Origin of the sequence: Ensifer canadensis (genome assembly GCF_017488845.2) — a bacterium.
Lineage (GTDB): Bacteria > Pseudomonadota > Alphaproteobacteria > Rhizobiales > Rhizobiaceae > Ensifer > Ensifer canadensis.
This window is the reverse complement of the sequence record NZ_CP083370.1, coordinates 2,842,501-2,898,259: the sequence shown is the minus strand read 5'-3', so window position 1 is coordinate 2,898,259 and position 55,759 is coordinate 2,842,501. Positions and strand designations below refer to the sequence as shown.

Annotated in this window: 53 protein-coding genes, 1 tRNA gene and 1 pseudogene (2 of these 55 running past the window's edge); 29 read left to right on the top strand and 26 right to left on the bottom strand. The window is 62.3% G+C overall.

The window, feature by feature from the left end:
* The 4 genes from J3R84_RS14220 to argH form a co-directional block, all read right to left on the bottom strand.
* A protein-coding gene (locus tag J3R84_RS14220) for a TIGR02302 family protein (protein ID WP_025424637.1) crosses the window boundary here: on the bottom strand, nucleotides 1–2,030 show its 5' portion. The gene continues 589 nt to the left of window position 1, outside the view; only the first 2,030 of its 2,619 coding nucleotides appear in the window; it begins with the start codon at nucleotides 2,028–2,030; its stop codon lies off the left edge, out of view.
* A 154-nt stretch (nucleotides 2,031–2,184) separates the two neighbouring features.
* A complete protein-coding gene (gene lysA, locus J3R84_RS14215; RefSeq protein WP_025424636.1) occupies nucleotides 2,185–3,453 on the bottom strand; it encodes a diaminopimelate decarboxylase in 1,269 nt (422 codons plus the stop codon).
* A gap of 15 nt (nucleotides 3,454–3,468) precedes the next feature.
* Entirely contained in the window at nucleotides 3,469–3,663 is a 195-nt protein-coding gene (gene lptM / locus J3R84_RS14210; protein WP_203529795.1) for an LPS translocon maturation chaperone LptM, read from the bottom strand.
* 150 nt (nucleotides 3,664–3,813) lie between these two features.
* On the bottom strand, nucleotides 3,814–5,217 hold the full coding sequence (gene argH, locus J3R84_RS14205; protein ID WP_025424634.1) for an argininosuccinate lyase: 1,404 nt from the start codon (nucleotides 5,215–5,217) through the stop codon (nucleotides 3,814–3,816).
* 26 nt (nucleotides 5,218–5,243) lie between these two features.
* Between argH and tlpA the strand changes: the two genes are divergently transcribed.
* Nucleotides 5,244–5,903: a thiol:disulfide interchange protein TlpA gene (gene tlpA / locus J3R84_RS14200; RefSeq protein ID WP_025424633.1), complete on the top strand. Its 660-nt coding sequence runs from the start codon at nucleotides 5,244–5,246 to the stop codon at nucleotides 5,901–5,903.
* A gap of 3 nt (nucleotides 5,904–5,906) precedes the next feature.
* Here the strand turns inward: tlpA and J3R84_RS14195 are convergent, their stop codons facing one another.
* The 9 genes from J3R84_RS14195 to J3R84_RS14155 form a co-directional block, all read right to left on the bottom strand.
* Entirely contained in the window at nucleotides 5,907–6,554 is a 648-nt protein-coding gene (locus J3R84_RS14195; RefSeq protein WP_144239124.1) for a sulfatase-like hydrolase/transferase, read from the bottom strand.
* A complete protein-coding gene (locus J3R84_RS14190) occupies nucleotides 6,529–7,050 on the bottom strand; it encodes a hypothetical protein (protein WP_144239123.1) in 522 nt (173 codons plus the stop codon). Before J3R84_RS14190 ends, J3R84_RS14195 begins: the two co-directional genes overlap by 26 nt.
* Before the next feature lie 218 nt (nucleotides 7,051–7,268).
* Nucleotides 7,269–8,141, bottom strand: coding sequence for a 3-hydroxybutyryl-CoA dehydrogenase (locus J3R84_RS14185; RefSeq protein ID WP_038576434.1), 873 nt, complete (start codon nucleotides 8,139–8,141; stop codon nucleotides 7,269–7,271).
* 157 nt (nucleotides 8,142–8,298) lie between these two features.
* A complete protein-coding gene (locus J3R84_RS14180) occupies nucleotides 8,299–9,228 on the bottom strand; it encodes an electron transfer flavoprotein subunit alpha/FixB family protein (RefSeq protein ID WP_107028036.1) in 930 nt (309 codons plus the stop codon).
* Nucleotides 9,229–9,345: 117 nt separating this feature from the next.
* Nucleotides 9,346–10,095, bottom strand: a complete 750-nt coding sequence (locus J3R84_RS14175; RefSeq protein ID WP_025430629.1) for an electron transfer flavoprotein subunit beta/FixA family protein — start codon at nucleotides 10,093–10,095, stop codon at nucleotides 9,346–9,348.
* Between the two features lie 288 nt (nucleotides 10,096–10,383).
* On the bottom strand, nucleotides 10,384–11,178 hold the full coding sequence (locus J3R84_RS14170; protein ID WP_025424628.1) for a rhomboid family intramembrane serine protease: 795 nt from the start codon (nucleotides 11,176–11,178) through the stop codon (nucleotides 10,384–10,386).
* A 137-nt stretch (nucleotides 11,179–11,315) separates the two neighbouring features.
* On the bottom strand, nucleotides 11,316–11,894 hold the full coding sequence (locus tag J3R84_RS14165) for a cob(I)yrinic acid a,c-diamide adenosyltransferase (RefSeq protein ID WP_025424627.1): 579 nt from the start codon (nucleotides 11,892–11,894) through the stop codon (nucleotides 11,316–11,318).
* Between the two features lie 16 nt (nucleotides 11,895–11,910).
* The gene (locus J3R84_RS14160; protein ID WP_025424626.1) at nucleotides 11,911–12,114 is read right to left on the bottom strand and encodes a twin transmembrane helix small protein; all 204 of its coding nucleotides are present in this window, start codon (nucleotides 12,112–12,114) and stop codon (nucleotides 11,911–11,913) included.
* 23 nt (nucleotides 12,115–12,137) lie between these two features.
* Nucleotides 12,138–12,971 (bottom strand): SDR family oxidoreductase, encoded by an 834-nt coding sequence (locus J3R84_RS14155; RefSeq protein ID WP_025424625.1) that lies wholly within the window; start codon nucleotides 12,969–12,971, stop codon nucleotides 12,138–12,140.
* A gap of 183 nt (nucleotides 12,972–13,154) precedes the next feature.
* On the opposite strand from J3R84_RS14155, the gene J3R84_RS14150 reads away from it, so the two are divergent.
* Nucleotides 13,155–14,036, top strand: coding sequence for a YihY/virulence factor BrkB family protein (locus tag J3R84_RS14150; protein ID WP_025424624.1), 882 nt, complete (start codon nucleotides 13,155–13,157; stop codon nucleotides 14,034–14,036).
* 6 nt (nucleotides 14,037–14,042) lie between these two features.
* On the opposite strand, the gene gluQRS is transcribed toward J3R84_RS14150, so the two are convergent.
* On the bottom strand, nucleotides 14,043–14,933 hold the full coding sequence (gluQRS, locus tag J3R84_RS14145) for a tRNA glutamyl-Q(34) synthetase GluQRS (protein ID WP_025424623.1): 891 nt from the start codon (nucleotides 14,931–14,933) through the stop codon (nucleotides 14,043–14,045).
* Between the two features lie 54 nt (nucleotides 14,934–14,987).
* Between gluQRS and J3R84_RS14140 the strand changes: the two genes are divergently transcribed.
* Together J3R84_RS14140 and J3R84_RS14135 are read left to right on the top strand one after the other, a co-directional pair.
* Nucleotides 14,988–15,635, top strand: a complete 648-nt coding sequence (locus J3R84_RS14140) for a DNA-3-methyladenine glycosylase family protein (RefSeq protein WP_025424622.1) — start codon at nucleotides 14,988–14,990, stop codon at nucleotides 15,633–15,635.
* Nucleotides 15,636–15,742: 107 nt separating this feature from the next.
* Nucleotides 15,743–16,300 (top strand): HNH endonuclease, encoded by a 558-nt coding sequence (locus J3R84_RS14135; protein ID WP_025424621.1) that lies wholly within the window; start codon nucleotides 15,743–15,745, stop codon nucleotides 16,298–16,300.
* A gap of 117 nt (nucleotides 16,301–16,417) precedes the next feature.
* Here the strand turns inward: J3R84_RS14135 and J3R84_RS14130 are convergent, their stop codons facing one another.
* Nucleotides 16,418–16,927: a disulfide bond formation protein B gene (locus J3R84_RS14130; RefSeq protein ID WP_025424620.1), complete on the bottom strand. Its 510-nt coding sequence runs from the start codon at nucleotides 16,925–16,927 to the stop codon at nucleotides 16,418–16,420.
* A 324-nt stretch (nucleotides 16,928–17,251) separates the two neighbouring features.
* On the opposite strand from J3R84_RS14130, the gene J3R84_RS14125 reads away from it, so the two are divergent.
* Both J3R84_RS14125 and J3R84_RS14120 read left to right on the top strand, forming a co-directional pair.
* Nucleotides 17,252–17,336: transfer RNA gene (locus J3R84_RS14125), tRNA-Leu, on the top strand.
* A gap of 254 nt (nucleotides 17,337–17,590) precedes the next feature.
* Nucleotides 17,591–19,240 carry an AMP-binding protein gene (locus tag J3R84_RS14120; protein WP_025424564.1) on the top strand — a complete coding sequence of 550 codons (1,650 nt, stop codon included), beginning with the start codon at nucleotides 17,591–17,593 and terminating at the stop codon, nucleotides 19,238–19,240.
* Nucleotides 19,241–19,246: 6 nt separating this feature from the next.
* Here the strand turns inward: J3R84_RS14120 and J3R84_RS14115 are convergent, their stop codons facing one another.
* The 3 genes from J3R84_RS14115 to secA form a co-directional block, all read right to left on the bottom strand.
* On the bottom strand, nucleotides 19,247–20,521 hold the full coding sequence (locus J3R84_RS14115) for a GNAT family N-acetyltransferase (RefSeq protein ID WP_203529712.1): 1,275 nt from the start codon (nucleotides 20,519–20,521) through the stop codon (nucleotides 19,247–19,249).
* Entirely contained in the window at nucleotides 20,518–21,939 is a 1,422-nt protein-coding gene (locus J3R84_RS14110; protein ID WP_038575631.1) for a lipopolysaccharide biosynthesis protein, read from the bottom strand. The genes J3R84_RS14115 and J3R84_RS14110 overlap by 4 nt, the downstream gene beginning before the upstream one ends.
* Before the next feature lie 241 nt (nucleotides 21,940–22,180).
* Nucleotides 22,181–24,895 (bottom strand): preprotein translocase subunit SecA, encoded by a 2,715-nt coding sequence (gene secA / locus J3R84_RS14105; RefSeq protein WP_025424561.1) that lies wholly within the window; start codon nucleotides 24,893–24,895, stop codon nucleotides 22,181–22,183.
* A 244-nt stretch (nucleotides 24,896–25,139) separates the two neighbouring features.
* On the opposite strand from secA, the gene J3R84_RS14100 reads away from it, so the two are divergent.
* The 6 genes from J3R84_RS14100 to J3R84_RS14075 all read left to right on the top strand — a co-directional run bounded on the left by J3R84_RS14100 (nucleotide 25,140) and on the right by J3R84_RS14075 (nucleotide 29,465).
* Nucleotides 25,140–25,997 carry a peptidylprolyl isomerase gene (locus J3R84_RS14100; protein WP_025424560.1) on the top strand — a complete coding sequence of 286 codons (858 nt, stop codon included), beginning with the start codon at nucleotides 25,140–25,142 and terminating at the stop codon, nucleotides 25,995–25,997.
* Nucleotides 25,998–26,129: 132 nt separating this feature from the next.
* A complete protein-coding gene (gene argJ, locus J3R84_RS14095) occupies nucleotides 26,130–27,371 on the top strand; it encodes a bifunctional glutamate N-acetyltransferase/amino-acid acetyltransferase ArgJ (protein WP_025424559.1) in 1,242 nt (413 codons plus the stop codon).
* A gap of 109 nt (nucleotides 27,372–27,480) precedes the next feature.
* Nucleotides 27,481–28,299, top strand: a complete 819-nt coding sequence (locus J3R84_RS14090; RefSeq protein WP_203529710.1) for a GNAT family N-acetyltransferase — start codon at nucleotides 27,481–27,483, stop codon at nucleotides 28,297–28,299.
* Between the two features lie 3 nt (nucleotides 28,300–28,302).
* Nucleotides 28,303–28,716 (top strand): 8-oxo-dGTP diphosphatase MutT, encoded by a 414-nt coding sequence (mutT, locus tag J3R84_RS14085; RefSeq protein ID WP_025424557.1) that lies wholly within the window; start codon nucleotides 28,303–28,305, stop codon nucleotides 28,714–28,716.
* A 180-nt stretch (nucleotides 28,717–28,896) separates the two neighbouring features.
* Entirely contained in the window at nucleotides 28,897–29,217 is a 321-nt protein-coding gene (locus J3R84_RS14080) for a hypothetical protein (protein ID WP_025424556.1), read from the top strand.
* A 74-nt stretch (nucleotides 29,218–29,291) separates the two neighbouring features.
* On the top strand, nucleotides 29,292–29,465 hold the full coding sequence (locus J3R84_RS14075) for a Flp family type IVb pilin (protein ID WP_063963353.1): 174 nt from the start codon (nucleotides 29,292–29,294) through the stop codon (nucleotides 29,463–29,465).
* A 120-nt stretch (nucleotides 29,466–29,585) separates the two neighbouring features.
* Here the strand turns inward: J3R84_RS14075 and J3R84_RS14070 are convergent, their stop codons facing one another.
* Nucleotides 29,586–30,464, bottom strand: a complete 879-nt coding sequence (locus tag J3R84_RS14070) for a methyltransferase domain-containing protein (RefSeq protein WP_025424555.1) — start codon at nucleotides 30,462–30,464, stop codon at nucleotides 29,586–29,588.
* Nucleotides 30,465–30,588: 124 nt separating this feature from the next.
* Here J3R84_RS14070 and J3R84_RS14065 point away from each other — a divergent pair, with 124 nt between their 5' ends.
* The 5 genes from J3R84_RS14065 (at nucleotide 30,589) to J3R84_RS14045 (ending at nucleotide 33,763) form a co-directional block, all read left to right on the top strand.
* Nucleotides 30,589–31,365, top strand: coding sequence for a ComF family protein (locus tag J3R84_RS14065; protein ID WP_025424554.1), 777 nt, complete (start codon nucleotides 30,589–30,591; stop codon nucleotides 31,363–31,365).
* A gap of 47 nt (nucleotides 31,366–31,412) precedes the next feature.
* Entirely contained in the window at nucleotides 31,413–31,670 is a 258-nt protein-coding gene (grxC, locus tag J3R84_RS14060) for a glutaredoxin 3 (protein ID WP_038575627.1), read from the top strand.
* A 114-nt stretch (nucleotides 31,671–31,784) separates the two neighbouring features.
* Nucleotides 31,785–32,642, top strand: a complete 858-nt coding sequence (locus J3R84_RS14055; RefSeq protein ID WP_025424552.1) for a carbon-nitrogen hydrolase family protein — start codon at nucleotides 31,785–31,787, stop codon at nucleotides 32,640–32,642.
* Nucleotides 32,639–33,067 (top strand): DUF1178 family protein, encoded by a 429-nt coding sequence (locus J3R84_RS14050; protein WP_057217349.1) that lies wholly within the window; start codon nucleotides 32,639–32,641, stop codon nucleotides 33,065–33,067. The genes J3R84_RS14055 and J3R84_RS14050 overlap by 4 nt, the downstream gene beginning before the upstream one ends.
* A gap of 129 nt (nucleotides 33,068–33,196) precedes the next feature.
* Nucleotides 33,197–33,763, top strand: a complete 567-nt coding sequence (locus tag J3R84_RS14045) for a GNAT family N-acetyltransferase (RefSeq protein WP_025424550.1) — start codon at nucleotides 33,197–33,199, stop codon at nucleotides 33,761–33,763.
* 196 nt (nucleotides 33,764–33,959) lie between these two features.
* Here J3R84_RS14045 and ubiG read toward each other — a convergent pair whose 3' ends face one another.
* Both ubiG and J3R84_RS14035 read right to left on the bottom strand, forming a co-directional pair.
* Nucleotides 33,960–34,706 carry a bifunctional 2-polyprenyl-6-hydroxyphenol methylase/3-demethylubiquinol 3-O-methyltransferase UbiG gene (gene ubiG, locus J3R84_RS14040; RefSeq protein WP_025424549.1) on the bottom strand — a complete coding sequence of 249 codons (747 nt, stop codon included), beginning with the start codon at nucleotides 34,704–34,706 and terminating at the stop codon, nucleotides 33,960–33,962.
* Between the two features lie 113 nt (nucleotides 34,707–34,819).
* A complete protein-coding gene (locus J3R84_RS14035; protein ID WP_203529708.1) occupies nucleotides 34,820–35,368 on the bottom strand; it encodes a dihydrofolate reductase family protein in 549 nt (182 codons plus the stop codon).
* A gap of 217 nt (nucleotides 35,369–35,585) precedes the next feature.
* Here J3R84_RS14035 and J3R84_RS14030 point away from each other — a divergent pair, with 217 nt between their 5' ends.
* Entirely contained in the window at nucleotides 35,586–36,089 is a 504-nt protein-coding gene (locus tag J3R84_RS14030; RefSeq protein WP_158071745.1) for a methyltransferase, read from the top strand.
* A gap of 59 nt (nucleotides 36,090–36,148) precedes the next feature.
* On the opposite strand, the gene J3R84_RS14025 is transcribed toward J3R84_RS14030, so the two are convergent.
* On the bottom strand, nucleotides 36,149–36,877 hold the full coding sequence (locus J3R84_RS14025) for a class I SAM-dependent methyltransferase (protein WP_025424546.1): 729 nt from the start codon (nucleotides 36,875–36,877) through the stop codon (nucleotides 36,149–36,151).
* 339 nt (nucleotides 36,878–37,216) lie between these two features.
* On the opposite strand from J3R84_RS14025, the gene J3R84_RS14020 reads away from it, so the two are divergent.
* Genes J3R84_RS14020 through tsaA form a run of 4 tightly spaced genes read left to right on the top strand, consistent with a single transcriptional unit; the run spans nucleotide 37,217 to nucleotide 40,591 of the window.
* Nucleotides 37,217–38,254, top strand: coding sequence for an iron ABC transporter substrate-binding protein (locus J3R84_RS14020; RefSeq protein ID WP_025424545.1), 1,038 nt, complete (start codon nucleotides 37,217–37,219; stop codon nucleotides 38,252–38,254).
* A complete protein-coding gene (locus tag J3R84_RS14015; RefSeq protein ID WP_025424544.1) occupies nucleotides 38,251–39,279 on the top strand; it encodes a FecCD family ABC transporter permease in 1,029 nt (342 codons plus the stop codon). The genes J3R84_RS14020 and J3R84_RS14015 overlap by 4 nt, the downstream gene beginning before the upstream one ends.
* A complete protein-coding gene (locus J3R84_RS14010; RefSeq protein WP_057210226.1) occupies nucleotides 39,276–40,052 on the top strand; it encodes an ABC transporter ATP-binding protein in 777 nt (258 codons plus the stop codon). Before J3R84_RS14015 ends, J3R84_RS14010 begins: the two co-directional genes overlap by 4 nt.
* 14 nt (nucleotides 40,053–40,066) lie before the next feature.
* Nucleotides 40,067–40,591 (top strand): tRNA (N6-threonylcarbamoyladenosine(37)-N6)-methyltransferase TrmO, encoded by a 525-nt coding sequence (gene tsaA, locus J3R84_RS14005; protein ID WP_025424542.1) that lies wholly within the window; start codon nucleotides 40,067–40,069, stop codon nucleotides 40,589–40,591.
* A gap of 4 nt (nucleotides 40,592–40,595) precedes the next feature.
* Here tsaA and J3R84_RS14000 read toward each other — a convergent pair.
* Nucleotides 40,596–40,804 (bottom strand): annotated as a pseudogene (locus J3R84_RS14000) (TOBE domain-containing protein).
* 91 nt (nucleotides 40,805–40,895) lie between these two features.
* Nucleotides 40,896–42,428 (bottom strand): ABC-F family ATP-binding cassette domain-containing protein, encoded by a 1,533-nt coding sequence (locus tag J3R84_RS13995; RefSeq protein WP_025424541.1) that lies wholly within the window; start codon nucleotides 42,426–42,428, stop codon nucleotides 40,896–40,898.
* 704 nt (nucleotides 42,429–43,132) lie between these two features.
* On the opposite strand from J3R84_RS13995, the gene J3R84_RS13990 reads away from it, so the two are divergent.
* From J3R84_RS13990 to J3R84_RS13970, 5 genes are all read left to right on the top strand, one after another.
* On the top strand, nucleotides 43,133–44,407 hold the full coding sequence (locus J3R84_RS13990) for an aspartate kinase (protein WP_025424540.1): 1,275 nt from the start codon (nucleotides 43,133–43,135) through the stop codon (nucleotides 44,405–44,407).
* A gap of 90 nt (nucleotides 44,408–44,497) precedes the next feature.
* Nucleotides 44,498–46,765 carry a phosphoenolpyruvate--protein phosphotransferase gene (gene ptsP, locus J3R84_RS13985; RefSeq protein ID WP_025424539.1) on the top strand — a complete coding sequence of 756 codons (2,268 nt, stop codon included), beginning with the start codon at nucleotides 44,498–44,500 and terminating at the stop codon, nucleotides 46,763–46,765.
* A gap of 71 nt (nucleotides 46,766–46,836) precedes the next feature.
* On the top strand, nucleotides 46,837–47,919 hold the full coding sequence (prfA, locus tag J3R84_RS13980; protein WP_025424538.1) for a peptide chain release factor 1: 1,083 nt from the start codon (nucleotides 46,837–46,839) through the stop codon (nucleotides 47,917–47,919).
* Between the two features lie 5 nt (nucleotides 47,920–47,924).
* Complete coding sequence (gene prmC / locus J3R84_RS13975; RefSeq protein WP_025424537.1) at nucleotides 47,925–48,794, top strand: peptide chain release factor N(5)-glutamine methyltransferase; 870 nt, start codon at nucleotides 47,925–47,927, stop codon at nucleotides 48,792–48,794.
* Between the two features lie 332 nt (nucleotides 48,795–49,126).
* Nucleotides 49,127–49,795, top strand: a complete 669-nt coding sequence (locus tag J3R84_RS13970; protein ID WP_025424536.1) for a DUF4167 domain-containing protein — start codon at nucleotides 49,127–49,129, stop codon at nucleotides 49,793–49,795.
* A gap of 293 nt (nucleotides 49,796–50,088) precedes the next feature.
* Here the strand turns inward: J3R84_RS13970 and J3R84_RS13965 are convergent, their stop codons facing one another.
* A complete protein-coding gene (locus tag J3R84_RS13965; protein ID WP_025428213.1) occupies nucleotides 50,089–50,670 on the bottom strand; it encodes a TetR/AcrR family transcriptional regulator in 582 nt (193 codons plus the stop codon).
* Nucleotides 50,671–50,918: 248 nt separating this feature from the next.
* Here J3R84_RS13965 and J3R84_RS13960 point away from each other — a divergent pair, with 248 nt between their 5' ends.
* Nucleotides 50,919–51,926 carry an SDR family oxidoreductase gene (locus tag J3R84_RS13960; protein ID WP_025428212.1) on the top strand — a complete coding sequence of 336 codons (1,008 nt, stop codon included), beginning with the start codon at nucleotides 50,919–50,921 and terminating at the stop codon, nucleotides 51,924–51,926.
* A 302-nt stretch (nucleotides 51,927–52,228) separates the two neighbouring features.
* Nucleotides 52,229–54,835, top strand: a complete 2,607-nt coding sequence (clpB, locus tag J3R84_RS13955; protein WP_025428211.1) for an ATP-dependent chaperone ClpB — start codon at nucleotides 52,229–52,231, stop codon at nucleotides 54,833–54,835.
* A gap of 131 nt (nucleotides 54,836–54,966) precedes the next feature.
* Here clpB and J3R84_RS13950 read toward each other — a convergent pair whose 3' ends face one another.
* Nucleotides 54,967–55,759, bottom strand: the 3' portion of a protein-coding gene (locus J3R84_RS13950) for a M23 family metallopeptidase (protein ID WP_025428210.1). It continues 1,163 nt past the right edge of the window; the window shows 793 of its 1,956 coding nt (coding positions 1,164–1,956); its start codon lies off the right edge, out of view; its stop codon occupies nucleotides 54,967–54,969.

The window sequence follows — 55,759 nt, the reverse complement described above, 5'->3', positions numbered from 1 at the left end:
TGCAGCGGGTCGCCGCGCTGCATGCGGTCTCGCTGCGCCTGGTCGAGCTTGAACGTCTCGTCCATCAGCTTTTGCTGCTCCTGCATCAGCTGGCCGAGCTTGTCCATCTGCTCGCGCATGGCGTTGTTCTGTTCGCCCATCTGTTGCTGGCCGCGGTTGGCCTGCAGGTTGTTCATCAGACGCTGAAGCTCCGACAGCATCTGACGGGCCTGGTCGCGCGCACCCGATCGCGCCAGGTTCTCGATCTGGTTCATCATCCTGTCCAGATCCTGTTGGCGCAGAACATTGTTCTGATCCGGATTGGCGGCCATGCGCGGGTTTTTCGCGGCCTCCTTGGCCAGCGCCTGCATATATTCCTGCATGGCCTCGCGCAGTTCCTTCATCAGCTTGGCGATTTCCTCGTCGGGCGCATTGCGATCAAGCGCATCCGACAACGCCTGTTGCGCATCGCGCAGACGTCGGTCGGCGAGCGACAGATCGCCATCCTCGATGCCTAGCGCGATTTCCCAGAGATGCTTGGCGGCGTCGCGCAGCATGTCGTCGTTGCGCGCCAGCGCCATGCGCGAACGTGCCGATTTCAGGAGCAGGAAATGGGTGAGGTTGGGGATCGTTTCCTCGGCGAAGCTGGCGATCGCGTCATTGAGGTCGATCGCCCGCGGCAGGTCGTTGGCGTTGAGTGCAAAGACCTGTCGCTGTTCGGCAACGGCGCCCGCCAGCGGATTGAAGAATTGCCGCGCCGGAAGGATCATGTCCTGCGGCACGCTTCTCCCCTCCTGACCGGCGGCATCGCGGGCAACGAGGGTGACGCGAACGCGCTTGCCGGCCAGCGGATGTTCGCTGAGGTTGCGGCTGGTCGTGCCCTTGGCCTCGCGGGCGTTGCGGCGCGGCAGGTCGAGACGATACTCGGGAAGCGGATAGAGCGGCCGTGCGTCCTTCGCCTGTTCGTCCAAAGGCTTGATCTCAGCCCAGGCCTGAGCGATGCCGTAGTCGTCGCTCGCCAGGAAGGCGATGTCGAGCGAGGCATTTGGGGTGGGCTTTGGCAGGCCGTCAAAGGCGATCTGAGGCACGCTGTCGGGGGTGATCTTGAACGTCCACTTCTGGCCACCGACGGAGAGTTCGCCGTCCTTTACGATCTTGTAGAGGTGATTGCGCACGGCATTGTCGGGCGCCTTCTGGGCGGCCGGTTCCGCTGACGCAGTCTTTTCGTCCGGCTTTTCCCCGGCGGTCGGGATGACGATCGCGTCGGCCGATCCGTGTTCCGAATAGCGGACGGCTTCTTCCGTGCCGGCGCCAGTGACGCGCACGGTCAGATCGCTGAACTGCGGAATGGTAATCGCCGCCGTTTCGTCAGATGGGGACGCGACGCCCTGGCGGCCCGTGAGGAAGACGGGCGCACGCCCGGTATAGGCGGGCGGTGTCACCCAGGCATCGACCCGGATGTCGGCGACTTCGCTTGCTGGCTGCGGCAGGTGGAAGGCGTCCGAGAGAAGCCCCGCCCGGTTGGAATAGGAATAGGCGAAAGCGACGCAGGCGATCAGAACCGGCAGCGCCCGCAGCGCGAAAGGGTCGTGGCGGGCAATGTCGGGACGCGGCAGGCCCGTGTCGAGGGCACGGATCATCCCCGCCATGCGCGTCTGATGTTCGCGCCACAGCGCCTCGCCGAAGGCGCCGCCGGTTGCCGGAATGTCGTCCTGAACACGGATCGCCTGGTGGGGAAGGGCGTTGCGCTCTTCCAGCATCCGATCGGCATCGACGTTCCCAGGTAATCTCAACCGGGTCAGCGGAACGAGGGAGGCGATGAAGGCGACGAGAAAGCCCAGAAGCAGGGCGGCATGCAGCCAAAGCGGAGCAATGCGGAAGAGGCCGAGCCAGGCGGCCGACAGAAACAGGAGCACGATCGAAGCGGGAACGAGGGCGCGCGGCAAAACCTGCTCGGCGATCAACACCGCCCGCGCGACAAACCTTTTCAGCGCCAGCGTTCTGGCAAACGACTTCGGTTGTGGCGTTTCATCCTGCCGGAATTGCGTCATCCGCCCAAGTTCCCTTTCGGTCGCTCATGACCGCTCGTGACCGACCTATTGAATGATCAGGATAACATCGTTTGTGGCGAAGACGAGGGCGACAACAAAATCGTGATCGCCCGCGCGGGCGATCCACAGATCATCGTCCGATCCGAAAGACTGCTCAGTCGAGCCAGTCCGGAACCGAATCAAGCCCGATCAGGTCATCGTAGCTTTGGCGCGGCCGGATCACGTGGAAGCGATCGCCCTTGACCAGCACTTCCGGGATCAGCAGCCGGCTGTTGTAGGTGCTCGCCTGGACAGCGCCATAGGCGCCGGCAGAACTGATGGCGAAGAGATCGCCCGGCTTCGGCATGGCCATTTCGCGGTCAAGCGCCAGATAGTCGCCGGTCTCGCACACCGGGCCGACGACGTCGGCCTTGATGCGGGGCGCATTGGCGGCTGAAATGCGAACCGGCCTGATCTCGTGATAGGCCTCGTAGAGCGTCGGGCGGATCAGGTCGTTCATGGCGCCGTCGACAATGACGAAGGTCTTGTCGCCGCCATCCTTGACGTAGATGACCTCGGTCACGAGGATGCCGGCGTTGCCGACGATCAGCCGGCCCGGCTCGGTGACGATCTTGCAGCCGAGCGACTGCAGCTGGCTCTTGACGATTTCGGCATAGGCATCGGGCAGCGGCGGCGGATTGTTGTCTTCCTTGTAGGGAATGCCGAGACCGCCGCCGATATCGACGTGATCGATCGCGTGGCCGTCGCTGCGTAGCGTGTCGACCAGTTCGCGCAGCAGCTTGAAAGCGTCGTCGAAGGGCTGCAGCTCGGTGATCTGGCTGCCGATATGCATATCGATGCCGGTGACCTGGATGCCGGGCAGTGTCGCGGCATGGGCGTAGACGGCGCGGGCACGCTCCCACGAAATGCCGAACTTGTTTTCCTTCTTGCCGGTCGAGATCTTCGAGTGGGTGCGCGCGTCGACATCCGGGTTGATGCGGAAGGAGACGTGAGCACGCTTGCCGGCGCGAACGGCGCGCTGGTTCAGGACCTCGAGTTCCGGTTCGGACTCGACGTTGAAGCAGTAGATGCCGGCCTCGAGCGCCAGGTCCATTTCCTGCGGGGTCTTGCCGACGCCGGAGAACATGATGCGGCTTGCCGGAATGCCGGCGGCCAGCGCGCGGCGCAACTCACCGCCCGACACCACATCGACGCCGGCGCCAAGGCGCGCAAGCGTCTTCAGCACGGCCTGGTTCGAATTGGCCTTCATGGCGTAGCAGACCATCGCATCGACGTCGGCAAAGGCCTTGGAGAAGACCTTGTAGTGCCGCTCGAGCGTCGCCGTCGAGTAACAGTAGAAGGGCGTTCCGACGGCGCGGGCGATGTCGGTCACCGGCACGTCTTCGGCGTAGAGAATTCCGTCGCGGTATTCGAAATGGTTCACGGGGCGTGGCTCGGCTTAGAGGAGGGGATCGAGCAGGAAAGGGCGGTCGTCAGCCTGTTCTTTCTTTTCGGCAGTTCCGGCAGGGGCCAGGGTGTTGATCGGCGCCGTCGAGCCGGGTCGGTCGAGGTCGCCCTTGCGTCCACAACCGACAAGAACCAGCCCGGGGATCGCCAGAAGAAGCGCAAACCGGGCCGCCTTCGTGAATGTCATCGTGATTTTCCTTCGCGGGGACTGATGCTGGTGCGATGTCTTATCGATTTTTCCGGCGCTTGTGCACCCTGATTCTGCGACGGGATTCAGCCCCTTGCGCTCAGGCACGTCGTTGCCCCGAAACCGCAACGCGGTCTCGGGGGACAAGCATCAGTTGCGCGCGCGCCACCAGGCGATCTGCTTGCGAACCTCGTTCGGTGCGGTGCCGCCGAAGGACGTGCGACTGGCGACCGAGGCCTCGACGGTCAGCACGTCGAACACCTTGGCGGTGATCGAAGGATGGATCGACTGCAGGTCTTCAAGCGAGAGGTCGGCGAGGTCGCAGGCCTTCTGTTCCGCAAGGGCGACGGCGCGGCCGGTGACATGGTGGGCGTCGCGGAAGGGCAGGCCGGCCTCGCGTACCAGCCAGTCAGCAAGGTCGGTCGCTGTCGAATAGCCGGAACCGGCAGCCGCCTTCATCCGGTCGGCCCGAATGGTCATGTCGCGCACCATGCCGGTCATCGCGGCAACGGCGAGTTCGAGGCTCTCGGCCGCGTCGAAGACCTGTTCCTTGTCTTCCTGCATGTCCTTGGAATAGGCGAGCGGCAGGCCCTTCATGACGGTCAGAAGCGCGATCAGCGAGCCGTTGATGCGGCCGGTCTTGGCGCGCACCAGCTCGGCGGCATCGGGGTTCTTCTTCTGCGGCATGATCGAGGAGCCGGTCGAAAACGCGTCGGACAGACGAATGAAGCCGAACTGCGGCGTCGACCAGATGACGATCTCTTCGGCAAGGCGCGACATGTGCGTGGCGGCGATTGCGGCAATCGACAGGAATTCGAGCGCGAAGTCGCGGTCCGAAACTGTGTCGATCGAATTGCGGGTGGGGCCGGCAAAGCCGAGTGCGCTCGCGGTCATGTGCCGATCGATCGGGAAGCCGGTGCCGGCAAGGGCGGCCGCGCCGATCGGGCTTTCATCCATGTGCTCGATGGCGTGGCGCACGCGCGAGCGGTCGCGGCCGAACATCTCGACATAGGCCATGCAGTGATGGCCGAAGGTGACGGGCTGGGCCGTCTGCAGATGGGTGAAGCCGGGCATGACGGTCTCGGCATGTTCCTCGGCGCGGTCGAGGAAGGCGGCGATCAGGCCGGTCAGCGCCTTTTCGGTCCTCTGCAGCTCTTCCTTGACCCACAGACGGAAATCGAGCGCCACCTGGTCGTTACGCGAGCGGGCCGTGTGCAGCCGGCCGGCGGCCGGGCCGATCAGGGTCGCAAGCCGGGCCTCGATGTTCATGTGGATGTCTTCGAGGCGGCGAGAGAATTCGAACTGGCCGCTTTCGATCTCTGACAGGATCGTGTTGAGACCGTGAACGATCTTGTCTTTGTCCTCGGCCGAAATGATGCCTTGATGCGCCAGCATGGTCGCATGCGCTATTGAGCCGCGGATGTCCTGAGCATAGAGCTTCTTGTCGAAGCCGATCGAGGCATTTATCTCCTCCATGATCGCGTCCGGACCCGAGGCGAAGCGACCGCCCCACATCTGGTTGGAGGTTTTTGTCTCGGAATTGCCGTCAGCCATGAAGAATGCCCGCCTTGGAGAATGAAATGCCCGACCAGAAGAAATCCCCCCCGGCCGTGAAATTGTTCGCGCTCGCCGCCTTGTTCGGCGTGATCATCGGTGCGGCTGCGGTATACGTGAAGGAGACGGGGTCTGGCAATGCCGAGCCGACCGAAACGGCAGCTGCCGTCTGCCCGTTGACGGGCGAAAAGGTCGCCTCGCTGACGCCGTTCATGAAGGGCCAGGTGGCGGCGATGTCGCCGGCCGCCTCGCCACGCCCGATCGCACTCGATTTCAACGACCCGGACGGCAAGCCGACGACGGTTGCCGCCTTTGCCGGCAAGACGATGCTTGTCAATCTCTGGGCCACCTGGTGTGGCCCCTGCCGCGAGGAAATGCCTGCCCTCAACGCGCTGCAGAAGTCCCTCGGCAGCGACAAGTTCGAGGTGGTCGCGATCAACATCGACGTCGGCGACGACGAGAAGCCGAAGGCCTTCCTCGACGAGACCGCCGTGCACGACCTGCGCTACTATCGCGATGCGTCAATGGGCGTCTTCAACAATCTGAAGAAGGAAGGCCTTGCCTTCGGCCTGCCGGCAACCTTGCTGCTCGACGACAAGGGATGCCTGATCGGCTCGATGAATGGCCCGGCGGCCTGGGACAGCGACGATGCCAAAGCGCTGATCAAAGCGGCCACGGGCGGGTAGGCGTCACTCTCCGTGGGTTGTGGTGCGGTTGTCGCGCAACAGGTGCCACTGCACCTTGTGGGGGGTGAAATGCTCTGCCGCTGCACGTTCCCACAACGGCGTGGGATGGTCACCAACGATGAAGATGTCGGTCGGCGGCAGGTTCGGGTCTGTGGCAATAGACGCGACGCCGTCAAAAACGTCAGCCCACAGCTCGGTCAGCTCGCAGACTTTCGTATTGGCAATTTCAGCTGCGTCACTGCCGCATTTGAAATTGCCTCCCTGCTTAGGCACGTAAGGTATATGGGAATTTAGTGTCAGCCAGTATAGGAGTTTCCGCTCAGCCGGGTTTGTCGTCAGCCGGTCGCGGACGGCACTTGCAATGTCGTTGTCGCACAGACCCGTGAAAACGCTGCCGCAGCGCTGGTGAAACCTATTGCTGTCGGTCGCAAGGCCTTCAAGGAAGTGCGATTCGAGAAAACCGATTCTTGGATACCACTTGTCCCGTTCGAACATCCTCTGCGAAAAGCCGTGATAGGAGATTGTTCGATAGCCCCGATCAGCCATGGCGGCCGGAAAGCAGTCGTAGCTGGTCCGGCGAAGATAATCGGTGTGATCGCCCCATTGTCCGCAGAGTTCGCGGGATTCAGCGCCCGTAGTTGCGACCACCATTCGCTACAGCGGCGGCGTCGATACCATTGATCGAGAGTGCGCTTTCAAATGAGTCAGCAGGTTGCTTCAGGAAAGGGCGATTGATATGGCGCTCCAACATCACCACGCTGAAAGCGACGAGAGCCCCTGGCAGTAGCGATGCGCCTCGCAATACCTGTCGATTGTGATTCACGAGGCAGGCGATTGCAACGCCATTCGCGATAAAGAGGCTGATCACGACGACGTAAAATACGGAAGAGGTGAGATCCAGCGATGCCATGTAGCGCACCGACTGGATTGCAGCGCCGAGCGGCAGGTGGAACGCTACCATAACCACGAGGCCGAAATCGATGAGGGCAATGAGCGGGAATAGCAGGTAGGCCAACGTAGGTTTGGCGCGCAGCGCGAATAGGCCTCCAATCAAGTAAAGGAATGGCGAAAGCGGTCGTGCGGCCACATAGAACGGCAAGACCAGCAGCATCATCAGATTAGGCGCTAGGCCGAGGATGAGCGCCAAGCGCCACGCCCTCGCACTCCAAAGTGAGGGGAATGACCGTGCCGCCATTGAGGATATCGCTTGCGAAATCATATTCTCTCCCACGTGACTAGGAGAGGGCGTAACAGAACTGTCTTTAAGCTAAGTTACCAGTATGGCGAGCAAATTCCTTGTCGCGCAAGATGTAGGGTTGTGGATCCCGCGGAGATTGGACGTTCTTACTTGAACAGAATCCAGACCTAGCGGGTCGGCACCGGCACGTCGCCGCGGTAGTCGTAGAAGCCGCGGCCGGACTTGCGGCCGAGCCAACCAGCTTCGACGTATTTTACCAGGAGCGGGCAGGGGCGGTATTTCGAGTCCGCCAAGCCGTCGTGCAGGACCTGCATGATCGACAGGCAGGTGTCGAGACCGATGAAGTCGGCGAGCTGCAGCGGACCCATCGGGTGGTTGGCGCCGAGCTTCATGGCGGTGTCGATCGCCTCGACCGTGCCGACGCCCTCATAGAGGGTGTAGATCGCCTCGTTGATCATCGGCAGCAGTATGCGGTTGACGATGAAGGCCGGGAAGTCTTCGGCGACCGTGACGGTCTTGTCGAGCGTGCCGACAAATTCCTTGGCGGCCTTGAACGTGCCTTCGTCCGTGGCGATGCCGCGCACGAGCTCGACCAGCTTCATCACCGGAACCGGGTTCATGAAGTGGATGCCCATGAACTTTTCCGGACGGTCGGTCGCAGATGCAAGGCGGGTGATCGACAGCGAAGAGGTGTTGGTCGCAAGCAGCGCTTCCGGCTTCATGATCGGGCATACCTGGCCGTAGATCTTGCGCTTGATGGTTTCGTCCTCGGTGACGGCCTCGATGACGAGGTCCACCTGCGACAGGTCGTTGATGTCGGACGAGCCCTTGATCAGCGCCAGCGCGCTCTTGCGAGCCTCGTCGGTCATCTTGCCTGATGACACCTGGCGGGCAAGGTTGCCGTTGACGGTGGCGAGGCCCGCCTCGATGCGATCAGCGGCAAGATCGTAGATCTGCACCTTGTATCCGGCCATCGCCGAAACATGCGCAATGCCGCAGCCCATTTGCCCGGCACCAATAACTCCGACCGTCTTGATCATCGCGGCGAACATCCATCTTCAAGAATTTTGGCGGCCGTGCCGCCGTCACATACGAAAATACCGGGCCGGTCTGGCCGGCCCGGTAGATTGTTAATGCCAAGTCCGCGCTTTTGCCAGCCCTTTTCCTTGAGGCTCGGGAAGTGCGGTTGGCGAATGGTTACAGCGCCTTTTCGAGCTCCGGCAGGGCTTCGAACAGGTCGGCGACGAGGCCGTAGTCGGCAACCTGGAAGATCGGCGCCTCCTCGTCCTTGTTGATGGCGACGATCACCTTTGAGTCCTTCATGCCGGCCAGATGCTGGATCGCACCGGAGATGCCGCAGGCAATGTAGAGATCGGGGGCGACCACCTTGCCGGTCTGGCCGACCTGCCAGTCGTTTGGGGCATATCCGGCGTCGACCGCCGCGCGCGATGCACCGACGGCTGCACCGAGCTTGTCGGCAACCGGCAGGATCACTTCCTTGAATTTTTCCGACGAGCCGAGTGCACGGCCACCCGAGATGATGATCTTGGCCGAGGTCAGCTCCGGACGATCCGACGACGACAGCGCGTCGGCAACGAAGGTCGACAGACCCGGATTGGCCGCAGCCGCGATCGTCTCGAGCGAAGCCGAGCCACCTTCGGCAGCGGAGGCGAACGAGGCGGTGCGCACGGTGATGACCTTTTTCGCTTCCGTCGTCTGCACCGTCTGGATGGCGTTGCCGGCATAGATCGGACGCTTGAAGGTATCGGACGAGACCACCTCGGTGATTTCGGAAACCTGGGCAACATCGAGAAGCGCTGCAACCCGCGGCAGGACGTTCTTGCCGACCGAAGTGGCAGCAGCAAGGATGGTGTCGTAATTGCCCGACAGCGAAACGATCAGCGCCGCCAAGGGTTCGGCCAGATTGTTGGCAAGGCTTGCATCCTCGGCCACCAGCACCTTGGCAACGCCGGAAAGCTTGGCGGCCTGGTCGGCAGCCGCCTTGGCACCGGCACCGGCCACCAGCACATGCACGTCGCCGCCGATTTTGGCGGCCGCCGTCAGCGCCTTTGCGGTCTGGTCGGAAAGGTGGCTGCCGTCGTGGTCAGCCAGAAGCAGAATAGCCATGGTTTTGTTCTCCCTTTCGGTTCGAGCTCAACGATCCCTTGGCGATCGGAGCTCAACGGTTCTGACGTGGTTCATGCGTTTGTCCGCAAACCGGTTCCCACTTTGCGGAAGCATGAACTAGAGCACGCCGGCTTCGGTCTTGAGCTTTTCGACCAGTTCGGCCACCGACTTGACCTTGATGCCGGCCTTGCGGCCTTCCGGCTCCTCGGTCTTCAGCACCTTCAGCCGCGCGGTCGTGTCGACACCGAAGTCGGCAGGGGTCTTTTTGTCGAGCGGCTTCTTCTTCGCCTTCATGATGTTGGGAAGCGAGGCATAACGCGGCTCGTTCAGGCGCAGGTCGGTGGTCACCACCGCCGGCAGCTTGATGTCGATCGTCTGCAGGCCGCCGTCGACTTCACGCGTCACCGTTGCCTTGCCGTCACCGATCTCGACCTTGGAGGCAAAGGTGCCCTGGGCCCAGCCCAAGAGCGCCGACAGCATCTGGCCGGTCTGGTTCGAATCGTCATCGATCGCCTGCTTGCCGACGATGATCAGCCCCGGCTGTTCGGCCTCGGCCACACCCTTGACGATCTTGGCAACAGTGAGCGGCTCGACCTGGTCGTCGGTCTCGACCAGGATCGCCCGGTCGGCGCCCATGGCGAGCGCCGTGCGCAGCGTTTCCTCGGCCTTGGCCGGACCGACCGAGACGACCACGACCTCGTCGGCCTTGCCGGCTTCCTTCAGCCGCAGCGCCTCTTCCACCGAGATCTCGTCGAACGGGTTCATCGACATCTTCACGTTGGCAAGCTCGACACCCGAGCCGTCAGCCTTCACCCGGATCTTGACGTTGTAGTCAACCACCCGCTTGACCGTCACAAGTATTTTCATGGATTCTTCCCTCCAAGAGCTTTCGCAGGAAAATGCGCCTTAACGGAGCCGCCTGATTGTCGGTTGGCGACATCGATACGCGTTTTTTCTCCAATTACAATCACTGTGCATGACGCTAAATCGATATAATCCCGAGAATTGGAATAACGTTTACGTACACGTAAGAAAGTGAGCTGACAAGACCTCTTCGCAGATGCGGCATGACGGTTCTTTCGCGATCATGCGGCGACGATCAAGCCTTTGAAATGGTGACGAAACCGGGGCGCTGGAAATGCCAAGCCGGCGGTTTCAAACGGTTGGTCGACCCCAGGGTGTCGGCGGCTTCCGCGTTTCCGGCGTGGGTTGCGGCGTGACGACGACGGACTCCACCTTATGCTCGACGGCGCGCGGCGTGACGATCGTCCGGTCGAAGAGCGGCACGCCGCGGCGTCGCAAAATGACCACGAGGACAAGCCCGGCAACGATGCCGCCGACATGGGCGCTCCACGAGACGCCGCTGCCCGGATCGACCACCAGCATGAAGAATTGCTGCCCGATCCAGAAGGCGAGCGGAATGGCCGCCGGCAGGGGCAGGGGGATGCGGAAAAACACCAGCACCCAGACGCGCACCTTCGGATGCAACAGGAAATAGGCGGCGACCACGCCGGAGATCGCACCCGATGCGCCGATCAGAGGCGCTTCCGATGCCGGGTCGAACAGGCCATGGGCCAAGGCCCCGGCAGCGGCACAGGCAAGGTAGAACAGCAGAAAGCGAAAGTGCCCGAGCGCATCTTCGACATTGTCGCCGAACACCCAGAGAAACAGCATGTTCATCGCCAGATGCATGAAGCCGCCATGCAGGAAGGAATAGGTGATGAAGGTGAAACCGTCGGGCACGATGATCAGCGACGGATCGAGCTGGGCATAATCGAAGATGAGCGCCGGGATATAGCCGAAGCCCAGAAGCGTCGCGTTGGCGAACTCTTCCGTGGCGATCGGCCCGGTTATCAGCCAAACAACGATGTTGATGACAATCAGGCTGATCGTCACATACTGAACCTTGATGTGCTTCAGGGTGTTCTTATCGTGAAGCGGTATGAACATGCGGTCTCCCGAAGCGTGATTCTACGGCGCCGCGCCTGTCCAGACGCGCAATGGTCGCCGTAACACTTTGTTTTACTGCACAGTCTCACCTTTTAATCGAGCCCGACTTAAGGGTGAGATTGTGCAGTGGGGAAACGTTATCTGTTTTTGCCGGGAATCCAAAGGACGTCGGCATGGCCCTTGTCGTTTGCCCAACGGGCGGCGACGAACAGGAAATCCGACAGCCGGTTGATATATGCGATCGCCTCGCGGCTGACGATTTCGGCTTCGAGCTGGGCAAGTGCCACCATCTGCCGTTCGGCACGCCGGGCGACGGTTCGCGCCACATGCAGTGCGGCCGATGCGGCGCTGCCGGCCGGCAGAACGAAGGAGCGCAGGGGTTCGAGATCGGCGTTCAGCCGATCGATTTCGGTTTCGAGCCAGGTGACTTGGCTTGCGACGATGCGAAGCGGCTCGTATTCCGGCTTCTCGCCGGTGTCGGGTGTCGCGAGATCGGCGCCGAGATCGAAGAGATCGTTCTGGATCCGCATCAAGGTGGCATCGAGATCGGCGACATCGGCGGTGTGTTGCCGGGCAAGCCCGACAAAGGCGTTGGTCTCGTCGACTGCGCCATAGGCATCGACCCTGAGATCGCTCTTCAGGCGGCGCGGACCGGAGACGAGCCCGGTGGTGCCGTTGTCGCCCGTCCGGGTGTAGATCTTGTTGAGCTTGACCATGGTGTCGTCACGTTCCTTAGGCGGGGCGGCCGCCGCCGGTGATCCATAGCGTCAGCATGATCAATACGATCGCGACTGCCTGCAGCAGTACACGGGCCTGCATCAGCTTGTTGGATTTGCTGCTGCTGCCACCCCTCATCATGTTCAAGAGGCCGCGGATCAGAACGATGACGACCAGCCCCATGACGAACAGGGTCAGGCCGGTGACGAAACTGGACATCGAATGCTCCCTTGCGTTTTCACTCAGCCGAGTCGGCCGATAATGCGGTAAAACAATGCTGCCGGCAGGAGCTTCTTCAGGAACGCGCCCTGCTTGGCGGGCCTTGTTACAATATAGTGCGGTTTCGGTCTCTTTGCCGCCAGCGCGTGCTTTAGGACTGCATATACGGCATCCGGTCCAAGCTTGCCCGCGACCGGTTTGCTCTCGCCTTTCAGGCGACGCATCTGCCGCTCGTACTCGGCGCGGTGGACCGAATTCTTCAGGTCGATGAAGCGCTCGATATAGGTCACGGCATTGGCGGTGAATTTCGAGGCGATCGGCCCCGGCTCGATCAGGCTGACCTTGATGCCACTTCCGGCGAGTTCCATTCTCAGGGTCAGCGACAGCGCCTCGATCGCAAACTTCGATGCGTTATAGGCGCCGCGCCAGCGGTAGGGCACAATGCCGAGGATGGAGGAGCATTGCACGATGCGGCCGCTTCCGCGCGCCCGCATGGCGGGGATCACCCGGCGCGTCAGGTCGTGCCAGCCGATGACATTGGTTTCGAGCTGCAGCCGGAGCGCCTCGGTCGGCAGGTCCTCGACCGCGCCGGCTTGGCCGTAGGCGCCGTTGTTGAACAGCGCATCGATGCGCCCGCCCGAGCGCGCCATCACCGCTTCGACCAGGGCGGCGATCGTTTCCGGCTTGGTATAGTCCATCAGGAAGGTCTCGATGCCTTGGCTTTCAAGGGCGCCTCGATCTTCGTCACGGCGCACGGTCGCAAACACCCGCCAGCCGTCCGCATGCAGCGCGTGGGCGCAATGGGCGCCGATCCCGGATGAACAACCGGTGACAATGATTGTGGGACGATCGGACATCCTGTCGATTCCTGTAGCAATCCTGCCCCCGTTTCCCATATTCATCGGCGGGATACAATTGAATTGCGCGAGCCGAAACCCGTGTACGCTGTCGCGGTCGGACGAGCGTCAATGCCATGGAACGGCGCCGCAGGATCCGCATGCGAAGGCACGCGACCGCGGCGCCACTGGGCCGGAGTGGAAATGCCAGCGTTTATTCGCATCACCTGGAAAGTCGTGTTCGATGCGCTATGGCACTTCAGTCTGGACGACGGCTGGGCCATGGCGAGCCATGTGGCGCTTTCGTCCCTGCTTGCTGTCTTCCCCTTCCTGATTTTCGGCACGGCGCTCGGCAGCTTCCTTGGTGCCGATCAGTTTGCCGAGACTGCGGTCCATCTCATTTTCGACGCCTGGCCGGAATCGATCGCTACCCCGATCGCCAACGAGATCGTCCAGGTGTTGACCATTCCGCGTGGCGGCCTGTTGACCGTTTCGGTGCTCGCGGCCGCCTATTTCGCCTCGAATGGGGTCGAGGCCTTGCGGGTCTCGCTCAACCGCGCCTACCGGGTGACGGAAAGCCGCTACTGGTATGTGACGCGCCTTGCCAGCCTCGGGTTTGTGATTGCCGGGGTGCTGATCCTGGCGGCGCTGAGCATCCTGCTCGTCGCCGTGCCGCTGGCGCTTCGTTATGCCGGCGAATGGCTGCCCTGGCTCGACGGCGTGCTGGCAACCGTCGACAACTGGAGTCTGCCACTGGCCCTGGTCGTGGTGACGGGCGGGCTCCTGGTGTCGCATCTCTGGCTACCGGACGGTCACCGCAAAGTGATTGACGTGCTGCCCGGTATTTTCTTGACGCTGCTCTGCTGGACGATCGGCGGCTACACCTTCGCCTATTATCTTTCGACCTTTGCGACCTATGTCTCGACCTATGCCGGTCTCGCTTCGATCATGATCGTACTGGTGTTCCTCTATATGGTCGCGGCGATCTTCATCATCGGCGCAGAGATCAATGCGGCGATCCTCAAATACCGGGTCAAGCGCATGGTGCGGCGCAGCTTCCAGAGCCCCCGCACTACCGAGGACTGAATTCCATCAGAGGACCAAAGCACGGATGTCGGCCGGCGAGCGGCCGGCCTCGCGGAAGGCCGAGATGCCAGTGTCACGATTGCTCTTGGAAAGCTTGCGGCCGTCGGCGCCGAGCAGCAGGCGGTGATGGTGGTAGACCGGCTCCGGCAGGTCCAGCAGCCGCTGCAGCAGGCGGTGCACCGCGGTTGCATGATAAAGGTCGCGGCCGCGCACCACGTGCGTTATGCCTTGCAGTGCATCGTCGACGATAACAGACAGATGGTAGCTCGACGGCGCATCGGAGCGCGACAGGATGATGTCGCCCCAGGCCGCCGGATCCGCCGTTATGAGGCCCGTCTCTCCATCTGGCCCGCTGCCGGTTTCCTGCCAGGTCAGCGGCGGTGCGCCCGCCGCAAGCACCGCCTTTTTCATGTCCAGCCGCCAGGCATGGGGCTTGTCGCCGGCAACGATGGCATTGCGCGCATCGGCCCCCAGATCGCGCTCGCGCTCTGGGTAGAGCGGCGCGCCGTCCGGATCGCGCGGCCAGGCATTGCCGCGGGCTTCGGCATCGGCAACCGCCGCCTTGATCTCGCCGCGTGACAGGACCGAGGGATAGACGAGGCCCATGTCGTTCAGCCGCTGGAGTGCGGACGCATATAGGTCGAGGTGGTCCGATTGCCGGCGCACCGGCTGTTCCCATTCAAGCCCGAGCCAGGCGAGATCGCTAGAGATCGCGGCCTCGAATTGCGGATGGCAGCGCGTCCGGTCGATATCCTCGATGCGCAACAGGAACCGTCCGCCCGACGCTTTTGCCATATCGTGGTTGAGGATTGCCGACAGCGCGTGGCCCAGATGCAAAAGGCCGTTCGGGCTCGGTGCGAAACGGAAAACGGGTTGCGTGGATGACGTGTCTGCCATCGTTTCCCTTTGGCATGGAAGCGGTATAAAAATCATCCGCTTTTTGGAGGCGCCATGCGGATCATCCGAACACATGAGGACATCGAGGCGGGGCTTGCCGGCCTGATGATGCTCGACGCCCGTCTCGAACATGTCGTGGCCAGGGCCGGGCCGGTGCCGCTCAGGCGAACCGACCCAGGCTATCGTGGTATCGCCAGCATCATCGTGTCGCAGATGGTATCGAAGGCAAGCGCTGCGGCGATCTGGAAACGCATGGAAGCCTCGCTCGGCGAGATTACCGCACCTGCCGCCCTGACGCTCAGCGACGAGGATTGCCGGGCGATCGGGCTTTCCCGCGCCAAGGCCGATGCGCTGAGGCGGGTTGCGCAGGTGGTCGTTGCCGGCGAAATCGACCTCGACGCGATCTGCAATGTCGAAGCCCCGGAGGCGATCCGCGAGCTGACGACCATCAAGGGCGTCGGCCGCTGGACGGCGGAGGTCTATCTCTTGTTTTGTGCCGGGCATCCGGATGTCTTTCCATCCGGCGATGTCGCGCTTCAGAACGCGATCGGCCACGGGCTCGGTCTCGAACTGCGCCCGACCGCCCGCGAGATTGATTCGCTGGCCGCGTCCTGGGCGCCTTGGCGCAGCGTCGCGGCACGTCTGTTCTGGGCCTATTACGCCCAAGAAATGCGGCGGGATGCTGTTCCTGTGACACCTTGAAGGAAAAAGCGAATCCGTTGTTCGCTTTTTTCTTTCCGGCTTCACAATCCTGTTGCAACGGGCCTAATATAGAAGGTGCAGATGCCGAATCGATCAGGAGAATACGCTTGACGATTGCAGTCTCACCGCAGGCCTTACCAGCGCTCGTCTTGAACGCTGACTATCGGCCGCTGAGTTATTACCCCTTGTCGCTCTGGTCCTGGCAGGACGCGATCAAGGCCGTCTTCCTTGACCGTGTGATTATCCTTGCGGAATACGAGCATTCGGTCTCCTCGCCCAGCTTCTCGATGCGGTTGCCGAGCGTGGTTTGCCTCAAGAGCTACGTGCAGCCGTCGCGTCATCCGGCGTTCACCCGGTTCAACGTCTTCCTGCGCGACAAGTTCGAATGCCAGTATTGCGGCACGCCCGACGACCTGACCTTCGACCACGTGGTGCCCCGCGCCCATGGTGGCCAGACGACCTGGGAAAACGTCGTTGCGGCCTGCTCGCCCTGCAATTTGCGCAAGGGCAGCAAGCTGCCGAAGCAGGCCGGCATGTTCCCGCACCAGAGGCCCTACCAGCCAACGGTGCAGGACCTGCACAACAATGGCCGGCTTTTCCCGCCGAACCACCTGCATGAAAGCTGGATGGACTATCTCTACTGGGATGTCGAACTGCAGCCCTGAGGCATTTGGACCATTGCTTTCTGGACGAAGTCCGGCCCTGAGCTGGGGCATGGAGCACGCCGCGTGATCCTTCATCATGCGGCGTTACTTTTGGGTCGGCCGTTCCGGCCTCGCAGATCAGGCCTTTGCGGCGCCGCGCAAGGCGATCGCTGCAAAGATCAGGCTGGCAATCACGTTCCAACCGGCAAAGGACAAGCCGAGCACCCGAAGCGCCGCCTCGGTGCAGGACGGGCCGTGCTTGGAATCGAGGTCGCCCAGGAGATCGCCGACATTGGACGATACGCCCTGCGCTGTCGTGGCGCAGGTCGACGGACCTTCCCAGAAGCCCCATTCGGCGCCCGAGTGATAGACGCCCATGCCGGCGCCGACGAGCATCAGGATGCCGATCGCCAGAAGCAGGGTGCGCGTCGTCCAGGTCGGCAGCTTCAAGGCGCTGGTGATAACAGCCAGAATGCCGAGCGGAATGCCGTAGTAGTAGGGATCGCGCTGCAGCAGGCAGAGCGCACAGGGGATATATCCGCCGATATGCTCGAAACCGAGCGCACCGCCGACGGTCGCCGCCATGCCGAGCGTCAGGAGAACGGCGATGAACAGGTGGTGGCGGGTAGCGGTGGAAGCGTCGATCATGCGTACCTCATGCTGGAAAGCATAACGGATCAGTATCCGGCATATGCTGCATTGCAACTGAATAAGGCCTTCTTAGGTGCGACGGAGCGTGCTGTAAATCGCGTCCTCTGCGTCATGTTTGCACGCTTTCGTGATTGTCGCTCCGCCAAGCCGTGTCGCGATCTCTTGGGATCGCTTGCCGCACGTTTGCGTTCCTGCTTTTGTGCATGCCGTAGTCGCAAAACCGGTGCACACTTTTGGGCGACGTGCTTTCGTTGAAATTGATGGTTGACCACGGCAAAAACCTTCGTGTAAATCCCAGCCGCTGATATCTTATATCCCTGAGCCCCATTGGCGGAATTGGTAGACGCGCTCGACTCAAAATCGAGTTCCGAAAGGAGTGCTGGTTCGACCCCGGCATGGGGCACCATCACTCAGTTTTTCCCGCACCGGTCGATCCCGCATCCCATCTTTGACGTCCGTGAGTGGCGAATCTGTCTACTGCCCGCTTGATGCGAGCCACTGCAACAGGGGCGCCATCGGCAACATCCTGCTGACCATCCTCGGGCCTGCAATCGTGGCGCTGACATAGACAGTGAGGTCGCCCTCGTCATGCCGGGTCATTGAACAGAGGCGGGCGAAGATGTTAGGTGCAGTGCAGCAGAAGTCTGTTGCGGCGGGGCCATGTTACCGACAATCGAGAATTACGACGAACTCTACGGCGCTTTCCAGTGGCAGATCCCCGAGAAGTTCAACATCGGCGTTGCGGTGAGCGATGCCTGGGCGGCAAAAGAGCCGGAGCGCATCTGCCTTCAGCATTTCAACCCGGATGGCGGCCATCGAACGCTGACTTACGGCGCCTTCTCCCAGCAATCCTCGGCCTGCGCGCGCGGGCTTGAACGCCAGGGGATCAGGCCGGGGGACCGGGTGGCGATATTGCTGCCACAAGGGTTCGAGGCTGCCATCGCGCACGCCGCCATCTACAAGCTCGGCGCGATCGCCCTGCCGCTGGCCCTGCTGTTTGGAGTAGAGGCGTTGGAGTACCGCCTGCTGGACGCAGGTGCTGCGGCAATCGTCACCAATGCTTTCGGTCATGAGCGGGTCGCGGCCATCCGTGACCGGCTGCCGGATCTACGGCTGGTCGTGCTGGCCGGCGCCGAACGCGTTCCCGGCACGCTCGACTTCACCGACCTTGCCTCAGGCGATGCCGATGGTTTTGTTGCCGCCGATACCACGCCCGACGATGCGGCATTGATGATCTACACCTCAGGGACGACAGGGCCGCCCAAGGGCGCGCTGCATGGCCACCGGGTGCTGCTCGGCCATCTGCCGGGGTTTCAGTTTCACCATCATTTCCTGCCGCAACCGGGTGATCGGATGTGGACGCCTGCGGACTGGGCCTGGGCGGGCGGATTGCTGAACGCGCTCTTGCCTTCGCTGCTGCTCGGCGTCCCCGTCGTCTCGTCACCGGCGCAGAAGTTCGATCCGGACACCGCCTTTCGCATTCTGGAAGAGATGGATGTCCGCAACGCCTTCATTCCGCCGACGGCGCTGCGGCTGATGAAGGCGATCGAAATGCCACGCGAGCGATATCGTCTCAACCTCAGAACCATCGGCTCGGCCGGCGAGGCGCTCGGGCGCGAAACCTTCGAATGGGCCAGGGCCGCGCTCGGCCTCGATGTCAGCGAGTTCTATGGCCAGACGGAGTGCAACATCGTCATTTCGTCCGCCGCTGATCTCGGTGTGGTAAAGCCTGGCTCGATGGGCAAGGCGGCGCCGGGGCATCGCGTGGCGATCATCGATGCCGACGGCCGGGAGTTGCCGGCGGGAGCCGTCGGCCAGGTGGCGATCCGACGGCCGGATCCGGTGATGTTTCTCGGCTACTGGAAGAACGACAAGGCCACCGAAGCAAAGTTCATCGGCGACTGGATGACAACCGGCGACCAGGGCGTGATGGACGGCGAAGGTTATTTCACCTTCTTCGGGCGCGATGACGACGTGATCACCTCTTCGGGCTATCGCATCGGTCCTGGAGAGATCGAGGACTGCCTTGCCGGCCATCCGGATGTGCAGCTGGCCGCGGCCGTCGGAAAGCCCGACGCGCTGCGCACGGAAATCGTCAAGGCCTATGTCGTTCTGAGACCGGGTGTGGCTGGCGACGAAAAGACGGCCCAGTCCGTCCGCGACTGGGTGAAGACGCGGCTGTCGATGCACGAATATCCGCGCGAGATCGCCTTCGTAGACAGCCTGCCGCTGACGACATCGGGCAAGGTCATTCGCCGGTTCCTGCGCGAGCGGGCAGCGGCGGAGCCGCCGCACTCACCCTCGGCCTGAACGAGGTCACCGCCCGGCGAGCGCCTTGATCTTTTCGCGCAGCATCCGCGCCATGTTGCGGGTGTTGCGGTAGAGGTGCAGCTGGGCAGCGACCTGGCGGACGTCGCGGTCGCGCGTCTGCTGCAGGCCGATGACGAGTGTTCCCATCTCTTCGCGTTCCTGCCAGAAGCGGCTCATGATCGGGTGGTCGGGAACGGCGCAGGAATCCGAGCGGGCGATGTTGGCGTCATCGAGGTGCCATTCGGTCAGCTCCGCCAGCAGCAGCTTGCCGGGCGAAAACTTCGCGTAACGTTCGTCGTAGGCCGTCTTCCATGTATAGGCCTCGCCCGACATCAGGAACACCACCATCGAGGCGATCGCCTTGCCGTCGAGATCGAGCGTGTGGATGCGGACGCTGTCTGCTTCGGCGAGGTTGGTGATTGCCTCGCGGGCAAAGGCTGCGCGGAACCGGTCCAGCACCATGGCGCTCCGCTCGCGACCCTTCCAGCCGGACGCTTCCAGCGCAAGGAACTCCTCCATGCGAATGCGGATCTCGCTCGGCTGGCGCGCGACCGAATAGGCAAGCTGCCCGCGTTTTTCCAGCTGATTCCATTGGCGTCGCAATTCGCGGAAATGTGCCGGGCTGATCGATTTCTTCAGATAAGTCGGACCGTCGAGCAGGCTTTCGAGCATCGGCCGGCTGAACGTGTCGGTTACCGTCAGCGGCAGGTTCCGGCCGATGGCGACGGCGCGCGCCAGCTGCGCGAACTTGCCCTTGAGGCGTAGATCCGGCAGCACGAGAACCGGGGGGAGGCTTGCCGACGGATTGGTCAGGGCCTCGAACAGGTTGTCGATGGTTTCGGCGGCGTCTTCGGCATCGAGCAGCGGCACGCCAAGCGGACCGAAGGGATTGGACCAGGCGCGGATGATCGAGGCGCCAGTCGAAAAACCGGGCTTCTCGATCGAATACGGCATCAGGAAGCGCATGCGGCTGCGGCGCTCGTCATTGTCCCTTATGATGGCCAGCCGGATCACGCGTTCCTCGAGCCTGGGCATCGCCGGCGCCAGGAAATGGCCGGTGAAGAACACGTTCGGCTCAAGCGCCCGGTTCGACAGGAAGTCGAGCTCACGCTGCAATTCGTAGCCGGCCTTGGCCGGGTAGATCGAAAGATGCCGTCCGGGGCGCCCGACCTCGAGCATGTGCTCGGCCTGCGGATGGGAGTGGCCCATCGGTGCCAGCCCGCCAAGAATGCGAGCAGCCCTATCGTCTGCGTCAGCGGGAAGATTGGTATTGCCGATCATGGATGGATCGCCCCGTTGTTGTCATGGCTCGAACGCCCGCTTGCGAAAGCGAAGAGTGCGAAGCCAAAGGTGCGCCTTACGGCGAAATGAAGCAGCATAGCCTCGACGAACATAGCACCGGCGGTTGCAAATGCAGCACCGGTTAGTCCGAAAAGTGGAATGAGGCACAAGTTTAGCGTGATGTTGGCCACCAGTGCGCCGGCGTAAAGGATCACGCAGAGCATCTGCTGGCCGGCCATCGTCAGCAGGATTTCGGCAGGTCCGATGAAGGCCTTGGCCATGATGCCGGCAAAGAGGATGGCCATCAGCGGCAGCCCGCCGAGGAAAGCGGGACCGAAGAGCGAGAGCAGGAAGGGGCCGGCAAGCAGGACCGCTGCGCCGACCATGAGCGACGGCCAGAATGCCCAGCGCGCGCTTTCGACGGCGATGCCTGCCAATTGCCTGCGGTCGCGTGCGGCCATGGCGCCTGCAATCCGTGGGCCGGCGGCCGCCTTGACTGCGAACATGACGAAGTGCACCAGCGCCATCGTCTTGGCGGCGGCGAAATAGACCGCGACATCGTCGGGCTTGAGATAGACGCCGACGATGACGACGTCGGAATTGGTGAGCAGGAAGCCAAAGCCGTCGATCAGGAAGATCGGCACCGCGACCTTGAGCCATCGTCCCATTTCGATGCGAAGCGGGCCGCTGACATAGCGCGAACGCAGGCGCCAGGTGAGGGCGAGGAATTGGCTGACGGTCGTGACATAGGCGGCGGCCATGGCTGCCGCGATGGCGGTCGGCGCCGTATGCGGCTCGCCCATCGTTGTTGCCAGCACCATGAAACCGAGCACAAGCAGCGGGCGAATGATGAATGTCGGGCTCATTGCCGAAAGCGGCCAGCCATGGGCGCGGGCGGTGCCGTCCATCACATCGCCAAGCGCGATCATCGGCAATGTGAACAGGCCGAGATAGAGCGGAACGAGATAGTAGTCCTCGATCCGGTCGGCGAAGAGCCACAACCCCAGGAAGCCGACGATGGCCAGTGTGCTTGCCGACATCAGCGCAAAGATCCGGGCGGTGGTCGTCAGCCCGCGAATTTCAGCGAGCGCGGAGGTTGCCTGATACTCAGGCAGGAAGCGGATGACGGCGGAATGGAAGCCGACGCAGGACAGGTTGCCGAACAGGATCACCAACACCCAGACGAAGACGAAGATGCCGTATTCGAACTCGCCCATCAGGCGTGCAAGAATGATCTGGGAGAGGAATGCGATTGCGGCGCTGAGGATGCGGATGACGAAGGCGACAAGCGCCATACGTCGCGCCGTATTCTTCGGGTCCTGTTCGGTCAGGGCGGCGACCAGCACGCCGATGAGCGGAGACAGGCGGTGTCGCAGCGCCGACGGCAGCATTCGTCCGGCTGTTTGACATACCGCCATGAACACGAGAACACCCTGAGATTACGCAATACAGGGTTTGGTTGTGCCAGATCAGCGTTAACAAACGGTTCAGTCGGGGTCCTTGCCTCAGGGAAAGGGGCCGATCGGATGCTGCTGGATCGCCGGCCGTGAGCACGATGGTCGAACGGCAAAGCGGGCAACTCTGTGCCTGGCGACAGGGCGGTCTGCGCGCTTTGCGGCCCCACAAACAAAAATGCCGCCCGGAGGCGGCATCTTCAGATCAGGCTTCGTAAATTCCGTGGCAATGCTTGTACTTCTTGCCGGAACCGCACGGGCAGGCTTCGTTGCGCGAGACCTTGCCCCAGGTCGACGGATCGGCCGGGTTGCGGTTTGCCGGTGCGACCGCCAGCAGCGAGTCGGAGCCGCGACCGAAATCGTCTTCGCCGGTCAGAGGGTCGATATGGTGACCTTCCATCAGCGGCGGCGCCGGCTGCGGCGCCTCGGCCGCTTCGCGGACCAATTCGACGCGCATGAGCTGGGCCGTCACGGCCTGGCGCAGGTTGCCGAGCAGGGCCTGGAACAGTTCGAAGGCCTCGGACTTGTATTCCTGCAGCGGGTCGCGCTGGGCATAGCCGCGGAAACCGATGACCGAACGCAGATGGTCGAGATTGACGATGTGTTCGCGCCAGAGGTGGTCGAGTGTCTGCAGGATGACCGAGCGCTCGACATATTGCATGATCTCGGGACCGAAACGCTCGGCACGGTCGGCAACCGCCTTGTCGGTGGCCGCCGTCACACGCTCGAGGATGTCCGCCTCGTCGATGCCTTCTTCGGCTGCCCATTCGGCGATCGGCAGGTCGAGGTTGAGGTACTGCTGCACGTCGGCCTTGAGGCCTTCGACGTCCCACTGCTCGGCATAGGCCCGCTCGGGGATGCGCTTGGAAACGATGTCCTCAATGACTTCGGTGCGCATGTCGGTGACGGTTTCGGTGACGCTCTCGGCATCCATCAGCTCGATGCGCTGCTCGAAGATCACCTTGCGCTGGTCGTTGAGCACGTCGTCGTACTTCAGAAGGTTTTTGCGGATGTCGAAGTTGCGGGCTTCGACCTTCTTCTGCGCACGCTCGAGCGCCTTGTTGATCCAGGGGTGGACGATCGACTCGCCTTCCTTGAGGCCGAGCTTCTGTAGCATGCCGTCCATGCGGTCGGAGCCGAAGATGCGCATCAGGTCGTCCTGAAGCGACAGGTAGAACTTGGACCGGCCGGGGTCGCCCTGACGGCCGGAACGGCCGCGCAGCTGATTGTCGATACGGCGGCTTTCGTGGCGTTCGGTGGCGAGAACATAAAGTCCGCCGGCTGCCAGCGCCTTTTCCTTCAGCTGCTGCACCTCGGCGCGGATCGCCTGTTCGCGGTCGTTGCGCTCGGGGCCGGGCTCGACCTCTGCGAGTTCCTGCTGGATGCGCATGTCGACGTTGCCGCCGAGCTGGATGTCGGTACCGCGACCGGCCATGTTGGTGGCGATCGTCACCGCACCCGGTACACCGGCCTGGGCCACGATGAAGGCTTCCTGCTCGTGATAGCGCGCGTTCAGCACCTGGAAGTTGTCGAACCCGGACTTCTTGAGCAGATCGGCAAGCTGTTCGGACTTCTCGATCGACGTGGTGCCGACCAGCATCGGCTGGCCGCGCTCGTGCGCCGACTTGATCTCGTCGATGATCGCCTTGAGCTTCTCGCCCTGCGTACGATAGACTTCGTCGTCCTCGTCGATACGCTTGATCGGCAGGTTGGTCGGAACTTCAATGACTTCCAGGCCGTAGATGTTGCCGAATTCTTCTGCTTCGGTGGAGGCCGTACCGGTCATGCCGCCGAGCTTGGAATACATGCGGAAATAGTTCTGGAAGGTGATCGAGGCGAGCGTCTGGTTCTCGGGCTGGATCTGCACCTTTTCCTTGGCTTCGAGCGCCTGGTGCTGGCCTTCGGAATAGCGGCGGCCCGGCATCATGCGGCCGGTGAACTCGTCGATGATGACGATCTCGTCGTTGCGTACGATGTAGTCCTTGTCGCGCTGGAACAGCTTGTGGGCCTTGAGCGCGTTGTTGACGTGGTGGACGATCGCAACGTTTTCGATGTCGTAGAGCGATTCACCCTTGAGCAGGCCGGCCTGCTTCAAGAGGTTTTCAAGCTTCTCGGTGCCTTCTTCGGAGAAGTTGGCTGAGCGCTGCTTCTCGTCGATCTCGTAGTCTTCCGGCGAGAGCATCGGAATGAACTCGTTGATCGTGTTGTAGAGATCGGAGCGGTCGTCGAGCGGGCCGGAAATGATCAGCGGCGTGCGCGCTTCGTCGACGAGAATCGAGTCCACTTCGTCGACGATGGCGAAGAAGTGGCCGCGCTGGACCATCTGCGCGCGCTCATACTTCATGTTGTCGCGCAGATAGTCGAAGCCGAGCTCGTTATTGGTTGCGTAGGTGATGTCGCAGGCGTAGGCCGCGTGGCGCTGGTCGTCGGTGAGGCCGTGGACGATCACGCCGGTCGACAGGCCGAGGAAGCTGTAGACGCGGCCCATGGTGGCGGCGTCGCGCTGGGCCAGGTAGTCGTTGACGGTGACAACGTGCACGCCCTTGCTGGCAAGCGCGTTGAGATAGACGGGCAGGGTCGCGACGAGTGTCTTGCCTTCGCCGGTCTTCATTTCGGCAATGGCGCGCTCATGCAGGATCATGCCGCCGACCAGCTGCACATCGAAGGGGCGCAGGCCGAGGACGCGGCGGGCCGCCTCGCGGGCAACGGCAAAAGCCGGTACCAGCAGATCGTCGAGCGTCTTGCCGTCTGCGAACTCTTGGCGGAACTCCACGGTCTTGGCGGCGAGTGCCTCATCCGACAAAGCCTTCATATCGGCTTCAAGAGCGTTGATGGCATCCACTCTGGCCTTGTAGCCACGCACACGGCGTTCGTTGGAGGAGCCAAACAACTTGCGGGCTAGGCCGCCGAGACTGACCATATGAATGGTCCTTTCTTTTTTGTTGCCTTGGGTTCCACTGGCCGCACCGTCAAAACCGCGCAATGCCGTGAAACGCCCGGAAACTGTTCTGGACGCGAGGTTGCGTGACAGATAAGAGGGGGGTCGAATTATGTCAACGCACTTGCGTGGCTGGACGGCTACAGAACCGCCACATTCTGGTGGTGTTCAGCCGCTACGAGCCCAATGCAATCGCGTTGACGGCCAAAGGTGAAAGGTTACGAGCATGTCGAAGTTTAAGACCCTGGCCGCTGCGGCCCTGGTTGCGGCGATCGCCGTTCATGGTGTCGCGCGCGCCGAAGATGCGGACCCTGTCATCGCCACGGTCGGTGGCGAAGAAGTGCGCCAGTCCGAGCTCAACCTCGCCCTTGGTGGTCTCGACCCGCAGCTGCAGCAGATGCCGGAAGAGCAGAAGCGCGCCGCAGCACTTTCGGCTGTCATCGACGTCAAGCTTCTGTCGAAGACGGCCGAGAAGGAAGGCCTTCAGGACGACGCGGCCTTCAAGCAGCGTCTGGCCTACCTGACCGAGCGCGAACTGCACAACGCCTTCTTCAAGAAGCACGTCGTCGACGCGATCACCAAGGAAGAGGTGAAGGCACGCTACGACAAGGAAATCGCCGCGGTTCCGGTGCAGGAAGAAATCAAGGCACGTCATATCCTCGTCAAGACCGAGGAAGAGGCCAAGGAAATCATCAAGGAACTCGACGCCGGCAAGAGCTTCGTCGAGCTGGCCAAGGCCAAGTCCTCCGATCCGAACAAGGATGACGGCGGTGACCTCGGCTACTTCACCAAGGGCCGCATGGTTCCTGAATTCGACGCCGTCGTGTTCACGCTCGATAAGGGCGCCTACACCAAGACGCCGGTGAAGACGCAATTCGGCTTCCATGTCATCCTGGTCGAGGACAAGCGTCCGCAGGCCCCGCCGGCGCTGGAGCAGGTCGAGCCGCAGGTTCGTCAGCTTGTCATGCGCGACAAATACGTTGAGCTTCTTACTGCTGCCAAGAAGGACGCCGGTGTCGAGATTTCCGATCCGGCTCTGAAGAAGGCCTACGACGAGGCCAACAAGGCGCAGGAAGCCAAGTAATTTCGACCGGCGGGTTGTGCTTTAGGCAAGGCTCGCCGATCTACGTTTCTTGTCGATGCCCGACGGCCCGAAAGCCGCTCGGGCATTTGTCGCAACGCCACCTTGACCCCACGTTCTTCACGCAGGTTTCCCATGTCCGGTTCCGTCTCTCCGCTCGCTCCGAAAACCTTTGCCGAAATGCCCGCCTTGCGCGGTGTTCGCATGGCAACTGCCGCCGCCGGCATCAAGTACAAGAACCGTACCGACGTGCTGATGATGGTTTTCGACAAGCCTGCGGCTGTTGCCGGCGTGTTCACCCGCTCCAAGTGCCCGTCAGCGCCTGTCGACTTCTGCCGCCAGAGCCTTGGCGGCGGCGTTGCGCGTGCGGTTGTCGTCAATTCCGGCAATGCCAATGCCTTCACCGGCAAGAAGGGCCGCGACGCGACGGAACTGACCGCGAAATCGGCGGCGAAGGCTGCCGGTTGCGCCGAGAGTGAGGTGTTTCTGGCCTCGACCGGCGTCATCGGCGAACCGCTGGACGCGACGAAGTTCGCAGGCGTGCTCGACGATCTCGCCGCTGCCGGCCGCGAAGACTTCTGGTTCGAGGCCGCCAAGGCGATCATGACCACGGACACCTATCCGAAGGTCGCCACCCGCAGCGCAGAGATCGACGGCGTGAAGGTGACGATCAATGGCATCGCCAAGGGTGCTGGCATGATTGCGCCTGACATGGCGACGATGCTCTCCTTCGTCGTTACCGACGCCGACATCGCGCCAGCGGCGCTGCAGGCGCTGCTTTCGGCCGGAGTCGGCCCGACGTTCAATTCGGTTACCGTTGATAGCGACACGTCGACGTCCGACACCCTGATGCTGTTTGCGACCGGTGCTGCTGCCGGCGATGGCCAGCGGAAAGTGACGGATGCTTCCGATGCGAAGCTCGACGCCTTCCGGGCGGCCCTCAACGATCTGTTGCGCGATCTGGCTCTCCAGGTCGTTCGCGACGGCGAAGGTGCGCGCAAGATGGTTGCCGTTACGGTGGAGGGTGCCGAGAACGACGCGGCCGCGAAGCGCATCGCGCTTTCGATCGCCAATTCGCCGCTGGTCAAGACCGCGGTTGCGGGTGAGGACGCCAATTGGGGACGCGTTGTCATGGCCGTCGGCAAGTCCGGCGAGATGGCCGAGCGCGACCGGCTGGCCATCTGGTTCGGCGATGTGCGGGTCGCCGTCGAGGGCGAGCGCGATCCTACCTATTCGGAAGCCGCCGCCACGGCGGTCATGAAGGCGCAGGATATCCCGATCCGCGTCGATATCGGGCTTGGTGCCGGACGTGCGACGGTCTTTACCTGCGACCTCACCAAGGAATATGTCGAGATCAACGGCGACTACAGAAGCTGACGTCTTCGCGCGCAGTCTTTTCCCCGGGGCTTGCAGCTCCCCCGGGGCTTGCAGCTCCCAAAGCTGCTCGCATTGTCGGTAATTGGTTTGGCCTGTTGGGGGTAAGCAGATGACATCGATCGAGACCCAGCCGTCCGCAGGCGATGCCGCGGCTGAAGGCAAGGACAAGCGGATGGTTGATCTTCCGAGCGTACGGCGGCTTGAGGCCGTCGGCTTTCGCGCCTGGCCGGCGGCGTCGGTCCATTATGACGGCAGCTGGCTGATCCGGCTGAATGCTGGCCACGATTCCAAGCGTCTCAATTCGGTCAACCCGCTCGATCCCTCCGATTACCGCGACATCCCTGTTCGATTGGAAAAGGCTGCCAGGCGCTTTGCCGACTACGACCGGCCACTGACCGTGCGACAGACGCCGCTGACGCCGCCGCAACTGATCGCCCACATGGATGCCGAAGGCTGGACCGCCTTCTCCCATAGCACCGTGATGATGGCTGATATCGCCGAGCGCGACTTTGGTGATGGCATTGACCATCTGCCGATCAAGGACGTCGGCCGCTTCGTCGACGCACGCATCCGCATCGGCAAGGAAGACCCCAAGACCAAGGCGGCACTGGCCGAGATCATCAATTCGATCAAGCCGGAGAGCGGGCTGTTCCTGTTCGAGGACGTGGAAAGCGGGCCGACGGCGGTATCGCTCGTCGTTCAGGACAACGATCTCGCGAGCATCATGCTGTTTGCCGTTGATGAGCATTTCCGTCGACAGGGGCTGGGCAAAGCCATGCTCGACGTTTCGTTGCGCTGGGCGCGCCTGCGCGGCGCCAAGAAGGCATGGCTACAGGTCGAGGCAACCAGCGAGGCGGCGTTGGCGCTTTATCGCAGCGCCGGTTTCCGCGATGTCTACAGCTATCTCTACCGCACGCCGAAAGCTTGAATGATGGACGCTATCGGAAAGAAGATCGTTCTCGTCGCGGCTTGCGCCTTGGTGGATTCTGATGGCCGCATCCTGCTGGCGCAGCGTCCTGAGGGCAAATCGCTTGCCGGCCTCTGGGAATTTCCCGGCGGCAAGGTGGAGCCCGGCGAGACGCCGGAGGAAACGCTGATCCGCGAACTGGACGAAGAACTCGGCATCCAGACCAAGGTTGCCTGCCTGGCGCCGCTGACCTTTGCCAGCCATACCTACGACGATTTTCACCTGCTGATGCCGCTCTATGTCTGCCGTCGCTATGAAGGCGTGGCGATTGGGCGGGAGGGCCAGGCGATCAAATGGGTGCGCTCCAAGGCACTGCGCGACTACCCGATGCCTCCTGCCGATGAGCCGCTCATCCCATTTCTTATGGATTTGCTCTGAACCTACCCAAAAACCGACCGATTATTAATCGATCGTTTATCTCCCTCCCGCAAAGATAACTTCAATTCAGTTTCGGTGCGTAACGTTCAGCGAGCGGCGTATCGGTTTCGGACAATGTGGCAAACGAAGCTTGGGAAGGATGCTCCCGTTCGCCGCACCTTCTGCGTTTGTGAGGCTTGGATGGTAGACGACGATTTCTGGAGGACGGTTCAGGAGAAGGACATGGCGACGAGCCAGTCCCGCCGGACAGGCGCGCTCAATCTGTCGCTGCTGTTTGGAACAGCGGTGATTGCACTGACGTTGATCCTGACACCGATGCTGTCCTCGAAGACGGACAAGCGCATGCTGGCGAACACGCCGGTGGACTACGACAATATTTCGACCGGCTCTATCCCCTCGAACGGCACCACCAAGCGCTATACCGTGCGCCGCAGCGTGCTTCAGGAAATGCCGGGTGCGGTCTGCATCATCGATGCCGACGGCAGCAAGAGTGGCTGCTGATCCGGGCGGCGCGTCGGACTGGTTCCTTGCGTGTCTGCCGGTCGGGAAGTGAGTTCCAACCGGGCTGGGGACCTATGGACACGTTGAAGCGCCTTATTCGCGATAGAAGCGCGGCCACAGCGATCGAGTACGGTCTCATCGCAGCGATCATTTCTGTCAGCCTGCTTCTCGGAATGGAGCAGATACAGGCAGCGCTTACGGCCATCTTCGAGCTGTTGACGACGACATTCCAGAACGCAATGAGTTGACGTTGATCGGACCGGACGCTTAGCGCGTTTCCGCTTTGGACGAGGTCGCAGAGCGCGCCACCTCTTTGTTTTTACGCATTTCCTGGCGGAAAACCGCTGGCACTTTTCCTGGAAATGCTCCTAGACCGGTCTTTCCTTCGTCCCAAGAGCCTCCGACAGCCGCTGTTTGGCAGAGCCCGGCTTCAGCGGTTTCTGCTGGCTTTCGTGCGGTGCCCAGCCTGAGAGGTAGACGACGGAGAAGGTCGCGCGGATGCGGCCGTCCGGGTCGGAGAAGCGCTCGGCATAGATTTCCGCAGCCCTCAGGAAAAAGCGCCGGGACACGGGTGTCCGGCTGCGCGCTGTAAGCGGGCTGGTCATGCCCATCGCCCGCAAATCCCGGATCAGCGCGAAGAGCGAATCGTAGCGCACCGTATAGGTCTCTGCGTCCGCCACCGGCAGGGCAAAGCCCGCCCGCTGCAGCAATGCGCCCATGTCGCGAACGTCGGCGAAGGGAACGACGCGCGGGCTTGCGCCCCCGGTCAGCTCGGCCTCGGCGGCAAGCAACGCCTCGCGCAACTCGTTCAGCGTTCCATTGCCGGGAATAGCTGCCAGGAACAACCCGTCCGGCTTCAGCGATCGGCGCGCCTGGATGAAGGCGCCGGGCGTGTCGTTGGTGAGATGCAGCGACAGCGGGGAGACGAGAAGATTGAGTGTCTCGGGCTCGGCCGGGATGCGCTCGAGTGGCGCAATCGCGACCGGCATGGCGGTCGTGCCGAAGCCTGGATCCGTTTCCACCCGCTCGACCGTTCCGACCTTGCCGGTTTCCAGAAGCCGAAGGGCTGTTGCGCCAGTGTAGCCGTGCAATTCCATAGCCCTGTCGAACTGTCGCTCGACGACGCTGACACGGTCGGCCAGCTCCTGTGCGACGATATCGAGGAGGAAGGCTGCCTTGGGGTCGGCATTGCGCAGCGCCCGGCGACGGTGGGCCTCGACAAGGCTCTGGTCAAAGATGATTTCCACGGTACTCTGCTCCGGCAGCATGATTGCTTCCCCGGATCGAAACCGATTAAGGGAGTAAACATGCAGAATTTCAAAGTGCTACAGCGTCCTGCAAAGAAACCCACACGACGGCAAAGTCAACCTCATGAACTGGGAAGAGCGGCAATTTGGCCTGGCGGATTGCCTGGCCTTTCTGCGGCGGATCGGCGTTGATCTCATCGACGTCGTATACCCGCCCGTCTGCTGCGGTTGTGGACGCCTGATGGGTCGTCACCGGGCCGTCTGTGCGCCCTGCTGGTCGACGCTTCAACTGCTCGAGCGGCCCTACTGCGAAATCCTCGGCCTGCCGTTTGCCCATGATCACGGCGAGGGAACGGTGTCGCCCGAGGCGATCGCCGATCCGCCGGTGTTCGACCGCCTGCGCTCCGTTGCGATCCACGAAGGCATCGCGCGTGAACTCGTGCATGGGCTGAAATATCGGGACCGCACCGATCTTGCTCCGATGATGGCGGAATGGATGGTCCGGGCGAGCGATGGTGCCGTCGCCTCCGCGGATGCGATCATCCCGGTGCCGCTGCATGCCTTCAGGCTCTGGGGGCGCAAATACAACCAGGCGGCAGAGCTTGCCCGTTCCGTCGCCGCACTGTCCGGGCGGCCCTACCTGCCGACAACGCTTCGCCGGATCAGGCGCACGACCAAGCAGGTCGGGCTCGGCGCCAAGGCGCGTGAAGACAATGTTCGCGGCGCCTTTGCCGTCACCGAAAGCGGCAAGCAAGGTCTCGTCGGAAAACGCATCGTTCTCGTCGATGATGTCTATACCACCGGCGCCACCGTTTCGGCCGCGACCCGCGCGCTGAAGCGGGCGGGGGCCGGCCACGTCACGGTTTTAACCTTTGCAAGAGCCATGTCCGGTCTTATATGACAAATGGAAGTCCGGCATCGTTGCCGGTGAAGGAGCGGTTAGGAAACATGGCTTCGGTCGTTATTTATACGCGTCAGTTCTGCGGCTATTGCTCGGCTGCCAAAAAGCTTCTGGAAACCAAGGGCGTCTCGTTCCTCGAGCATGATGCAACCTACGATCCGCAGGTGCGCCAGAAGATGATCGAGAAATCGCATGGCGGAACCACATTTCCGCAGATCTTCATCAACGATATCCATGTCGGCGGCTGCGACGATCTGCACGCGCTCGAGCGCGCCGGAAAGCTCGACGAAATGCTCGTCGCCTAGACCGTTGCCGCTTTGGATGGAGTGGCGAAGCGCTCCATCTCATAAGCTTTGCGCATTTCCGACGGAGAGCTGCTTCGTGCCTTTCCGGGAAATGCCCTGAGGAGCCAGACTGCGATGACATTCAAGGCTGCCGCCATCCAGATGTGTTCTGGCGTCGATCCGGCACGAAACGCCGAGACGATGGCACGGCTGGTGCGCGAGGCGGCTGGTCACGGGGCGATCTATGTCCAGACGCCGGAGATGACGGGTGCGCTCCAGCGCGATCGTGCCGGCTTGCGGGCCGTACTCAAGGACGAGGCAAACGATATTATCGTTCGCGAAGCGGCAGCGCTTGCTGGCGAACTCGGCATTCATCTGCATGTGGGCTCGACCGCCATTGCCCTTGCCGACGGCAAGATCGCCAATCGCGGTTTCCTCTTCGGTCCGGATGGGGTGAAAATCTGTGACTACGACAAGATCCACATGTTCGACGTCGATCTCGACAATGGCGAAAGCTGGCGCGAGAGCGCTGCTTACACCCCGGGCAGCACGGCACGCCTTGCCGACCTCGATTTCGGCAAATTGGGCTTTGCCATCTGCTACGATGTTCGCTTCCCCGAGCTGTTCCGCCAGCAGGCGGTTGCAGGCGCAGAGGTGATGTCGGTACCGGCCGCCTTCACCCGGCAGACGGGCGAAGCGCATTGGGAAATCCTGCTGCGCGCCCGTGCCATCGAAAACGGCTTCTTCGTCATCGCCGCTGCACAGGGCGGCGTGCATGAGGACGGGCGTGAGACCTTTGGCCATTCGATGATCGTCGACCCCTGGGGCAAGGTGCTCGCCGCAGCGGGTGCTGCCGGCGAGGGGATCGTGCTGGCTGAAATAGACGTGGCCGCCGTGCATGTGGCCCGCGCCAAGATCCCGAACCTCAGGAATGCCCGCAGCTTTGGGCTGGATCATGTCCTGCCGACCGGAAAAGGAGGCGTTGCCGCTTGATTCGCTACACGCTTTCCTGCGATCAGGGCCACGCTTTCGAGGGCTGGTTCTCGTCGAGTGACGATTTCGACCGCCAGATGGAGCGCAAGCTCGTCTCCTGTCCCACCTGCAATTCCACGTCGGTTGCCAAGCAACTGATGGCACCGTCGGTCGCGACCGCCCGCAAGAAGGAAGCGACGCGGGCATTGGTCATGGACCAGGCGCAGAAGGAAACCGTCGCGAAAATCCGCGAACTCGTCAAGGCGGTGCGCGACAATGCCGAGGATGTCGGTGACCGCTTTCCCGAAGAGGCCCGCAAGATCCACTATGGCGAGACGGATGGACGCGGCCTGATCGGCAAGGCGACCGTGGAAGAGGCTGTCGCGCTTCTCGAAGAGGGCATCGCGATCGCGCCACTGCCGGTGTTGCCCGACGAGGTCAACTGACCTGCAGAGCGCAATGCCTGCTCGCGCCACCGACTTTCAGCGCTCTCAGGCGAAATCTAGCAAACACCCTTTAAAAACAGATCGTTGGTTCCCATTTCCGGATCTTTGTAATCCGGGATTTTGAGCGCTATGGATCTTTCCGACCTTCGCATTTCCACCGACCGCCTGACGATCAGGCATTTTGCGCCTGAGGATTTCGACGGGTTCCATGCCTATCACCGGCTGCCGGAGGTTTACCGCTATCTCTATGCCAATCCGCTTGACGAGGACGGCGCGCGCGCAAAATTCGCCAAGGCGAGCGACCCGCGTCTCGATGCGGATGGCGATGTCGCGGTTTTTGCGGTCGAACGGAGGCAGGATGGCGCGCTTGTCGGCGAGGTGCTGTTGAAGCTCGCCAGCAAGGCGGCGCGGCAGGCTGAAGCCGGCTACATCTTCAATCCGGCATTTTCGGGCAAGGGCTATGCCACCGAAGCGATGCGGGCAGTGCTCGACCTGGGTTTCTTCCAATTGAACTTCCACCGGATCTTTGCCCGTCTCGACCCGCTCAACGCCGGTTCCGTCGGGGTCGTCGAGCGGCTCGGCATGCGCCGTGAGGCGCATCTGATCCAGAACGACCTGTTCAACGGCCAATGGGGGGACGAGTTCATCTACGCGCTGCTTCAGCATGAGTGGCAGGCGCGGCCGAAGGTGGCTTGAGGCGCTACAGCGCCGTGCGTCAAATATGACGCACAAAGGACGCTGTAGCGTTTTAAACTTGCTGCATAATTTTGTCCTTAAAATCGGATCCGATTTAAGGAACTATGCAGTAGCGCTAAAAGCAAAGCCCCCCGGCGAACGGCGTCGGCGGAGGGCTTTGCATAGGATTTGATGCGGATGCGAAGGGCCGGCTGCGTTAGAGCGGGCGCTTGGCGACAATCATGTAATTGACGTCCATGTCCTTCGACAGGTTCCACTGGTTGGACAGCGGATTGAAGAATACGCCGGTGCGTTCGGTCAGTTCCAGGCCGCTTGCCACCAGCGGTTTTTCCAATTCCTCGGGGCGCACGAGCTTTTCATATTGATGCGTGCCGCGCGGCAGCCAGCGCAGAACGTTTTCGGCGGCGAAGATGGCCAATGCCGCCGCCTTCATCGTGCGGTTGATGGTGGCGACGAACATCAGGCCGCCGGGGCGAACCATATGGGCGCAGGTGGTCATGAAGAAATCGACATCGGCGACGTGCTCGACCACTTCCATGTTGAGAACGATGTCGAAGCTTTCGCCCGCTTCCGTGAGGGCTTCGGCCGTCACGGCCCGATAATCGACGTTAACGCCGCTGCCGGCCGCATGGGTCTTGGCAATGCCGATATTCTTTTCCGAAGCGTCCGCGCCGACGACGTCAGCGCCCATGCGGGCCATCGGCTCCGACAGCAGCCCGCCACCGCAACCGATATCGAGCAGGCGCAGGCCCTTCAGCGGCTGCGGGCTCTTCGGATCGCGGCCGAAATGCTCGGCAACCCTGTCGCGGATATAGGCAAGGCGCACCGGATTGAACTTGTGCAGCGGCCGGAACTTTCCCGTCGGATCCCACCACTCGGCGGCCATGGCCGAAAAGCGGTCTACTTCGCTCTGGTCGATCGTCGTGCGCGCTGTCTCGCTCATGCTGCCGTCTCCTTCATTCTGCCTGATGAAGTCGGACGATCGGGCAGGGATGTCAAGAGGCGGACCCTGGCCGCAACAGCGCATTGGGAGCGGCCGCGGGGCGAGCGCCCCGATCAGACATCCGGCTGCGGCTGGTAATGCAGGATGACGACGCCGGACTTGAGCGGTCGCGTGTGGGTGAGCTTGAGGGTGGTGCGCGTCGGCAACGATTTGAACAGAGGCACGCCGCCGCCGAGCAGTACCGGATTGATGCCAAGCCGGTATTCGTCGACAAGGCCCTTTTCCACCAGGCCTGCGGCAAAATCGGCGCTGCCGAAAATGAAGATGGTACCACCCCCAAGCGCCTTCAGGTGTTCGACTTCGGCGACCGCGTCGCCGGTAACGAGCGTGGTGTTGTGCCAGTCGGTGCTTTTGAGGGAGCGGGAGAAGACGTATTTCTCGACGCCGTTTATGAAGGTGGCGATATCGCCTTCGGCTTCGGGCCAGTAAGACGCCATCATCTCATAGGTCACCCGGCCGAAGAGCAGCGTATCGGCCTCAAGCTGGGTCTCGCCGATATAGGCTGCGAGTTCGTCCTCGAAGACGAACCAGCTGATGTCATGGCCTGGTGCTTCGAAGAAGCCGTCGACACTGACCATGTCCCACATGATGACCTTGCGCATAGTCGTTCCTCCCATTCTCCCTTGCCGCTATTTGCGGCACGGTTCGTTGATGAGCGGATCATCGCAAAACTGATTTTATATTGCAAGTGGTTTTATTTTGATATCGGAAAGTCCCGGACGACCATCAAGCCGATCATGGTATCGTCCCGCACTCGACGGCGGGCTTGCGTGAGGAGGGGACATGCACGCGGAAGGCAGAATCGGTTGGGCAGTAGAAATGATCGCACCGCAACCATCGGACTGGCTGCTTGAGATCGGCTGCGGTCACGGTGTCGCAGTTACGGGCGTTTGCGAGAAACTGGCCGATGGGCGGATCGTTGCGATCGATCGCTCTGCGAAGATGATCGCGGCGGCGAAACAACGAAACGCCAGCTATGTCGCGGCCGGCAGGGCAGACTTTGAGGCTATTGAGCTGGCGCGAGCGGATTTTGGCGACGCGCGTTTCGATGCTGCTTTCGCCATCCGTGTCTGTGTCTTTGCAAGGGGCGATCCATCGCGCGAACTGGCGGTACTTGCGCAGGTTCTCAAGCCGGACGGGCGGTTGCTGATCTTTGACGACGAGCCGTCGGGCAGTGCCGAAGACATTTCCAGCCGGATCGAAGCCCGCCTTGCCGATAGCCGATGGAGCGTGGCAAACGTCAGGACCCATCGGGTCGACCGCAGCGACGTCGTTTGCGTGATCGCACGACCGGGTCAATCCGAAAACGGTCGCCTCGGATGAAAGTACTGGACGGCATGGGCAAAGCCCGGGTGCGGTTCCGGCCCGGGCTTCTGTCTGCCCTACCGCTGGGCGTCGACGATCAAAATCATCGGCCGTTCCATCTCTTCGGCGAGATCCGGATTGGCGTCGATCTGCGCCGGCGTCGGGCGCCACTCCTCGACGTGACGGATGGCGAAACCGCCGCGCATCAAGGCGTTGAGCGTGGTGCCGATCGTGCGGTGGTACTTGACCACGCCCTTGGCCAGCCAATCCGTCGTGCGCTGGCCCTCGATGGAATAGTGATCGACCGGCCAGCGCTTCTGCCCGTTTTCCCCGACCTGCCAGCCAGGGTTCAGCGAGGCCATGTAGATCGGGTGCTCGATGGTGAACACCAGGTGCGCGCCCGGCACCAGCGCATCGTAGATTGCCTGGACCAGGCGGTCGAAATTCTCGACATAGTGAAACGCGAGCGAGCTGTAGGCGACGTCAAAGGTGCCGGTTTCGAGCGCAAGATGATCGAGATCGGCGATGCCGTATTCGATCGCCGGATCGGGCGTGTCGCGCCGGGCGCGGGCGATCATGTTTTCCGACAGGTCGAGCCCGAGCACGCGGGCCGCACCCTGCTCGCGCGCGAAACGCGAGAACCAGCCGAAGCCGCAGCCGAGATCGACCACGCGCTTGCCCTGCAAATCCGGCAAGGCGGCGCGGATTGCCGGCCATTCGGCGGCGCCGTCGAGGCCATGGACCGATCGTCCGAGCTGGCTGTAGCCTTCGAAAAATTCCGGTTTGTCGTAGATGTTCTGTGCCATTTCATTCTCCATCAAAAATGCCGATGGACGGCGCACCCGTCAAAAGAAGAACCCCGTCCGTTTCCGGCGAGGCTGCAGGTGCGCGAACGCTCTTTCGTTAGCGTGCTTTATCACCCTGCATCCCGCCTATTGGGATGCCGGCCGAACGCGCAACGATATGGACGTCATGTTCGCACATGGGTCCGATATCGCCCGATCGGGCCGCCTAGTCAAGGTTCTCAAGCAATGCAAAGACCTTAGCGCTGGAGACGGGTTATCAATCGAGATATTCCAACGGATATAACGCTGTGCCATAGTCGCGCCGAACCATCGTCCGCACCTCCATCCCGAGGCTTCACCATGATCAGATCTATCGCCGGTGCCTTCGGCGCCCTTCTTACCCTGATGCCGCTTGCGGTTCAGGCGAAACCCTTCACGGATGCGGCCGGTCGCACGGTCGAGCTTCCCGACCATATTGGCAAGGTGCTGGCGGCCGGTCCGCCGGCCTCGGTGCTGGTCTATGCCATCGCGCCGGAGAAGCTGGCCGGCTGGGTGCGCGAGCCGAAGGAAGACGAAAAGCCCTACCTAATGGAGGCCGTACGCGGTTTACCGACCTATGGCCGCCTGACCGGCAAGGGCGGGACGGCGAATATCGAGGCGGTGCTTGCGGCCAAGCCTGACGTCATCATCGATGTCGGCACGGTGGACGCGACCTATGCCTCGCTTGCCGACAAGGTGCAGAGCCAGACCGGCATTCCCTATGTGCTGATCGACGGTTCGTTCGGCAAAAGTGCCGAGACCTTGCGCAGCCTCGGCGCGATGCTCGGAGCCGAAGAGCGTGCCGGCAAACTTGCCGACTATGCCGACGAAACGCTGAAGGAACTCGGCGAGACGATAGCGGCAGTACCGGCCGACGAGCGGCCCAGGGTCTATTACGGACGTGGCCCCGATGGTCTGGAGACGGGCCTGGCAGGCTCGATCAATCTTGAGATCCTCGAAGCCGCAGGTGCAGTCAATGTCGCGGCCGTTGCCGGCAAGAGCAGTCTCACTCAGGTTTCGCCGGAGCAGCTGCTCGCCTGGAACCCGGAGATGATCATCGCCGCGAGCCCGAAGTTCGCCTCAGCGGTCGCGACAGATCCGGCGTGGAGCAGGGTGCAGGCGGTCGAGAAGGGACAGGTGTTCATCGCGCCGTCGATGCCATTCGGCTGGTTCGATTCGCCGCCCGGCATCAACCGCCTGATCGGGGTCCGCTGGCTTGAGGCACTGCTTTATGGCGGCTTCTACGAGGGTGACCTGAAAGCCGAGACGCGGGAATTCTACAAACTCTTCTACCAAGTGGATCTTGATGACGCGCAGCTCACGAGGCTTGTCAAAGGTGCCCTGCCGGAAACGCAATGACAAAGCAGATCGTTCTGAGGCGAGGGTGGGTCGGTGCACGGTCGCTGGTTGCGATCGCAGGCCTCCTGTCGCTTTCCGCCCTGTCGATGACTGTCGGCAAATTCGACGCGGGCCTGTCCGATCTGATCGGTCAAATCTGGGCAATGGTCGGCGGTACCCCCAGTGATGAGACGGTGGCCACGGTCTTCTGGAACATCCGCTTGCCGCGTGTGCTGGCCGGTCTTGCCGTCGGCGCGGCGCTTGCGGCAGCCGGCGCCACCTACCAAGGCCTGTTCCGCAACCCGCTGGTTTCGCCCGATATTCTCGGGGTTTCCGCCGGCGCCAGCTTCGGCGCCGTTGTCGGCATCTTCCTGTCGTTGCCGGTCGGCGTCATCCAGCTGATGAGTTTTGTCGGCGGGCTGATCGCCGTGCTGTCTGTCTATGCGGTTGCAACAGTGATCCGCAACCGGGATCCGGTGCTCGTTCTCGTTCTGGCAGGCATCGCGGTCGGTGCGCACGTGGGTGCCGGCATCTCGCTGATCAAGATCCTTGCCGATCCCTATGATCAGTTGCCGGCGATCACCTATTGGCTGCTCGGCAGCCTAGCCTCGGTGACATCAGGCGACGTCGTCTCCATTCTTCCCGCGCTTGTCGTCGGCATCATCCCGCTCTTTCTCCTGCGCTGGCGCATGAACGTCATGACGCTTGGCGAGGAAGAAGCGCGTGCGCTCGGCATCGACACCGGCCGGCTGCGCGTCGTGCTGGTGCTGGCGGCAACGCTGATCACCTCGGCTTCCGTCTCGGTCACCGGCATCATCGGCTGGATTGGGCTTGTCATCCCGCATGTGGCGCGCCTCCTCGTCGGACCGGATTTCGTCCGGTTGCTGCCGGTGTCGATGGCGCTCGGCGCCGCCTATCTGCTCGTCGCCGATATGCTGGCGCGCAGCATTGCGATGATCGAGGTACCGCTCGGCATCCTGACGGCGACCGTCGGCGCGCCGTTCTTTCTCTGGCTGCTCGCATCAGGGCGAAAGGGCTGGCAATGAGGCTCGAGGTCGACCAGATCGCCTTTGGCTACGGCAGCCGCCTTGTCGGCCAGGACATCAGCTTCACGCTTGATGAAAACGAGGTACTCGTGCTGTTCGGGCCGAATGGCGCCGGCAAGACGACGCTGTTCAAGACGTTGCTCGGGCTCGTTCCGCTGAGGGCAGGCACGATCCGGCTGGATGGCCAGCCGATCGGCTCCTGGTCCGGCCGCGACCGTGCCTCGCGCATCGCTTATGTGCCGCAGGCGCATGCCGCGCTCTTCCCATTCACGGTCGAGGAACTGGTGCTGATGGGCCGTGCGCCGCATGTGGGCCTGTTTGCAACGCCCGGCCGCCATGACCGCGAGGTGGCCGCCGCCACGCTGGAGCGGCTCGGCATCGACCATCTGGCGAACCGTGCCTATACCGAGATCAGCGGCGGTGAGCGCCAGATCGCCCTGATCGCGCGCGCGCTCGCGCAGGAGCCTTCGATCCTGGTGATGGACGAACCGACGGCAAGCCTCGACTACGGTCATCAGATGCGGGTGCTCGATCGGGTGCGGGAGCTTGCCGGCGAAGGCGTTTCGATCGTTCTGTCTACCCACAATCCCGACCACGCGTTTCGGGTGGCTGACCGCGTGGCGTTGGTGTTCCAATCGCGGATCGTCGCGCTTGGAACACCCGATGCGGTGCTGACCGTGACCGCGCTCAAGCAGCTCTACGACATCGATGTGGTGATCGGCACGCTTGCGGGCAGCGACGCCCGCCTCTGCGCACCACGAAACAACGCCTGAGGAAGGAATACGAGATGGTTCGCGAAAACGAAATCCGGGAAAACGAAGTCTCGATCACGCCGCCGGAGGCAACCGATGCAGGGCTGACCTTCATCGGGCGCATTTCGACGCCCTGGGCGTCAAGGCTCGGCTGCCCGCGACAGGGGCGCCATGACGGGCCGATCTGCCGGATCGAGATCTTTTCGCCCTGGGTCGAGGCGCTGAAGGGCATCGAGCGGTTCGAGCGACTGGAGATCCTCTATTGGCTCGATCGATCGCGCCGCGACCTCGTGTTGCAGAGCCCCGCCAACAATGGCGAGACGCATGGCACCTTCGCCTTGCGCTCGCCAGTGCGGCCGAACCCGATCGGCACATCGATCGTGGCGCTCGAGGCGGTCGAAGACAATGTGCTTCTGGTGCGCGGCCTCGATTGCCTCGACGGCACGCCGCTCATCGACCTGAAGCCCGATCGCACGCTGTTCAAGCCGATTGCACCGCCGCAGCCTGGTGATTTTGAAACCGGCGATGCCGGCACGACCCATTACTGCAAGAAGGCGTGATTGCTCAGTCGATCGCAACCATCACGTCGGAAGCCTTGATGACCCCGTAGGCGTCGCCGCCGACCTTGAGGCCGAGTTCGTCGACGGCTTCGTTGGTGATCGATGCCGTCAGATGGCTCCGCCGCCGAGATCGATGCGCACATGCGCGGTCGTCGCCCCTTTGACGACATCGACGATCTTGCCCTTGAAGCGGTTGCGTGCGCTGATTTTCATGGGTGGCTCCTCCGGTTCGACACGGAGATTAAGGGGGTAAGCACGCCCGTCAAACGGCGACGCGCCACAGCAGTCGCGCGTCGCCTGTCGATCAGGCCACATCGCCTTGTGCGGCCGCGGCGAAGAACGCCTCGGGATCTTCCACTTCGACGAGCCGCCGCTTCTCGATCAACCAGAAACGATTGCCGATGTTGCGCACGAAGCTGCGGTCGTGGGACACCAGCAGGCAGCTGACCTCGTTTTTCATCAACTCGTCTTCCAGCGCTTCCTGGCCCTCGATATCGAGATGGTTCGTCGGCTCGTCGAGCAGGTAGAAGTTGGGCTCGCGCAGGCGGAGCAGCAGCATCGCCAGACGCGCCTTCTGGCCGCCGGAGAGCCGGCCGACCGGTTTGTCCTGCATGTCGATGCCGACACCGGCGCCCGCCAGCAGCGAACGCACCTTCTGATCGCCGAGCGAGAACCGGCGGGAGAGGGCGACAAGCGGCGTTTCCTTGTCCGAAAGACCCGCGAGCGCCTGATCGCTGTAGCCGAGCACCAGGGAAGGCGTGGCTTTCAGCGTTTCGGGTCCGCGCTCCGGCTCCTCGATCGCAGTGCGGATGAGGTTGACCAGCCTTGTCTTGCCGGCGCCGTTTTCGCCGAGCAGGACAATACGGTCGCCCTGGCAGATCCAGCGTTTTCCCGTGCGAAACAGCGGAGTGCCATCGGGCGTTTCCACCTGGATATCATCGAGCGTCACCAGGATTTTTGCGTGGGTGCCGCGATTGGCGAGCCGGATTACACCGGCCGAACGCTCCTGGTGGGCGGGCTTGGCCGCATCCTCCAGCCGGTCGGCGCGCTGACGCAGCTGTTTGGTCTTTATCGTCAGCAGGTCGCTACCGGAGTTGATGCCGATGTTGTTGAGCTTGGCCGCCTGGCGACGCAATTGCTGCGCCACCTTCATGTCGCGCTGGTAGCGCCGCTCTTCCGAGGCGTCGAATTCATCGACGGCCGCACGCGCCTGCGAATAGGGGAGTGTAAAGACGGGCGATTGGTCTGGACGCAGAAACAGCGTGCGGTTGGTGGTAGCGTCGAGAAAGGCGCGGTCGTGGCTGGCGATCAGCACCGGCACGTCGCGCGGAAGCGCGTTCAACCAGGATTCGAGCCGGGCGATCTTGGCAAGGTCGAGATGGTTGGTCGGCTCGTCGAGGAGCAGCGCGTCGGGATCCGTGACCCAGACGCGGGCAAGGAGGGCCAGCCGCTGCCAGCCGCCGCTCAAGTCCGCGACGGCGCGCTCACGAAGGGCTTCGGGCACCTCGAGCGAATCGAGCACGATATCGACGCGCCAGCTTTCGCTGTCCGCCTGCTCGCTCGACAATGCCGAAAGAACCGCCGCATGGAACGACAACGGCAGCAGCTGCGCCGGCACGTTCTGCTCGACATGGCCGATGGTCAGGCCGCGTGAGCGGGTGATCTCGCCAGCCGTCGGCTCGAAGCTGCCGCCGATCGATCGGAGCAGAGTGGACTTGCCGCGCCCGTTGGCGGCGACGATGCCGAGGCGATCGCCGGCCGCGATCGAAAGGTTGAGATTGGAAAACAGCGACGTGCTGAGGGTGACGGCGAGGTTGCGGATATTGATCAAGGCCATGTTCGTTCGTTCTCTGGACTGCGCGAGCGACGGCAAACATCCGCGGGCGGCAATACATCTGCCGGGTTGGGCGGAGTGTCGGACCCGATGCACGATCGTGCAGTGTTCGGGCCGCTTCGGCTCGGTATGGAAAACGGCGCGGGCGTTCAAACCGAAACGGTTTTCAGCCGCACCACACTGGGGCAGACCAGGAGTAAGATTCGCGAGGACGCGAAGCGATTGTACCGGTCAGCCCTGCAAACGCATCTGCAGGGCGTTGACGGGGCCACGCTGGCGGTGGTGCCGGAAAAAAGTCATCACAACGCAGCCCTCCTTTCACAATCGAGTTGCGCGGAGTGTTTACCATCGACGCGAGCAGTTTTCAACGGGGTGACGGCGGCGGAGTGCGATCCAACACGGCTGTCCGCCCTAGATGCAAAGCTGCAACGCTTTTGGTGGGGCCTTCGTTGCGCCAGGCGACGTCGTTCAGCAATATTGTTGCCAGGCGTGCGGTCAGCTCGCTGGAACGGAGGCCTTATTCCTACCTTCTTGCCATTGCGCCTCGCCCCCCGATCCGCTAAGAGACGCCGCGACTTTCCGCTCCCCGAAGCGGTGATTGGCCGATGTCCGAGAAGTCTCCCAAGCTTTTTGATCGTCGGGCGCCGACGGGAGCGCTTTCCTGTCACGCGCGCTCGCGCGCAAACATCGGTACCGGTAGAGGCGAAATGGCACGCATCGTGATGAAATTCGGCGGAACTTCCGTCGCTGATTTGGACCGCATTCACAACGTTGCCCGCCATGTGAAACGTGAAGTCGACGCCGGCCACGAGGTCGCGGTCGTCGTTTCCGCCATGTCCGGCAAGACCAACGAACTGGTCGGCTGGGTACAGAACATGCCCAAGGTCGCCGGCAGCAATGCGCCGTTCTACGACGCGCGCGAATATGACGCCATCGTAGCGTCCGGCGAGCAGGTGACCTCGGGCCTGTTGGCGATCGCGCTGCAGTCGATGGGCATCAATGCGCGCTCCTGGCAGGGCTGGCAGATCCCGATCCGCACCGACAACGCCCATGGCGCCGCCCGCATCCTCGACATCGAGGGCGCCGACATCATCCGCCGCATGGGTGAGGGGCAGGTGGCCGTGGTCGCCGGTTTCCAGGGCCTTGGCCCGGACAACCGCCTGGCGACACTCGGTCGCGGCGGCTCCGACACGTCGGCCGTTGCGATTGCCGCCGCCGTCAAGGCCGACCGTTGCGATATCTATACCGACGTCGATGGCGTCTACACCACCGACCCGCGCATCGAGCCGAAGGCGCGGCGTCTGAAAAAGATCGCGTTCGAGGAAATGCTGGAAATGGCATCGCTCGGCGCCAAGGTGCTGCAGGTGCGCTCCGTCGAGCTCGCCATGGTGCACAAGGTCCGTACCTTCGTGCGCTCGTCTTTCGAGGATCCCGATGCGCCGGGCATGGGTGACCTTCTCAATCCGCCCGGCACGCTGATTTGTGATGAGGAAGAAATCGTGGAACAGGAAGTCGTAACCGGCATTGCCTATGCCAAGGATGAAGCCCAGATTTCGCTGCGCCGTCTTGCCGACCGGCCGGGCGTTTCCGCCGCGATCTTCGGGCCATTGGCCGAAGCCCATATCAATGTCGACATGATCGTCCAGAACATCTCGGAAGATGGTTCGAAGACCGACATGACCTTCACCGTTCCGTCCGGCGATGTCGACAAGGCGCTGAGGGTGCTCGGCGACAACAAGGAAAAGATCGGCTACGACGTGATCCAGTCGGAAGCTGGCCTGGTCAAGGTCTCTGTCATCGGCATCGGCATGCGCAGCCACGCCGGCGTTGCCGCATCGGCATTCCGTGCGCTCGCCGACAAGGGCATCAACATCAAGGCGATCACCACCTCCGAAATCAAGATCTCGATCCTGATCGACGGACCCTATGCCGAATTGGCAGTTCGCACTTTGCATTCCGCCTACGGTCTCGATAAGAGTTAACCCACAGGTGACTGATTTGGGATTCGCGGCCGTTTCGGCTGCGAATTCGTCCGCCGCCGTCGTCTACTCTTTTTCGGGGGACCCCACGCGATGAGAGACCTTTCCGCAGGTCCGCGCGTTCTCCTCAAGCGGTTGCGCGAACTGATGGCGGAACCGCTCGAGCCACAGGAGCGCCTTGACCGGATCGTGCGCCAGATCGCACAGAACATGGTCGCGGAAGTGTGTTCGGTCTATGTGCTGCGTTCCGACGGCGTGCTCGAACTCTACGCGACCGAAGGTCTGAACAAGACCGCCGTCCACCTGGCGCAGTTGAAGATGGGGCAGGGCCTCGTCGGCACGATTGCCGCGTCCGCACGTCCGCTCAACCTGTCCGACGCCCAGGCGCATCCGGCCTTTACCTACCTGCCGGAAACCGGCGAAGAGATCTATCACTCGTTCCTCGGCGTGCCGATCCTGCGCACGGGTCGGGCGCTCGGCGTTCTCGTCGTGCAGAACAAGGCGATGCGCAACTACCGCGAAGACGAGGTCGAGGCGCTGGAAACCACCGCCATGGTTCTCGCCGAGATGGTGGCGACCGGCGAGTTGAAGAAAATCACCAAGCCCGGCCTCGAACTCGATCTGTCCCGGCCGGTCTCGATCGACGGCAACAGCTATGGCGAAGGCATCGGCCTCGGTTATGTCGTGCTGCACGAGCCGAGGATCGTCGTCACCAATCTTCTGAACGAGGATACTGACCAGGAATTGCAGCGGCTTGCCGAGGCTCTGGGGTCATTGCGTATCTCGATCGACGACATGCTATCGCGTCGCGAAGTGTCGATGGAGGGCGAGCACCGAGCGGTGCTTGAGACCTATCGCATGTTTGCCCATGACCGCGGCTGGGTGCGGAAGCTGGAAGAGGCGATCCGCAACGGCCTGACGGCGGAAGCTGCCGTCGAACGGGTGCAGAGCGAGACCAAGGCGCGGATGATCCGGCTGACCGATCCCTATTTGCGCGAGCGCATGCATGATTTCGACGATCTCGCCAACCGGCTGCTGCGCCAGCTTTCGGGCTATGGCGCCAAGCTTTCGGCGAGCGACTTCCCGACCGATGCGGTGATCGTTGCCCGGGCCATGGGTGCCGCCGAACTTCTCGACTATCCGCGCGAAAACGTCCGCGGCCTGGTCCTTGAGGAAGGGGCCGTCACCAGCCACGTGGTCATCGTCGCCCGCGCCATGGGCATTCCGGTCGTCGGACAGGCGGCGGGTGCTGTCGCGCTTGCGGAAAACCGCGATGCCGTCATCATCGATGGCGACGATGCCAAGGTGCATCTGCGGCCGTTGGCCGACCTGCAGCGCGCCTACGAGGAAAAGGTACGGTTCCGCGCCCGCCGGCAGGCTCAGTTCCGCGCGCTCAAGGATGTCGAACCGCTGACCAAGGACGGCAAGCGCATCACCTTGCAGATGAACGCTGGCCTTTTGGTCGACCTGCCGCATCTGAACGAAGCGGGTGCCGAGGGCATCGGCCTTTTCCGCACCGAACTGCAGTTCATGATCGCCTCGACGATGCCGAAGGCGGAAGAGCAGGAAGCCTTCTACCGCAGCGTTCTGAAGCAGACCGGCGGCAAGCCGGTGACTTTCCGCACGCTCGATATTGGCGGCGACAAGGTGGTTCCCTATTTCCGCGCGGCGGAAGAGGAAAATCCGGCACTCGGATGGCGGGCGATCCGCCTTTCGCTGGATCGGCCCGGCCTGCTGCGCACTCAGCTGCGCGCCATGCTGCGTGCGGCTGCCGGTCTCGAGCTGAAATTGATGCTGCCGATGGTGACCGAGGTCTCGGAGCTGAAGGAAGCGCGCGAGCTTTTGCAAAAGGAAATCGAGCGTCAGTCGAAGCTCGGCGAACAGCTGCCGCGCAAGCTGCAGTTCGGCGCCATGCTGGAAGTGCCGGCGCTGCTGTGGCAGCTGGACGAACTGATGAGCGAGGTGGACTTCGTCTCGGTCGGCTCGAACGATCTGTTCCAGTTCGCCATGGCAGTCGATCGCGGCAACGCCCGCGTTTCCGATCGCTTCGACGTGCTTGGCCGGCCCTTCCTCAGGATCCTGCGCGATATCGTGCGCGGCGGCGAGCGACATCAGACGCCGGTGACGCTGTGCGGTGAGATGGCGAGCAAGCCACTGTCCGCCATGGCGCTGCTCGGTCTCGGCTATCGCTCGGTGTCGATGTCGCCGACGGCGGTCGGTCCGATCAAGGCGATGCTCCTGGCCCTCGATGCCGACAAGCTCGGCGAGGTACTGAACGCGGCGCTCGACGACACCCGCGACCCGACGCCTGTTCGCCAGATCCTCATCGACTTCGCCGCGGCAAACGGCATCCCGGTTTAGATAGATTTGAAGCGCTTTTGTCCTCGTCCGGGCTATGATCCGGGCGAGGCGTAGCGCATTTGGAGTGACACTTGGCAAAGCTTCCCATTGAGAAAATGCGCGAACTGGAACGGCGGTTCGGCGAGATCGAGGCCCGCATGTCGGCGGGGCCAGCGGCCGACGTCTATGTGAAGCTGGCGTCGGAATATTCCGAACTGCAGCCGGTGGTGACCAAGATCCGCGCCTATGAGAAGGCGACGGCCGAGCTTGCCGATATCAATGCCATGTTGGCCGACAGGACGACTGACAAGGACATGCGCGACCTGGCCGAGATGGAAAAGCCTGAGGTCGTCGAGGCAATCGAGCAGCTGGAGCAGGAAATCCAGATCCTGCTCTTGCCGAAGGATGCAGCCGACGAAAAGAGCGCTATCCTCGAAATCCGCGCCGGAACCGGCGGTTCGGAGGCAGCGCTGTTTGCCGGCGATCTTTTCCGGATGTACGAGCGTTACGCTGCGGCCAAGGGCTGGCGGGTCGAAGTGCTTTCGGCGAGCGAGGGTGAAGCCGGCGGATTCAAGGAAATCATCGCCACCGTCTCCGGCCGCGGCGTGTTTGCGCGGCTGAAGTTCGAGTCGGGTGTGCACCGCGTTCAGCGCGTGCCGGATACCGAGGCGAGCGGACGCATCCACACCTCGGCGGCAACCGTCGCCGTACTGCCGGAAGCCGAGGAAATCGACATCGAGGTTCGGCCCGAGGACATCCGCATCGACACCATGCGCTCGTCAGGTGCTGGCGGACAGCACGTCAACACGACGGACTCCGCCGTGCGCATCACCCACCTTCCGACCGGCCTCGTCGTCACAAGTTCGGAAAAGTCGCAGCACCAGAACCGCGCCAAGGCGATGCAGGTGCTGCGTTCGCGGCTCTATGACATGGAACGCCAGCGCGCCGACAGCGAGCGTTCGGCCGATCGCAAGAGCCAGGTCGGCTCCGGCGACCGCTCTGAGCGCATTCGCACCTACAATTTTCCGCAGGGGCGCATTACGGATCACCGCATCAACCTGACGCTCTATAAGCTCGACCGGATGATGATGGGCGAAATCGACGAAGTGGTCGATGCGCTGCTGGCCGATTACCAGGCGAGCCAGTTGGCTCTTCTGGGCGAGCAGCGGGGCTGATGGCGATGACGGCCACGCTCGCGCGCCTCGTGGTGGAAAGCCGGGATCGCCTGACGGCCGCCGGCATCGAACACGCTGCGCTCGACGCGCGTCATCTGGTTTCGGGCGTGCTCGGGCTTTCGTTGACCGATGTCGTGACGCGCGGCAGGGACCTGGTCACGGAGGCCGACGTTGCCAGGGTGAGGGCTGCCGTCGAGCGGCGGAGCGCGCGCGAACCCGTCTACCGCATTCTCGGCGAGCGGGAGTTCTTTGGCCTGCCGCTCAAGCTGTCGCGTGAAACGCTGGAGCCGAGGCCGGATACGGAAACGCTCGTCGATCGCATGATCCCGTATCTGCGCCGCACCGTTGCAACGAAGGGCAGCTGCCGGCTCGTCGATCTCGGCACGGGCACCGGGGCGATCTGCCTGGCGTTGCTTGCCACGGTTCTTGAAGCGCGCGGAACGGCTACCGATATATCTGAGGACGCGTTGGCGACGGCGAGCGCAAATGCCGAGGCGCTTGGCCTTTCGGGTCGTTTCGAGGCTGTGCGCAGCAACTGGTTCGACAAGGTGGAGGGTCGCTTCGACGCCATCGTCTCAAATCCGCCTTATATACCGTCCAATGTCGTCGCAGAGCTTGAGCCGGAGGTGCGATTGCACGATCCTGCCGCAGCGCTCGATGGCGGAGACGACGGCCTTGATGCCTATCGTGCCATCGCCCTTCAGGCCGGTCATCATCTTGAGACAAACGGCGTGATAGGCTTGGAAATCGGTTTCGATCAGAAAGAGGCGGTTGCGGCATTGTTTAGTGCCGAGAACTTCCGTTTGCGCGAAGAAGCCAAGGATTTGGGCGGCAACGACCGGGTTCTGATCTTTGAGCGTAGCTTCGACCGTTGAAAAAATGCTGCACTGGCGCATCTTCTTTCTTGCTGACGCAAAGAAAGGGCTTGGAATCCCAGAGGAAGCGGGCTAGTTTGCCCGCGCACTGGGCAGATGGTCATGGACCTAAGATTCGTTCCGGTATGACCTGGCCACGGGGATTGCTCTCAAGAAAGAGTTGCTAGGGTTCAACAGTGCCTTGTGCAGGTACCTGTTAATTTGACGCCAGTCGGCGCCGAAGCCGCCAATGTGCGGGCTCACCGGCGCACGCTCTGTCGGGCGCGGACAGATCCGGCCGGAAGACGAAACCACATGATCATCATTATCAAGAGAATTCGGGTGAATGTACTATGAGGCCAGGACAGCAAAACAAGCGCGGCCGCGGGCGGAATAACAACAATAACAACAACAATAACAACAGTGGAAATAACAACAATCATAACCGCAAGGGATCAAATCCCCTGACGCGGACCTATGATAGTTCTGGTCCGGACGTGAAGATTCGCGGTACCGCGCAGCATATCGCCGAGAAATACTCGGCACTTGCTCGTGATGCGCAGAGCTCCGGCGACCGTGTCATCGCTGAAAACTACCTTCAGCATGCCGAGCATTACAACCGCATCATTGCAGCCGCACAGGCGCAGATGCAGGATCGCTTCCAGCGCGAAGAACGCCAGGATTTCCGCGGGCAGGACGCCAACGACCAGGATCAGGATCAGGATCAGGACGATCTGGATCAGGGCTACGCCGACGAAGCGCCGGTCCACGTTGTAGCCGCTCCCGCTCCTGTCGTTATCGAGCAGCAGCCGGTGATCGACGGTTCGGGCCCGCAGCCCGTCATCGAAGGCACGCCGGCCGAAGTGGCTATGGAAGAAGAAACGCCAGCGGCTTCCGGCCGTGCGGCCTCGCGTCGCCGCAGCGCGCCGCGCCCGCGCCGTCCGCGCCGCACTGCAGCCGATGAAGGCGAAGCGTCAGGCGACGCGCCTCCGGAAGCGCCGGCACTGGCTGAGTCCGAGTAAGTCTTCCTACAGCGCCGCGCGTCTTATTGGATGCGCAAAGGTCGCTGTAGCACTTTGAATGGCTGCATGTTTTGATCGTTAAATCGAATAGGATTTAAGGAAACATGCAGTTGGGCGGCGTATGCGGCGCGGCAGAAGCGAACATCAAAAGCCCGGTCCGCTCTGCGGCCGGGTTTTTTGTTGCCGGAATTTTGCTCGGAAGACTGCGGACGCTGAAGCGCACCATAATCGCTAGGGCTGGCGATCGTCCCGTGCCGCACGCTCCATTGATCGCCGGCTTCTGGCGTTGTCCATCAGCCGACAGCTTTGACAATCAAGGCTGCGAGATTGGTGGCCGCATCGTCCTCGGTCGTTCGCCCCCGGACGAACTCCCGGGCAATCGCCTCCGCAGCACCGGCAATGCCCGCGCAACGCAGGCGCAGATCATCTTCGGTGAGGGTGGAGAAAGGTGCGATGGCTGCGCCGATGAGCGCGACATAGTCATCGGCGAGTTCCTGCTGCACGCGGTCCATCTCGGCATTGCCACGCAGGGCGCCTGACATCGCCTGCCATTCCGAACCGCTTTCGACGGCACATCCGATGTAGACGGCGCTGATGATGCCGGCGACGGATGCAAGATCGGCCGGGGCGTCCAGCAGCGCTTTCTTCAGCTTATCGGTATGGCGCTCCTCGATCTCGCGCGAAAGCGCGATCAGCAGCCCCTCGCGGGTTCCGAAGTGCTCATAGGCGATCGGCTTGCTGACGCCGGCGCGCTCGGCCAGGTTGCCGAGGGTGAGGGCGTCCGCGCCGCATTCCCGCAAAATTTCCTTGGAGGTTTCGATGAGCTGGGCACGCCGTTCGGGCTTGGCTAGTTTCCTGATCGCCGTTTTCTCCATCGGCTGCTCTCCTCGGGTCGTCCACACTGCCGCATGTTTCCTTAAATCCTATTCGATTTAAGGATCAAAGCATGCAGCCATTCAAAGTGCTACAGCGACCTTTGCGCGTCTAATAAGACGCGCGGCGCTCTAGGCGATAAAATATCCCAATCCCTTGACGGGGCGCGTTTGCTACTTATCTACCGATGGTAACTTACTAATCGTAGGTTGGCAAAATGCCACCTTCTTTCCGTCTAGGAGATATGAACATGTCGAGCAAGTTCTCACCCGTGCTGATCATCGGCGGCTCGGGCGTCGTCGGGTCGCAGGCGGCGAAGGCGATCCGCAGGCTGCATCCCGATCTGCCGCTGGCAATCGGCGGTCGTGATCTTTCCCGGGCGCAGGCCGTCGCGAGCGAGGTCGGTGGAGCGACCGGTGTGCGTGTTGATCTCGACCGCGCCGATCTCGGTCTTGACGACAAGGACGCCTTCAGCGCCGTGGTGATCTTCGTCAAGGACGAAAGGCTGACCTCAATGCGATATGCGCAGGGCAGGGGAATACCGTATATCAGCCTCTCCAGCGGAACGTTCGAGATCGGGCCCGAGGTTGCCCAGTATATCCATGCACCGGACAAGGCGCCGATCCTGCTCGCCAGCCATTGGCTTGCCGGGGCTGCGATCTTCCCGGTGCTCGAAGCGCTTTCGTCCTACGAGACCGTTGACGCGATCCGTATCGGCGTCCTGCTCGATGAGGAGGACATGGGCGGGCCAGCGGCACTTGCCGATTACAACCGCATCACCGGCAACGCGCCGGCATCGCTGACGGTCAAGGACGGCAAGCTGCATTGGGCGAGCGGGCAGGAAGCAAGCGCGCGCTACAAAAGTGTCGATGGTGTCGAGCTTGATGCTGCCGCCTATTCGCCCTTCGACGTCATGGCGCTGGCCACACGTACCGGCGCCAGGGAGATCCGGCTGGATCTTGCCTACAGCGTCTCTGCCAGTCGGCGGCGCGGCGAGCCATTTTCGACGGAGATCACGCTCGAGATCGAGGGGCAGTCGAAAGACGGAGAGTGGGTCTCGCGCCGGCATGAGATCGTGCATCCGCAGGGCCAGGCCCCGCTGACAGCGCTCGGCGTCGCGCTTGCGGTCGAGCGCATGCTCGGTCTGTCCGGGGGCGAAGCGCCAAAGGCCGGTCTCTACCTGCCGGAAGTTTTGATCGAGCCCGCTTACTACGTCTCCCGCATGAAGGAGTTCGGCACGTCGTTTGCCGATCGCTGATCTCAGGGCCGCAGCCGCAGCGCGTTCGCCCGACGCGGCACGGCAATGCCCTGCATCCAAAAGCCGACGGCCGCGCATCGTAAAGACGCGTGGCCGTTTTTGTCCTTCGCAAGATTTCCTAATTGCGACATGCAATCAGCCCTTTAATTTCGAAATTCGCTGCCCCATATTCGCTTCGGACGTGTTGATCCCGCGCAAGGTGTGGATCGACGCCCGATGACAGGTTCGCCGAATGCGGGAACCTGATCCTGAAACACCAGCGGGTGCCGCGTGACGGGCCTGGTGGGCTATGGAGGTAAAGTATGAATATCGAGAAATATTCCGAACGCGTGCGGGGTTTCCTGCAATCGGCGCAGACCTATGCGCTGGCGCAGGGACATCAGCAGTTCACGCCCGAGCATGTGCTGAAAGTGCTGCTCGACGACGACCAGGGCATGGCCGCTTCGCTGATCGAGCGGGCTGGCGGCGACGCGCGCGAAGCGCGCGCCGGCAATGATGCTGCACTCGCCAAACTGCCGAAGGTTTCCGGCGGCAACGGTTCCGTCTATCTGTCGCAGCCGCTCGCTCGCGTCTTTTCGAGTGCGGAAGAAGCGGCCAAGAAAGCCGGCGACAGCTTCGTCACCGTTGAACGCCTGCTGGTGGCCTTGGCGATCGAAAGCTCTGCTGCCACGGCCGACGTCCTGAAGAAGGCCGGCGTGACGCCGACCAAGCTCAACCAAGTCATCAACGATATTCGCAAGGGCCGCACCGCCGACAGTTCCAATGCCGAGCAGGGGTTCGACAGCCTGAAGAAATATGCCCGTGACCTGACGGCCGATGCGCGCGAAGGCAAGCTCGACCCGGTGATCGGCCGTGACGACGAAATCCGTCGCACGATTCAGGTGCTGTCGCGCCGGACCAAGAACAATCCGGTCCTGATCGGTGAGCCCGGCGTCGGCAAGACGGCGATTGCCGAGGGCCTCGCCCTGCGCATCGTCAATGGCGACGTCCCGGAGAGCCTGAAAGACAAGCGGCTGATGGCGCTCGACATGGGCGCGTTGATCGCAGGCGCGAAGTTCCGCGGCGAGTTCGAAGAGCGGCTGAAGGCCGTGCTCAACGAAGTGCAGGCGGAAAACGGCGAGATCATCCTGTTCATCGACGAAATGCACACGCTGGTCGGTGCCGGCAAGGCGGAAGGGGCGATGGATGCCTCCAACTTGCTGAAGCCTGCGCTTGCGCGCGGCGAGCTGCATTGCGTCGGCGCGACCACGCTCGACGAATACCGCAAGCACGTCGAGAAGGACGCAGCCCTTGCCCGCCGCTTCCAGCCAGTGATGGTCGAGGAGCCGACAGTCGAGGACACGATCTCGATCCTGCGTGGCCTGAAGGAAAAATACGAGCAGCACCACAAGGTGCGGATTTCCGATTCCGCGCTGGTTGCCGCCGCTACGCTGTCCAACCGCTACATCACCGACCGGTTTCTGCCGGACAAGGCGATCGACCTGATGGACGAGGCGGCCTCGCGTCTGCGCATGCAGGTGGATTCCAAGCCTGAAGAGCTCGACGAACTCGATCGCCGCATCATGCAGCTGAAGATCGAGCGCGAAGCGCTGAAGAAGGAAACCGACACCTCGTCGAAGGACCGGCTGGAAAAGCTCGAGCTCGATCTGGTCTCGCTCGAAGAGCAGGCATCGGCGCTGACGGCCCGTTGGCAGGCGGAAAAGCAGAAGCTTGGCCGCGCCGCCGACCTTAAGAAGCAGCTCGATGAAGCCCGTAACGAACTGGCGATCGTCCAGCGCAAGGGTGAGTTCCAGCGCGCCGGAGAGCTGACCTATGGCGTCATCCCCAAGCTCGAGAAAGAGCTTTCCGACGCCGAAAGCCAGGAGAACGCCAACGCCAATCCGATGGTGCAGGAGGTCGTCACCCCCGACAACATCGCCCATGTGGTTTCGCGTTGGACCGGTATCCCGGTTGACAAGATGCTGGAAGGCGAACGCGACAAGCTGCTGCGGATGGAAGACGAACTGGCGAAATGGGTCGTCGGCCAGGGCGATGCCGTCCAGGCGGTATCGCGTGCCGTTCGCCGTGCCCGTGCCGGCCTGCAGGATCCGAACCGGCCGATCGGCTCGTTCATCTTCCTCGGCCCGACCGGGGTGGGCAAGACCGAGCTGACCAAGGCGCTCGCCCGCTTTCTGTTCGACGACGAGAGCGCGCTGCTGCGTGTCGACATGTCGGAATACATGGAGAAGCACTCCGTTGCCCGGCTGATCGGCGCACCTCCCGGCTATGTCGGTTACGAGGAAGGCGGAGCGCTGACCGAATCCGTCCGCCGCCGGCCCTATCAGGTCGTGCTGTTCGACGAAATTGAGAAGGCGCATCCGGATGTCTTCAACGTGCTGCTGCAGGTGCTCGACGACGGCCGCCTGACCGATGGTCAGGGTCGCACCGTCGACTTCCGCAACACGATGATCATCATGACCTCGAACCTGGGTGCGGAATATCTGACCGGCCTTGGCGAAGACGAGGACAGCGATGTCGTTCGCGACCAGGTGATGGACGTCGTCAAGTCGGCCTTCCGGCCGGAGTTCCTGAACCGCGTCGACGAGATCATCCTGTTCCACAGGCTGCGTCGCTCGGAAATGGGCGCGATCGTCGATATCCAGCTCGCACGGCTGCTCAAGCTGCTTGCCGAGCGCAAGATCACGCTGGAACTGGAAGATGACGCCCGGACGTTCCTGGCCGAAAAGGGCTACGATCCCGCCTATGGCGCTCGGCCCCTGAAGCGGACGATCCAGAGGTATCTTCAGGATCCGCTGGCCGAGAAGATCCTTCAGGGCGAGTTCCCGGATGGATCCACTATCAAGGTTCTTGCCGGCTCCGACCGCCTGAACTTCAAGCGTGGCGCCGGCTCGGAAAGAGAAGCCGCCTAAACCGCAGAAACTTGAAAAGGCCGCCCTTCGGGGCGGCCTTTTTCGTTCATGCCTAGGAATTCTGTTGCTGTGGGGATCGCGGTGACCGCCTCTCGAAGCGTTAGCCGTCGACGAAGGGGGGATCTCACTGGCTACTTGCTGGCCACTTCGCTGCCGTTGCCGTCCTTGTTCAGCAACTCGTCGATGCGGTCGCGTTCCTTCTCGAACTTCGCAAGCGCGTCACCACCCAGTGATTTGCCGCCCGGCAGGCGGATGCGCAGCGGATCGACCTTGTTGCCGTTGACGATCAGCTCGTAGTGCAGATGCGGACCGGTCGAAAGACCTGTCGTGCCGACCCAGCCGATCACCTGGCCCTGAACCACTTTCGCCCCGGCCTTGACGGTCTTGGCGATCGCGCTCTGGTGATTGTAGGAGGAGACGTAACCGTTGGCGTGGCGGATCAGCGTTTGGTTGCCGTATCCGCCGGAATCCCAGCCAGCCTTCTCCACCGTGCCGTTGCCGGCGGCGATGATCGGCGTGCCGCGGGGGGCCGCCCAATCGACGCCGGTGTGCATACGCGAGAAGCCGAGGATCGGGTGGCGGCGCATGCCGAAGCCGGAGCGGAAGTGGCCGTTCGGCACGGGGTTGCGCAGCAGGAACTGGCGGATGCTCTTGCCTTCGCCGTTGAAGTAGTCGATCGAATTGTCGTCCGGATCCTGGAAACGGTAGAAGGTCGTCTCGGCATCGCCGAACTTCGCCTTGACGTAAAGCAGTTCGGAATCCGCCGTCGCCAAGCCGCGATCGTCGGTGACCGAGAAGAAGGCTTCGAGCGAATCCGTCGGCTTCAGCTGCGCCTGGAAGTCGACATTGCTGGCGAGCAGCTTGACGACGAGCCCGACCATGTCGGCGTTCATGCCGTAGGAGAGCGCGGCGCGATAGATACCG

Coding starts and splice junctions, on each gene's coding strand:
- lptM (WP_203529795.1), bottom strand. CDS start 3,663: ATGACATTCACGAAGGCGGCCCGGTTTGCGCTTCTTCTGGCGATCCCC.
- argH (WP_025424634.1), bottom strand. CDS start 5,217: ATGGCTGACGGCAATTCCGAGACAAAAACCTCCAACCAGATGTGGGGC.
- tlpA (WP_025424633.1), top strand. CDS start 5,244: ATGCCCGACCAGAAGAAATCCCCCCCGGCCGTGAAATTGTTCGCGCTC.
- J3R84_RS14195 (WP_144239124.1), bottom strand. CDS start 6,554: ATGGTGGTCGCAACTACGGGCGCTGAATCCCGCGAACTCTGCGGACAA.
- J3R84_RS14185 (WP_038576434.1), bottom strand. CDS start 8,141: ATGATCAAGACGGTCGGAGTTATTGGTGCCGGGCAAATGGGCTGCGGC.
- J3R84_RS14180 (WP_107028036.1), bottom strand. CDS start 9,228: ATGGCTATTCTGCTTCTGGCTGACCACGACGGCAGCCACCTTTCCGAC.
- J3R84_RS14175 (WP_025430629.1), bottom strand. CDS start 10,095: ATGAAAATACTTGTGACGGTCAAGCGGGTGGTTGACTACAACGTCAAG.
- J3R84_RS14170 (WP_025424628.1), bottom strand. CDS start 11,178: ATGTTCATACCGCTTCACGATAAGAACACCCTGAAGCACATCAAGGTT.
- J3R84_RS14165 (WP_025424627.1), bottom strand. CDS start 11,894: ATGGTCAAGCTCAACAAGATCTACACCCGGACGGGCGACAACGGCACC.
- J3R84_RS14160 (WP_025424626.1), bottom strand. CDS start 12,114: ATGTCCAGTTTCGTCACCGGCCTGACCCTGTTCGTCATGGGGCTGGTC.
- J3R84_RS14155 (WP_025424625.1), bottom strand. CDS start 12,971: ATGTCCGATCGTCCCACAATCATTGTCACCGGTTGTTCATCCGGGATC.
- J3R84_RS14150 (WP_025424624.1), top strand. CDS start 13,155: ATGCCAGCGTTTATTCGCATCACCTGGAAAGTCGTGTTCGATGCGCTA.
- gluQRS (WP_025424623.1), bottom strand. CDS start 14,933: ATGGCAGACACGTCATCCACGCAACCCGTTTTCCGTTTCGCACCGAGC.
- J3R84_RS14140 (WP_025424622.1), top strand. CDS start 14,988: ATGCGGATCATCCGAACACATGAGGACATCGAGGCGGGGCTTGCCGGC.
- J3R84_RS14130 (WP_025424620.1), bottom strand. CDS start 16,927: ATGATCGACGCTTCCACCGCTACCCGCCACCACCTGTTCATCGCCGTT.
- J3R84_RS14120 (WP_025424564.1), top strand. CDS start 17,591: ATGTTACCGACAATCGAGAATTACGACGAACTCTACGGCGCTTTCCAG.
- J3R84_RS14115 (WP_203529712.1), bottom strand. CDS start 20,521: ATGATCGGCAATACCAATCTTCCCGCTGACGCAGACGATAGGGCTGCT.
- J3R84_RS14110 (WP_038575631.1), bottom strand. CDS start 21,939: ATGGCGGTATGTCAAACAGCCGGACGAATGCTGCCGTCGGCGCTGCGA.
- secA (WP_025424561.1), bottom strand. CDS start 24,895: ATGGTCAGTCTCGGCGGCCTAGCCCGCAAGTTGTTTGGCTCCTCCAAC.
- J3R84_RS14100 (WP_025424560.1), top strand. CDS start 25,140: ATGTCGAAGTTTAAGACCCTGGCCGCTGCGGCCCTGGTTGCGGCGATC.
- argJ (WP_025424559.1), top strand. CDS start 26,130: ATGTCCGGTTCCGTCTCTCCGCTCGCTCCGAAAACCTTTGCCGAAATG.
- J3R84_RS14090 (WP_203529710.1), top strand. CDS start 27,481: ATGACATCGATCGAGACCCAGCCGTCCGCAGGCGATGCCGCGGCTGAA.
- mutT (WP_025424557.1), top strand. CDS start 28,303: ATGGACGCTATCGGAAAGAAGATCGTTCTCGTCGCGGCTTGCGCCTTG.
- J3R84_RS14080 (WP_025424556.1), top strand. CDS start 28,897: ATGGTAGACGACGATTTCTGGAGGACGGTTCAGGAGAAGGACATGGCG.
- J3R84_RS14075 (WP_063963353.1), top strand. CDS start 29,292: ATGGACACGTTGAAGCGCCTTATTCGCGATAGAAGCGCGGCCACAGCG.
- J3R84_RS14065 (WP_025424554.1), top strand. CDS start 30,589: ATGAACTGGGAAGAGCGGCAATTTGGCCTGGCGGATTGCCTGGCCTTT.
- grxC (WP_038575627.1), top strand. CDS start 31,413: ATGGCTTCGGTCGTTATTTATACGCGTCAGTTCTGCGGCTATTGCTCG.
- J3R84_RS14055 (WP_025424552.1), top strand. CDS start 31,785: ATGACATTCAAGGCTGCCGCCATCCAGATGTGTTCTGGCGTCGATCCG.
- J3R84_RS14045 (WP_025424550.1), top strand. CDS start 33,197: ATGGATCTTTCCGACCTTCGCATTTCCACCGACCGCCTGACGATCAGG.
- ubiG (WP_025424549.1), bottom strand. CDS start 34,706: ATGAGCGAGACAGCGCGCACGACGATCGACCAGAGCGAAGTAGACCGC.
- J3R84_RS14035 (WP_203529708.1), bottom strand. CDS start 35,368: ATGCGCAAGGTCATCATGTGGGACATGGTCAGTGTCGACGGCTTCTTC.
- J3R84_RS14030 (WP_158071745.1), top strand. CDS start 35,586: ATGATCGCACCGCAACCATCGGACTGGCTGCTTGAGATCGGCTGCGGT.
- J3R84_RS14025 (WP_025424546.1), bottom strand. CDS start 36,877: ATGGCACAGAACATCTACGACAAACCGGAATTTTTCGAAGGCTACAGC.
- J3R84_RS14020 (WP_025424545.1), top strand. CDS start 37,217: ATGATCAGATCTATCGCCGGTGCCTTCGGCGCCCTTCTTACCCTGATG.
- J3R84_RS14015 (WP_025424544.1), top strand. CDS start 38,251: ATGACAAAGCAGATCGTTCTGAGGCGAGGGTGGGTCGGTGCACGGTCG.
- J3R84_RS14010 (WP_057210226.1), top strand. CDS start 39,276: ATGAGGCTCGAGGTCGACCAGATCGCCTTTGGCTACGGCAGCCGCCTT.
- tsaA (WP_025424542.1), top strand. CDS start 40,067: ATGGTTCGCGAAAACGAAATCCGGGAAAACGAAGTCTCGATCACGCCG.
- J3R84_RS13995 (WP_025424541.1), bottom strand. CDS start 42,428: ATGGCCTTGATCAATATCCGCAACCTCGCCGTCACCCTCAGCACGTCG.
- J3R84_RS13990 (WP_025424540.1), top strand. CDS start 43,133: ATGGCACGCATCGTGATGAAATTCGGCGGAACTTCCGTCGCTGATTTG.
- ptsP (WP_025424539.1), top strand. CDS start 44,498: ATGAGAGACCTTTCCGCAGGTCCGCGCGTTCTCCTCAAGCGGTTGCGC.
- prmC (WP_025424537.1), top strand. CDS start 47,925: ATGACGGCCACGCTCGCGCGCCTCGTGGTGGAAAGCCGGGATCGCCTG.
- J3R84_RS13970 (WP_025424536.1), top strand. CDS start 49,127: ATGAGGCCAGGACAGCAAAACAAGCGCGGCCGCGGGCGGAATAACAAC.
- J3R84_RS13965 (WP_025428213.1), bottom strand. CDS start 50,670: ATGGAGAAAACGGCGATCAGGAAACTAGCCAAGCCCGAACGGCGTGCC.
- J3R84_RS13960 (WP_025428212.1), top strand. CDS start 50,919: ATGTCGAGCAAGTTCTCACCCGTGCTGATCATCGGCGGCTCGGGCGTC.
- clpB (WP_025428211.1), top strand. CDS start 52,229: ATGAATATCGAGAAATATTCCGAACGCGTGCGGGGTTTCCTGCAATCG.